Origin of the sequence: Candidatus Nitrosopumilus sediminis, assembly GCF_000299395.1 — an archaeon.
Taxonomy (GTDB): Archaea; Thermoproteota; Nitrososphaeria; order Nitrososphaerales; family Nitrosopumilaceae; genus Nitrosopumilus; species Nitrosopumilus sediminis.
On the sequence record NC_018656.1, the window covers coordinates 895,318 to 952,068 of the forward strand.

Genomic DNA, 56,751 nt, shown 5'->3' on the forward strand with positions numbered 1-56,751 from the left:
TACTCTTTAGCAATTTTTCTCTTTCAGAGGATGACAAAGCAAATGATGGAGGAGCATGTATTTCTTCTACAACGTGTAAGAGGATTATTTTAGATGAATCATCTGAGGCATAAATTGCATGTTTAAGTGCCTCATCACCGGCAGGAGTTCCAGCATGTGGAACAAGAATTGTCTCATACATAGTCATTCTAAAATCTGGGAGATAAATAAACTTGTAAGTTGTTTGTCAAACTAGTGTCTATGAGTAATGTCAAATTTCTTTTTCTTTGAAGTGAGTGATTTTGCCACGGGAATTATTTTATCAGCTAATCGTCTAATTTCTTGTTCATTCTTTTTTGGATATTTGATGTGTAAGCATTCATGATACAACGTGTTTACAGTTTCAACTTTTGGCTCTGTTGCTAAATGTGGATTTAGCCAAATTGTACCACATTCTTTAATACATTCAGCCCAAACAGCATTTGGTTTAACGCTATTTTTGTAAAGATATTTTGAAAAATGTTTTCTATCATAAACTAAAACAGGTTGTATTTCCATGTTCAAGATATTTTCAAATGTATTGAGTAATGTTTGATGCCATTCTTTATCATTGGCTGAAAATTTATACTTCATATTTTAAATAAGAAAATCATTCTATTAATTCCTCACCTACATCTACAGTATCAAAATTTGTGCCATCGCAATGAGGGCAGCTAGTTATCATGGTTACACCTGCTTTTTTGGTAAAAACATTACCACATGATTTACAGGCACGTAATTCACTTAAGGTAGTCATGAATCAATTAGCCTACAAATCTAAATAAAGTGTATGCTCAATTCCAAATTTGGAATTATTTCTATGTTCACAAACTAATTACATAAAAGATGTTCTTTTAAAATATAAAAAATAATCAAATTTTTCTTTCACGACTAGAGAATTAAACGGGTTTTATTAAGGGGGGAATAGCATCATCACCCACGATGAATGAATTAAAAGTAAAAAAAGATTTTACAGATATTTACATACAAGATTCCCCATGTAGTTATCTAAAAGAAATGGATAGATTGGAATACTTCATATCAGATTCAACAAAACCGTTATACAACTCCATCATACAGCAACTTGAAGAGACAGTATCTAGACCAATTAATGTTTTAGATTTGGGAAGTTCATATGGTATCAATTCATCATTAATGAAATATAATTTAACAATGTCAGAATTAAATGATTTCTTTTTAAACGGTACCGAACCTACAAAAAAAGAGGCTAAACAATTCTACGAAGAATGTACGATTAATGACAACATGAATTTCTATCAAATAGATATTTCAGAAGAAGCTTTAAAATTTTCTGAAGAGATGAATTTGTGTGAAAGAGGCATAAATATTGATCTTGAAACTGAAAAATTAAATCTACTAGAATCATTACCGAAGATAGATGTGGTGATCGCAACGGGTTGTGTTGGATATATCGGACATCAGGCATTTTCAAATCTTCTAAAAGTAATTAAAAACAGACAATCTAATTCAATTGAAAATGGAAAAGAGTATGTTGCCCCAATCTTCGCATTCTCTGTTCTTAGAATGTTCGACATGAAGGACATTAAAGAAGTTTTTGAGATGTTTGATTACTCTGTTGTAAAAAGCGACATAAAACCAATCCGTCAAAGAAGTTTTTCAGATTCTAAAGAAAAAGCACAGACTGTTTCAATATTACATGATATGGGAATTAACACTAAAAAATACGAAGATGACGGTAATTTCTACGCCGACTTTTATATTGCAAAACCCAAAAATTAGTTTGATAGTTTTAAAAAATAACTCAGTAAGGTCCTAAAAGACCTCTTTTGGACGATATTCCCCAAAGACCTCTCTGAAAGTATTACTAATTTCACCAGTGGTTGCAAATGCCTTAGCAGCTGTAACAATGTATGGCATGAGGTTTTTTTCAGTGTCAGCTGCACTCTGCATTGCAGACAATGCCTTTTCTAATTTTTTAGAATCTCGTTCTGCTCGTAATTTTTTGAGGGCTTTCTTTTGCTGCACTTCAATTCGACCATCAATTCTCAATAATTCTGGTTGCTCTTCTTCTTCGACATATTTGTTAACACCTACAATTACTCGGTCACCGTCATCTGTTTCTTTTTTAAGACGATATGCATTTGCTCTAATTTCAGATTGGAAAAATCCTTTCTCAATTGCTTTAACAGAACCACCCATCTTTTGAATTTTCTTCAGGTATTTCCATACACCATCTTCAATTTGATCACATAATTCTTCAAGATAGTAAGAGCCTGCAAGTGGATCAGCAGTCTTTGTAATTCCACTTTCATGAGCTACAATTTGCTGTGTTCTAAGAGCAATTTTTGCAGATTCCTGAGTAGGAAGAGCAAGGGCCTCATCTCTAGAATTAGTATGAAGTGATTGTGTGCCGCCTGCAACTGCTGCCATTGTTTGTATCGCAACCCTCACAATGTTGTTGTTTGGTTGTTGAGCAGTTAGAGATTCGCCACTAGTTTGAGTATGAAATTTTAATTGTAGTGAACGAGGGTTCTTTGCATGAAACATTTCTTTGAGTATTTTTGCATAAACTTTTCTTGCAACTCTAAACTTTGCAACTTCTTCAAAGAACTCTATGGTACAACAAAAGAAGAATGAGAGTCTTGGAGCAAAGTCATCAATTTTTAATCCTTTATCAATACAAGTTTGAATATAGGCAATTGCATTTGCCAGAGTAAACGCAACTTCTTGAGTAGCAGTACAACCAGCTTCTCTCATATGATATCCAGAAATCGAAACTGGATACCACGAAGGAACTTTTTCTGCACAGTACTCTATCATGTCACCAATTAATCGCATGGATGGTTGAGGAGGATAAATGTAGGTATTTCTTGCAATGTATTCTTTGAGAATATCATTTTGTGTGGTTCCACGAAGCTCAGTGCTTTTGAAACCCTGTGATTCTCCAACTGCAATATAATATGCAAGTAATGTGGATGCTGTAGAATTAATTGTCATCGAAGAGCTGACTTTACCTAATGGAATACCATCAAATGCAGTCATCATATCTTTAATTGATGTGATTGACACCCCCACCTTTCCAACTTCACCTTCAGCTTGTGGAGAATCAGAATCATATCCAATTTGGGTTGGCAAATCAAAAGCCATGCTAAGCCCAGTCTGACCCTTTTCAAGCATGAACTTGAATCTCTCATTAGTAAGTTTAGCATCACCAAATCCAGAATATTGTCTCATTGTCCAAAATCTTTCACGGAACATTTCAGGATGAATTCCTCTAGTGAAAGGATATTTTCCAGCATCCTCTACAGGCCTCTTTTTTGAGGATTTTTGATATATGCGCTTTACTGGAAAAGTAGAATCAGTAAAGATTTTCTTTTCAGTGGTTTTAGATTTTGATGATTTTTTTGCAGCCATAATATCACTTTAACAAAGATTTTGTTATTTTATCTCCTGCTTGAAATGGATCAATGTCTTTTGATTGTAATTTTTTAAGATATTTTGAAAAGGTTTTATCAGAAATCAGCATGTCATCAATCTTTTCTTTTATGTTATTTAAAACAATATCCTTTAGTTCTGCCTCAAGCCTCTCTTTATTTTTAGCATCTTTGAATTTCTTTTTCGATTTCATCATATCTTTCAAAGTTTTTGCAAATACAGTAATTCCAGAATTCTTTTTAACAGATGTTTTTAGAATGATTGGATTTCTATCAGAGTCGCCAATAAAATCACGAACCGCATCAAAAAGTTGATTCGTTCCACTAAGGTCACTTTTGTTAACTAGGTAGATATCCCCTATTTCAGTCAAGCCAGCTTTGATAGTTTGAATGCTATCGCCAGTATTAGGATTAAAAACAACAACAGTAATGTCAGCAATATTTGAAATCTCTACTTCAGTTTGGCCAGCTCCAACACTTTCGATAATTATTGGATTAAATCCAGCATATTCTAAAACACGAATACTGTTTCGCAATGAACGAGAAACAGCACCGGTTGCACCACGGGATGCAATACTTCGGATGTATGTACCAGAATCTGTGGATTCACTCATTCTAACCCTATCTCCCAATATCGCACCTCCAGTAACATGACTTGTAGGATCAACTGCCAAGACGGCAGGCTTTGTGCCTAATTTTCTCATCGCAATCACTGTTTTGTTAATTAAAGAGCTTTTACCGGCTCCTGCAGGTCCAGTAATACCAATTATTGCAGAGTTTCCACTATCTTTGAAAATTTTCCGCAATAGTTTTTTTGCTTCTGTTTGATCATTTTCAACTATTGTTATCGCTTTTGCAATTGCTCCTCGCTTTCCTTTTTTTAGATCATTAAGTAAATCCAAGACATAGTAAATGATTCAGAGGTGCAATAAAATCTTGTGTAATATTATTTATTTAACAGATAATAGGCATTATTTTATGTTATTAGAGTAATCAAATTAGTTTAAAATTTCAATCTCTTTGATAAAAATTACGGGCGTAATCTCTAATTTTGAAAAATCAGAACCTCTTAACATCATGTATCCTTGGTAATCTTTTTCAAAGTTCCCAATCACTCTAATTTCTTGACCCACAAAATCTTGATTTATATTTTCATATTCCAAAAACACTCTTTCAACTTTTAATTCATTTTGTGATTCTGTTTCAAGGTATAATTTATAATCAAATCCCATTGATCCATTTTTTTCAAATTCCACAACTCCAATTACATCCACGGTTGGAAGATTTGAGATATATTCTTGATTTGCCAGATAAACGGACAGATTATTAATTGGCAAAAATGATGCAGGAATCAAAATGCCGATGGCGATTATCACAATGGTTATTTTGTATCTTAATTTCATAGTATTTTCAAAGCGTACTTGTATGTTATAAAATCACGTGTGAAATTTATTTTTAAATAATCATCCAATGTTAAACCCTAGACTGTCTCTGTCTGTTGCATTTCTGCCATCATTTCTAATACCATCTATTGTCATCTTCAAAGTATTCCTGCCTTCATCCAAAGACAACAAAATGGTTTCATATGTTCCTGCAATTGGATTGAAAGATGATGAAATATCCACCCCGTTCAATACAGCTTCAAAAGTAACTTCACGTTTTTGCTCATCATCAGTACGAACATGTATTGAAAATGATTATGATTGTACCTTTTTAGCTCAAAGATATACTTGACACTATTCTAATATCCATCTGCATCTTTACTCTTCTCTACGAGACATGATTTAGAAATAGAATCTTGTGTAATTATACTAAACAGATAATAGGCATAACATCATCGGCTACCGAGCCATCAGATTACGGCATATCTTCAGATAAACTTTTGAATTTAGCTAATCTAACAAAGCTAAGAAATTTAATTTTTAACATCAATGAGTGCCTGTTTTATCAAAAGTACTACTTAGAAATGAGATGTACAAGCCCAATATTTTTTTCGATCATAATCCAAATCTAGGATTTTTAGTTGGGATATTTCATCTGAATTTTCTAAATGCATAAAGATGTCTTTTGCGACTAGTTTTCCTATAGTAGTTTTAATCTCAAATTCATTGTCATCATTTGTTTTTAGTTCTAAAATTTTTTCTCCATGTTCATTTTTCATTTTCATGTCACGATTTAGACCAAAGTCAGTTTTTCCATGTACTATACCGATAGGATTTTGGTTTTGATCTTTAACCGTATATCTGTATGAATGAATTTTATTTTTATAAGATTTGATAAGGACTTTATCATTTGTGTCAGTGATAGAGATGTATCTATTTATCCAACCTCCTGCTTTAATGTGTCCTAAAAGTGTGCCATCCATTTTCTGAATAATGCCAGGGCCACTATGAAACACACCTTTACGCCAAATTATCTTAAAACTATCAATTTTTTGATCTAGTAATTCTGAAGTCATGTAAATCCACCAATCAACCACATAAAGAAATTCCAAATTTGATTACCCACATCCATTGCAAATTGTACCATTTCCCCCATTATTTTGAAATTCCCTCCAATACCTACTCCCATTTGTTATTCCTCCAAAATTGAGATTGTAAATCCAAACTCCTTAATTTTTTCACCGTTATTTTCCTAAGATTGCTAGTCATTTCTTTTCCTCATCTAATATCTTGTTTAACCTATATTGAAATACCAGACCTCTAACACCCATGATTATCAAGACAGGTGAAAAAACAACAGCAAGCAATACTCGAAATGTGCCATAACTAACATCATTTGTATTCATATCATTCAAAAACAAAAAAAGAGATCCTATAAGGAGCCCAACTCCAATAACAATTAAAGCAATTCCAAGTTCTTTTGATTCAAAATTCATTGTTTGACCAACAGTATTTTTCTATGATTTTCATACATTATAGTCTGTATGTTATTTCAAATAACATAGACATAGAACCCATAAAGCATGAACAATTTTACTGACTAGTTTGAGATTAGTTGTTTATAATTAAATGGAAATTTAATGTTAAAAGATACGATTTAGAAATAGAATCTTGTATCCGATCTAAGGAGCAGAATAGATTACAGGAGGAATGGTCCCACCCACAGGATGAATTTCTGTTTTTAATTGAATGTGTCCAAATTCCTCATGATCAATTTCTAAAACTATAGGATGAATCGACCAGCCATATTTTGGTTCATTTGAAAATGGAATGATTTCTATAAATTCTGAATCAGAAAAAGTTTTGTGAAATGTTTCATCCATGCCAAGAACCTCCATTGTAACAGCAATTGTTTTATCAGAATTATCTAGATAAGAGACTTCCACAAATCCAGCATCATAATAAATTGCCTCAACATGAAATGTTTGACGAAGGGCATCTTTGTCATCAGATGCCCCACCGGTCAAAAATATAATTGCCAACACAGTAAAAACTCCCAAAAATATTGGAGGTCCAAGTTTTTTAGCCATCTTTGAATTCTTTTCTCATACGTCTAAGGAATTTGGAGTTTATTCTTATTCGTTCAAGCGTTTGTGACTGAGTTCTTTCAGTTCCAGGAGTAGGATTTTTTTTGAAGAAAGTTTTAATTTCTTTTTCCATAGAATCGTCGGCTACAGATGCAATACTAGCTACAATTCTATTAAACAGAGGGTTGCCATGTCCAACCTTTTTGTTTATGCGCTTCCAATTTTTCTTTAACCACACCCACAAAACTTTATCGCCATATGGATTTGCAGCAACTTTCATGATTGGTAATTGCATATTTTGTGAGCGAACTTGAGAAGTTTGAGAGAAATCAAGGGATTTGACAAGTAATTTTTTATCTTTGAAACTACACAGTGCACCCAGAAATCTCAGTTTTTCTTCCATAGTTTTTGCATTCTTGTATAATTTTGTCAATTCAGAATGAGTTTTTGCATTTCCATTCCATGCAGCAATTGAACAGATAGATTCTATCAAATCAGGGGAAATAGAACTAGGAGATTTTAAGAATTTTTTATATCTTCTTAGGGCTTCTTCAGTAACTACATCATCATTCATTTTACCTAATACAGAAATGGTGAATCCACGAAGCAGTGCATCAGTATGTTTATCAGATTTTTTTGGATCCCATCCCAAATTGAATAAAATTTTCCTAAAGTAATTGACAGCATACCCGCGAATTTCTTCTGCAAAAGGTTCATCAAAAGCACGGAAATATAATGATGCCAAATTGTGTGCAACGTTAACAGATGCAAGGTAACTATCCTCTTCAAAATATGCATCAGAAAAATCAAGGTAATTCCTCACTTGTTCATCACCGGAAACACATAATGAAAACAAATCATTTTGGATTGCCCATCTATCAATTGCAGGAATACGCTTTTCATCTACCAACATTTTCAAATCAAGTAAAATTCCTTCATCATACTTTACACGAAAGAATCCTTTTCTTCCATAATTAGCAACAAAACCCAAAGTATTTTTTGGTAATTTTATAGACATGGATTTTTTGGTAAACAATTTTTTAGAGATCTCAGATTCCAACCCCAAAGATAATGGAATTGACCATAAGCCTTTGTTGAATTTTTTATCAGGTTCTAAAAGATACCTCTTTTGTTCTAATTTCAGTGTATTCCCATCTTGATTAATTTCAACTAGTGGAAATCCAGGTTGTTTTAGCCATGTATTTACCATTGAGGAAACAGGCATTTTAGAGGCTTTGCCAATTGCATCCCACAAATCTTGACCCTTTGCGTTTTGATATTTGAAATCAGACAGATATTTTTTTAATCCTTTTTGGAAATTTGGTTCGCCCACATAATGTTCTAGCATTCTCAGTATACATCCACCTTTGTCATAAGAAATCGCATCAAAGATTTCTCTAATCTCAGCAGGGGAATTTACTTTAACATCAATCGGATGTGTTGTTTTAAGGGAATCAAGTCCCATTGCAACATTCATCGCATCCTCAACAAATTGATTCCACAAATCCCATTCAGGGTAAAATTTATCAACAAATTTTGTGGCCATGAAAGTTGCAAAGCTCTCATTTAACCACAAATCATTCCACCATTTCATCGTGACAAGGTTGCCAAACCATTGATGTGCAATTTCATGAGAGATTACTTCAGCGATGAATTGCTTGGTCTTTGTAGAAGATGTTTTAGGATCATATAGCAAAATAGTTTCTCTAAAAGTAATTGCGCCCCAATTCTCCATTGCTCCAGCTGCAAAGTCAGGAACTGCAATCAAATCCAATTTAGGTAAAGGGTATTTTATTCCAAAATATTTTTCATAGGATGTAAGAAGCTTCTTTCCCAAATCAAGGGAAAATTTCCCTTTGGATTTGTTTCCTTTTGTTGTGATTACCCTAATCTGAATTTTTCCAACACGGCCAGTAAGATATTCAAATTCTCCAACTCCAAGATAGATCAAGTATGTTGAGACTATAGGAGTTTTTGAAAAATGGTAAATAGTTTTTGCCCCAATTTTTTTCTTTGATTTGATCGGCATGTTTGAAATTGCGGTAAATTTGTTATCTGCAATTATAGAAATATCAAAAGTTGCCTTAGCCTCAGGCTCATCCCAACATGGAAATGCACGTCTAGCGTCAGCAGCTTCAAATTGTGTGGTTGCAAGATATTTCGTCTTTCCATTTTGAACATATTGACTCCTATAAAACCCAAGCAATCTATCATTTAGAATTCCTTGAAATTCCAAGTCAATTGTAATTTTTCCTTTAATTTTTTGAGATAGTTTGATTTGTAGTTCTTCTTTTTTCTCATTAGTTTTTGGAGATGATTTGACAATTTTCCCTTGAGACTTTACTATACAAGAGGTGATCTTGAGTTCGGCACAATCTAGAATTATTGTATTGTTGGATTTTTTACAATCTGCAGAAATAATTTCACTACCAGAAAAAGTGAATTTTTTGAGATCAGGTTCAAAAGTTAATTGGTAATTAATTGGAATTATCTCCACAGTTGAGATATTTCAAATGCACTTTAAGTAGATTTTCTATTTCATGTCCAAGGATCAGATTTTTCATCCCATGTGATTGCATTCGTTCCATATTCATCTAAAGACATACTGTTTTTGATGGTAATCAAAAGACACTCATCAGAACAATGAGTCATGTCGGGGTTTTTCATGAATTTCCCACAATTTTTACAATATTGTCCCATATCTCAAATGAATTAATGCTAAAAATTGCATATCTATTCCCTCAAAATAATAAAAGGAATGAGTTTATTTTAAAAGGGAATATGATTATCAAATTTGAGAGCAAATTTCTAGTCACTTTTGAATCAACTTTATATTCAATTCATTGGAGAGGTTTGTAAATTGGATTCTACCATTAAACGGCAGCAACATCCCCCTAAAAAAGAAAAAACGCGTAGTGTAACATATCGCCTACCTGTAAAACTTGTAGAAGAAATCGAAACAGAAGCCATGAACAAGAATATCTCTCACAATGTAATGGCAAGGCAAATTTTAGAAAAATATATTCGGTGGGACAGATTTGCAGATAAAATTGGCATCATTCCAGTTCCTAAAAAAATTCTAGATACTTTAGGAGTGGATATGACTGCAAAAGAGATTAATGAAATAATCAACATCATAAAACCAGTCATCAAAGACACAGTGTTATTTATCAAAGGAAAATATGATTTGAAAAGATGTATTGAGACATTAGAAGATTACATGAGAGCATCTGGAATGAAATCAGACCATAGAATTGAAGGAGAACTACATCATTTCATCATCCAACATGAATTAGGAAGTAATTGGTCCATTTTTACAGAGCAATTATTACAAGAAATATTCAAAGAATTTTTACCAGATTCAAAAATGAAATGCCAAACAACAGAATCTACAGTTATTGCATCAATTGCACTTGGTGGAGATTTTAGTGAGCATGAATATTAAAAAAGATTAGTTTTTGGCGAAAACCACTTCAACATCAAGTTTTCCACCACTAAAACGTGTATTTACTTCTTTGATTTTGCTTTTGTAAAGAAACAGTCTTTTACCCTCTTCTGTGATTACACCAGAAGTCCTAATCATTTTTGAATCATGTAACTGCTGTATTCTTCTATAGACAGTACTCAATGGGATAATTTTTTCACGAGATACCTCTATAGCAGATTTTGGAGTATCCATAATTGCTTCCAATATTGATCTACAGTATTTGTCAGAGAGAATTTCAAGAAAAGTTTCTTTTCTCTGAGGTTCTTCAATTTTTAATTGTGTAACTGTTTGCATAATTACTGTAGGTGATTTTAGAATATAATTACTGGGCAGACACATGTGTGCAATGCAAGACAGAAAAAGATTAAGTTTTTACAGATTGTTCAGCTTTTAATCCCTTGTAACGGTTTCTGATAGTAACTTCAGTTACTCCTGCAGCTTCTGCAAGATCTCGTTGGGTAATAGACACACCATTCTTTACACATGACAGATAAAGTGCAGTTGCTGCAAGTCCCATTGGATCCTTACCGGCAGATTCTTTACGCTCTTGTGCTTCTTTGAGAACTTTGACGGCATATCGTTTTGTTTTTTCAGATATCTCAAGCTTACTTGAAATTCGTGCAATACACTGAATAGAATCAACCACAGGCATTTTTAATTCCAATTCATGATGTAATAATCTATAACAGCGTGCAATGTCTTTTCGTTTGACATTTGCAGCATCAGCAACATCTTTTAAAGTTCTAGGAGTTTCAGTGTCTCTACATGCAGCATAAAGTGATGCAGCAATCATTGCAGAGATGGATCTTCCTCTAACTAATTTTTTTTCTAAAGCTTTTCTGTAAATGTAAGCTGCTTTCTCTAAAACATTGGCAGGGATGGAAACTTTATCTTTTAATTTATTTAAATCACTTAGAGCTTGTCTCAAATTTCTATCAACAGGAGCATGAACTTGACTTCTGCTATCCCAAGTTCTTAATCGTTCAATAGTACTTTTCATAGAAGTCGAAAGAGGTTTTCCTGATGCATCCTTGTTTAACGGATTGATCACAGTAGATAACCCCATATCATGGATCATTAATGATGATGGAGCACCAGTTCTTGCAGGATCAGCCCCCCCGTCTTTTTGAAATGATCTCCATTCGGGACCAGATTCTTGAGACTTTTCAGTAATTACATATCCACATTTTCCACAAAAATTTTCTCCCGTAACTTCATCAGTCAAAAGAGAATTTTTTCCACATCTAGCACATGTTGGATTATCCATTTTAATTTCTAACCTCATAGATTAGTATATTTGTAATAGACATAGAGTAAGTTACGATACCTTCAGACATAATTTAAGAACATTTCTCATCTATAAGAAGTGTGAGTATTTTCGTTAAACGAGAATAGGATGTTTTTTCGAGTTATGCAATAACAGTAATTTCAGGAGTAGAATTGCCACCATATCCAGGGTCGATAGTTTGTTTTGGATTTAATGTTGTGTCATGATGACATGCTTTGTTACATACAGGACAGAATTTTCTATCAAGTACAATACATTGACAAATATGATTTTTCACATATGCTTGAGCAGCTTGATTCCATTCACCAGTCCCATTGCAATACACACAGACATTTGTAGATGAAGAACCTACACCTTTGCAAAAATCACATACATCTTCAGTCATATCTTATCTATACCATTAGGGATTAAATCAATATATTTGAAGAGGTGAAGATGTATAAATCAAATAAACCTTTTAAAATATCCCAAAATACAACTATAATCATGAAACAAAAAGCCGCAACAAGAAGCATCAAAATTTTAGTTGCCAAATTAGGATTAGATGGTCATGATAGAGGAGCACTCGTTCTATGTAGGGCATTCAGAGATGCAGGAATGGAAGTTATCTATTCAGGGCTTTTTGCGACTCCAGAAAGAATTGCACAGATTGCAGAAGATGAAGATGTAGATGCAATAGCAATGAGTTTGTTAAATGGAGCACATGGGACACTTTTCCCAAGAGTTGTCAAGACACTAAAAAAGAAAGGGATCAATGATGTGTTAATAGTTGGGGGAGGAGTCATTCCAGAAGTTGATCATAACGAACTTGTAAAAGCAGGAGTTGATCATGTATTTGGTCCAGGGACACCATTGCCTACAATAATAGACCACATTACAACTGGAGTTTCGAAATTAAGAAAAATATAAGAAAAAAGATTATTCTGTGGAATCAGGCCACATCATTTTACGCATTTCTTTACCAACTTTTTCAATTTGGTGTTCGTCATATACTTTCATGTGTTTATCAAATGCATCCTTACCATGTTTCTGATATTCAGAAATCCACTCGTTGTTGAATGTACCATCTTGAATCATGGTGAGAACTTTTTTCATATTCTCTTTGTTTGCAGAATCCATAACCATTGGTCCACGAGTTAATCCACCATATCGGGCAGTTTCACTAACACGTCTCCACATACCATTAATTCCATATCTCTGAATCATATCTACAATGAGTTTGAGCTCATGTAAAACTTCAAAGTATGCAATTTCTGGTTGATATCCTGCTTCAACAAGAGTTTCAAATGCATTTGTAACCATAGAAGCTGCTCCACCACAAAGGTCTGCTTGTTCACCAAACCAATCAGTTTCTACTTCTTCTTTGAAAGTAGTTTTGATTAATCCAGCTCTTGCACTACCAATTGCTTTTGCAATTCCCAATGTTCTATCCCAAGCCTTTCCTGTAGAATCTTGTTCTACAGCAACAATTGCAGGAGTTCCAAAATTGTCAAGATATGTCTCTCTAACTTTAGAACCAGGGCCCTTTGGTGCAATCATGATTAAATCAACATTGCTTGGTGCTTCAATCCATTTCCAATAGATTGCAGCTGCATGAGAAAATGACAATGCTTTTCCATCTGAAAGATTGGGGCCGATTTCGTCTTTGTATATCTGACCTTGAATCATATCGGGAATCAACATGTGAACAATGTCTGCTTGTTTTGTTGCATCTGCAACAGACATTACTTTGTGACCATCAGCTTCTGCCTTTTTCCAGCTGTTACCGCCTTCTTTAAGACCAATTATCACATTAAGACCAGAGTCTTTCATGTTGTTTGCTTGTGCATCACCTTGGATTCCGTAACCAATTACAGCAATTGTTTGATCCTTAATTGGATCAAGACTGATATCAGCATCTTTCCATGTTTTTGCCATGATTCTGAGACAAATATTGCAAATATTAACTAAAGCGAACCATAGTATTATTATATCAAAATTCTAGATAACCATGCTTTGATCCGAGAGTTCGCCATAACACGGACTCTTGAGTCATTTTTAGACATATTTTTGAGATAATTCGACATGGATTATGAAAAGAGAATCGAATTAATTATGAAAGTCTAGTTTTCATTTTCTCAACATCCTTTTTAGAGTAACAGCATACAGCCCATAAACGAATTTTGTGCTCTTTATCATGTATCCAAAAACAAATCCCTTATTGAGTTTCATATTGTCTTTAGTTTTTTTGTATTCCAAGGACATTAGCAGATGCTCTGAATCAATCTCAGACTTGCTAAAAATTGAACAGATGTCAAGGATCTCCTGTTTTGTAGTGGACAGAGGTTTGTCTAATGCAAATAATACGTCATCACATGCCCAGAAATTTGCCTTTACTGCATGAGAGAATGCAGAGTTAAAACTGAATGGAAATATCACAAAGCTCATCATCAAGAGCAACATCGCATTAAATGATGCCTTTATCTTCTCAAGAGTAGGAACCGTTTTTGGTATTTCTTTTCGTATGTCACGTCCATACAAAATAATTCCAGTATTTTTTATTCTCTGCAAGAACAGACCAAGAGACACAATGGTTCTGGTTCCAATCTCCACTTTGAGGTTTTTTCTTATCTTAAATCCTTTCAGGTCAAGCTGATCCTCTGCTACCACATAAAACGGCTGTCCAAACATCATCTTGTTTTCAGTCTTAAAGATTAGATCAAGTGCAGGATTGTCAGTCTTTTTGTAGGATGTACATGTGTCTGATAGTTTTAGATTATATTTTGCATCAAGAGTGAGCAAAAGACTGCTTAGATAATTTTCAATCTCTTTACATAATTTTTTATTTTTTATAATTACAATACAGTCAATGTCGGATTTTCCACGAATCCATTCACCTGTTGTTGCAGAGCCAAACAGTACAAATGAAACAATCTCATCGGGAAATTTTGCAGTTAAATCTGCAACCATCTCTTTCATGAATTTTTCTAGTGATTTATTTTGAATAGACATGATAAATCAAAAACAGGTCAAGCGTACACACTCATAAATCATACAGATACAATTACTTAGCAACCAAACTCCTTTGCCCATGATTCATTAGAAAACTCACTTGTCGTACAATACTGTTTGAGGATATTTGCATGTCCTTCATAAAGAAGCTCAGAATTTAGCACACGGTCTATGCATGTTACTTTTCCCAATAGCCTGCCATACACATCATAAGGTTGCTTGTCGTCTTGGTCTACTGTCACAGTACTTGCTATTGGACACAGGTTTGCAGTAAATTGGCTGGCTTCATAGAATCCTTTCTCGTATCTTTCAGGCGTGTTTGTGAGTGATAATCGCACTTCGTATCCTCCCTGTAAATATAGTGTATCACCATCAATAATTTGAACTACTTTTTCTGTGAGACATAATTTCTCCCCACCACATGAAATACTGCTATGATCTGAGTTTGTTTTTTTAAGATTTTCTCTATCCACTGAAAATTCTATTTGAATTGGAGGAGACAATGCAGTTGGATTATCAATGCTTTCCCATACAAAAAATGTAGTTTTGTAATCTCCAATCACTTCTGGGATCCACGAAGTCGAAGGACTAAATGATGATTGAGGGTTTATTGTTCCATTAATCCATGACAGTGATTGGACTCGTTTTTGAGAGTCTAAAGTTTGAACAATCCAGATAAATTCTTGAGGATGATCTTCTTGGCTTACAATATCTGATGTTAGTAAAACCTGCTCACCGATATTTGGAGAATCAATTTGATTTCCACTCAAATCTACAATTCTAGGATTGCTTGCAGGAAGACGCTCAACAGGGTATCCAAGCAATCCTATCAAAGTAGTTTCCCTGAGACGTATCTCAGAAAATTCATGATTTAGAGGTAGGGTGTTATCAGTATACATAACAGTTGCAGTATCGCCCTCCATTGTATGCAAGATATTTGGAGCAGAGCGTTTATCACTAAATGAAAAAGTTCGCTCAAAGATTCCAGAATTTTTTTCTGTTTCATATAGCAGTAATGTTATGCCTTCAGGAGAACTATCTGAAAACACGAATACAGGAACAGTTTCAGCATAATGTGTAATCTTGTTTGAATCATAGTCTATTAGAATAATTTTTGCAGTTCCAGTTCCGTTGACAATACCAAAGATGTGTTCACTCCATTGCAGTTGTGCTTCAGTGTATTTAGGAGAATTTTCTGCATGGACAATGTAAACAGGAAGTATCAAAACAATTCCAATAATTATCAAAAATCTAGTTTTTATCACCAACATACTAGATACTCACAGCTATAAGGGGCTGTGCATTAGATTCAGCAAATATTAACTATGATTTAGATTTCAATTATTTTCTCACAAGAACGACATTTTACAGTAACCTTTTCACCAGAGAGTCGAATGAATCTCTTTGAACCACATTTAGGACAAATTGGGCAAGCACGAATAGGTTCCATGAATAATCAATTATTACATTTGATTTAATTAAATCAGTCTATTGTATTGTGCCACTACCTAGAATTCTAATTGTGGAAGATTCAGGTTTTAGAATCACAGCAATTTGTCCAGTCTTGCACACTATTGGTTTTTCAAAAATTAGTTTTAGTGGAGATATTGAGGAGAATTTTGCAGCTTTAATTTGTAACCCAATGCTAACTAGGCATCCCTGATTTTCAGCAATGTCATTTTTGTAAAAAGGGCTTTTTTGAAAATCAAGATCAATTTCTGTTTTTACATCAACTGCACCTTCTTTAGAAATGACATCACCACGTCCAACTTCATCAGGTTTGACACCCTTTACTGCCAATCCAACTCTTGCAGGACACACAGATTCATTCACAGGATCATCGTGCATCTGAATAGATTTGATTAAAACATCAATTCCTAAAGGATATAATTTCAAATTATCATATTGTTTTACAGTACCATTTGTCACTTTACCTAAAATGACAGTTCCAACACCTTTAACATCAAAACAATGATCAATTACCATTTCAGAAGGTTCATCATTTGTGATGGGCTCTAGTTTATCCATCTCTTCTTTGATTTTATCTTGATCAACTTTGACATATTTCTCAACTACAGTTCCTTTAATCATCATATCTAATTTAGATTCATCAACATCAAAAGTGTGAGACAAGATTCCTTTCTCTTTTTTTAATGAATCAAGTGCAATAATTTGTTCTCCAGTGAATTTATCTAATTTATCAACATGAAGAATAACATATTCAGCCAGATTAATTGCTTGGAAAAGAGGTTGGATTTTATCTGGAAACCCACTTGGAACAACCCAAGTTTTGATTATATCAGACTCTTTTCGGTCATAAAGAGTAAGATCAGTTTCAGTGCCTTTTTTTCCAAAATCAGATGCTATGTCCTGTTTTCCTAAAACAACAAAATTCACAGATCTAACCATAAATTTTTGTTCAAAAATGGATCTTATGAAGTTTTGAATTTTTCAAAACATATGTCAGTCTAGTTTTTCATACAACTATCACATAATTCTGATCCACATTGTTCAAATGAAATTAATTGTTCTAGACGATATCCAGTAAAACGATTAGCATAACAGTACCATTAGCAATATTTTTCTTATTCCAAAAGTAATTTGTGAAATTTAGCATGGATAATCCGAGAGATCTGCATTTAGATCAGATTCCTCATCTAAAATTTGTAGATGATATAAGATAGATTTGTTACCAGAATTGGAATCAATACTATTCATAAAGTATGAATGGTTTTTTTGTATAAAAAATTAACGTACTAATCATACTGAACCAGAGAGTTCAAGAAAATCAAGGAAACGAACTCAAAACTGCAGCATAGCTTGCAAATCTATGATTTTTTGGCCTGACTAGCTTTTGATGATATTTCTTAACAGGCCTGCCAGTAGCACCATTTAGACCTAGTGGGCCTTTAACATATTTTTCATGATTTGCCCAACTAAGAACTTCATCTTTTGGAGCATAGTAATTTACAATTTTTGAGCGTACAACGGATTCAAGTATTTTACCATATTTTTTTGATGATGGAATATCTTCATTAATTGAAGCACCAAAAAAATATGCACCCTCTACAATTCCAATATTTTGTTTCTTTTTTGCAAGATATTCAAGAGTGCTCAAAATTACTTGAGAGCCCAATGAATGACCCATTAATCTGATCTTTGTTTTGGGACTGAGTTCTTTAAAATCTTCAATGAATTTACCAAGATTTTTTCCATTTTTCTTTGCAATTTTTTGACCAACAGATAATGCATGTTTTGCTTGTTTTATCAAATGAGCTCCAGCAGTATTCGAATCATAGCTGAATCCAATTACAGGATGAAGGTATCCTAATTTACGTAATTGTTTTTTTGCTAGAACAACTTTTGCGATAGCTCCGGCGTTATCGTTTCTTAGACCATGAATCATAATGGCAATTTCTTGCGAGCCGATTAATTTTTTAAAATCATTTTTTGGATATGTGTAGTACCTATTATTTTTTAAGGTGTTGCCATTAGAAAGATCATAATAACCCCTAGTAGAGATTCTTGGGACAGGTTTCATTTTTACTCAGATGGGCCTAATTGACTTTTTAGTTTTTCAATATCGGATTCTTCAACTTTTGTAAACAAAGGAGTGGCATCACCTAATACATGGTTAGCCGAAATTCCCAAGACGGACATGTCATTCCATGATGACTCGTTTATATTTTCATTCAACCCAAGTTGATTCCAAATTTTCTGGGAAGATTCAGGTAAGAAAGGAAACAAAGCAATTGCCATACTTCTAGCAGCGTTTACTGAAAGATACACACAGTTAGCAGTTCCAGGACCTTTTTTCCAAGGCTCTTTGTGCTGAAAATATTGATTGAAAAACGAGGAAAACTCCATAATTTTCTTCAAAGCCCTATCAAGATGGTTTTGCTCCATAAGAGAGCCTACATCAGATGCAAGGTTTTTGATTTTTTGTTCAGCCTCCAAATCATGATCATCAAAAGAATCAGGTTCAGGAACTTTTCCATCAAATGCTTTTTTTGTAAATCCAAGTGCACGATTAACAAAATTTCCAAGATTCCCAATTAATTCAGAATTAATTCGGGTTGTAAAATCATCCCAGTCAAAATTCAAATCATCTTGAGAGTAAGGGTTTATTGAAACAAGGTAGAATCTCAAATAGTCTGCAGGATAATATTCTAAAAATTGTTTTAATCCAATATACCAATTCCTGCTTTTAGAAATCTTTTTTCCCTGTAATGTTAGATGTCCACGAGTTGGAATGTAATCAGGTAGCTTGTATTCACTATCAATTCCCAATCTCATGGCAGGCAAGAAGAGATAATGATGATAAACGATATCCTTTCCAATAAAATGGTAAATATCAGCAGAATTCCAAAAGTCTTTTCCATCCATCCCTTTATCATTTAGAAATTTGATTGCAGTTGAAATGTAAGCTAAATGATTGTCAAACCAACCATAGAACACTTTGCCCTTTGCATCATCCAATGGAACAGGTACGCCCCAAGGAATATCTCTTGTAACATCCCAATCAATTAATCCGGATTTTATCCAATTTTGAACATATTTTTTAACATCCTTTTGTAGATTTTGATTTTCATCCAGCCATTTTGATAAAGACTCACCAAAGTTTTTGAGTTTGAAAAAATAGTGTTTTGTTTTTTCTTTAGTAGGAGGTTGACCACATAGAGAACATTTAGGATCAGTGATTTCCTCAGGGACACGGCCACAACTTTCACAAAGATCAGAGTATTGATCTTCAGCCTTACAGTAAGGACAGATGCCTTTTACATATCTATCAGGGAGGAATTTTTTATCATTATTGCAATAGAATTGAATAATTTCTTTTTCATAAATATGTCCAGAGTCATTTAATTTTTTGAACACATCCTGAACAAAAGCAATATTTTCTGAAGAACTAGTTTTGTAAAAATAGTCAAATCCAATATTAAAGGCAGAAAAGTCATCATAATCTCGTTTATTCCAGTATGCAACATACTCAGCAGGAGTTTTACCTTCTTTTTCAGATTGAATTAGGATAGGAGTTCCAAAATCATCAGATGCACAAACATAGTATGCTTCAACACCATTTAGTTTCAAGAATCTAGTAGTCACGTCAGCAGGAAGGTATGTGGAGGCCACATGGCCAAGATGAATTTCACCATTTGCATAAGGTAATGCACTTGTAATGATTGCTTTTTTGTTCATTGGATATTAGCCAGTGACGGGATCAAGGTTAAGAAGTTTTACCAGTTGTTTGCATATTTTACTTGCTCTGGAGTAAGTTTGTCAATTTTAACATCCATTGCTTTTAGTGCATCAACTGCTATCTGTTGATCAATTTCTTCAGGAACATTGATGATTTTATTTTCCATCTTTTTATGATTTTTAAGAATATACAAAACAGATAAAATCTGATTTGAAAATGACTGGGCCATTACTTCAGGAGGATGACCTTCTGCTGCAACTAAATTAGCAAGACGGCCTTGTCCAATAAGATAAACTATTTTCCCATTTTTCAATGTACATTCATCAAGATTAGGTCTTACTTCTTTAACAGACTTTGATGATTTTAATAAAAATTTACTATCAATTTCAACATCAAAATGACCCACATTGCCCATGATTGCACCATTTTTCATTTTCATGATATGCTCTTTTCGAATCACACTAGTCATTCCAGTACATGTGATAAACATGTCACCAATTTTTGCAGCTTGTGCCATCGGCATTACTTCAAATCCATCCATATGAGCTTCTAATGCTTTTACAGGATCAACCTCAGTGACAATAACTTTAGAACCCATTCCTTGACATCTAGATGCAACACCACGTCCAACCCAACCATAGCCTACAACTACAACACGTTTTGACGCCATCAAAAGATTCATTGCGCGAAGATAGCCATCGATTGTACTTTGTCCAGTACCATATCTATTATCAAACATGTGTTTTGTGTATGCTTCATTAACCAAGATAACAGGATAGCGAAGTTTGCCTTGATTTTCTACTGCTCTAATTCTTGTTACACCAGCAGTGGTTTCTTCAGTGGCACCTAAAATTTTCATATTTTTAAATCGCTTATCAAAATGAGCTTTGATGTTCATATCAGCACCATCATCAGTTAGAATTGTCGGACTATGTTTTAACACCTGATCAATACACCAATCATATTCTTTGACAGATTGTCCATGCCAAGAATAAACATGAATGCCTTGAGAAGCCAAAAATGCAGCAATATTGTCTTGGGTAGTAAGAGGATTTCCACCACAACAAGCAACTGTTGCACCTAACTCTTTTGCACCCATTAGTAAAACAGATGTTTCTTTAGTAATGTGAAGACAAAATCCCAAAGTAATTCCCTTCAAAGGTTTTGTTTTTTTATAACGATTAATGGTATTATCAAGAATTTGCATATGAGATCTAGCCCATTCATAAGACAATTTTCCTTCTTTGATTAATTTTGGACTGGATTTTACTTTACTCAACAAATTTAACTCATTTTACGTCTATATGATTCTATCATGCGAATGTAAATAAATGACAAACATATCAGAAATTTATTGACTTGGAAGAAAATCGCTGATAAAGGGGCAGTAGAAGCAGGCAAAGGGAAAGCATTCAAAGTCGACGGCAAACAAATTGCAATTTTTAATCAAGATGGATATCATGCAATGGATGATCTCTGTGTTCATCAAGACGGATCTATTGCACCAGGAAAACTAGAAGGAGATATTGTAGAATGCCCATTACATTTTTGGCATTATAATATCAAGACAGGTGAACTGACAGATTATCTCAAAGATGTAAAACTTGAAACGTACCCGGTAGAGGCCAGAGACGATGGCATCTATATCGACATTTAATCCCAAAAAATCACTGTAAATTAAAAAAAAGACATCGTAATTGTGGTCACAACTTGTGTTATGTTAAAAAATTACAAAATTGGCCAAGTTCCATTCATGGAATGTTTGCATATTTCTTTTATGTCTAGAAATAGGCATTTAATTATGCAAAGTAAGATAATTCTCCCAGTATTGTTGGGAGTTCTAGTAATTGGTATCTCACAGTTTGCATTTGCTGTAGAATCACAAACTACAAGCTACATTGCAGTAGATGAAGAAAAGTTTGAGCAGCCAAAATCAAAATACAATTATCAAGAAATTGTTTTTCTAGGATTTGTTGAAGACTATTCTAGAGGGGATCAAATTACCATAACAATTATCTCACCAGACGAATCAGAAAATCAAATCAACTCATATGCCTCTAAAAACGGAGACATCTATACACTACTTCACATTACAAATGAATCACAAGTCGGAGTTCATCAAGTAAATCTAAGCTATCACGGGGTACAGATAGCATCAACAACGTTTGAAATTTTAGAAAATAATTAAGAAATATTAGATATTACATACTCAATCTAAGGGAGCAAAAGAGAAGGGACAAATCTCCCTCCCCCAGTGCTAGGTATGGGTTATGTTGGGCACAGGTATTATTCTGTAATCCTACTACTCTAACAAAGTATATGGAATATTGTGTGTTCAAAATGAGCAAACTCAGATGGGATATTAAGCATAAGTTTTATTCTCATATATTCTCAAGAACAATTGTTGAATCAAGAAATCATAAACGAGATCACAAATCAAGATTATTCAAAAATTACCAAAACAATTGAGAATTTTCTAGAAGAACAAATTGAAAAAAATCATGCAAAAGGAGTCATCTTAGGATTAAGCGGAGGTATAGATTCAGCAGTTTTAGCTTACATTTGCAAGAGGAATCTTCAAGATAAAACTCTTGCAATAATAATGCCAGACACATCAATTACTCCAAAATCAGAAACAGAGGATGCACTCAAGATGATTGCATTAACTGGGATAGAATACAAGTTAATCGACATCGGTCCGATAATAAAGGAATATTCTATGTATCTTGAACCAAATGAAAAAGCAAAAGGGAATCTCAGGGCCAGAGTCAGAACAAACATTCTATATTATTATGCAAATATCAGAAACTACTTGGTGTTAGGATCAAGTGACAAAAGCGAATACATGATTGGGTATTTTACAAAATTTGGAGACGGAGCATCAGACATTACACCAATTATTTCACTATACAAACTACAAGTAAGAGAAATTGCAAAGTATCTAGGAGTACCTGAAAAGGTCATTGCAAAAAAAAGCAGTCCCCACCTATGGAAAGATCATGAAGCAGAGGAAGAGATTGGGACATCATATGAGGAGATTGATTCAATTTTGTATTGCATGTTTGAAAAAAAGCTCTCAATAGATGAAACAGAAAAAAGTACTCAAATCGATAAAGAGGTTATAGAAAAAATAAACCAACTATACAAAAACAGTGAACATAAAAGATTACCGTCGCAAAAACCAGACAGAGATTAGAATGAAACTTCAAGATACATTATCAAAATCAGAGCAAGAGGTAGACATTTCAAAAAAAGTCAAAATTTACCTTTGTGGAGTTACAGTTTATGACGAATCTCATATAGGCCATGCAAGGACAATCATAGTTTTTGATGTATTAAGAAAATATCTTGAATCCAAGGGAATAGAAATTGAATTCATTCAAAACTTTACAGATGTAGATGATAAAATTATCAATCGTGCCAATGAAGAAAACAAAACGGCAGACCAAATCAGTACAAAGTATATTGAAAATTACTATAAGGACTTTGACGGACTAAATGTGAAACGGGCTACAAACTATCCTAAAGCAACAAAGCACATCCCAGAAATCATAAAATTTATTGAAAAATTAATTGCGAAAGGTGTTTCATATCCAACAAAAAATGGAGTGTATTTCTCTGTATCAAAATTTCCAGAATACGGAAAATTATCTAAAAAGAAAATCGATGAACTTCAATCAGGGGCAAGAATCGAAGTAGACGAAGAGAAAAAAGATCCACTTGATTTTGCAGTATGGAAAATATCAGACAAAGAACCAGTCTGGGATAGTCCTTGGGGCAAAGGACGTCCAGGATGGCACATAGAATGCTCTGCGATGAGCATAAAGTATCTTGGAGAAAATTTTGACATTCATGGAGGAGGACGTGACTTGATTTTTCCACATCATGAAAATGAAATTGCACAATCCGAATCATGTACAGGTAAACAATTTGCAAAAATTTGGATGCATGTTGGAATGGTCACTATCGATGGGGAAAAAATGTCAAAATCCATTGGGAATGTAAAATCGATTAAACATGTTATTGAAAACTGGGGACCTAACATCATCAGACTATTTTGTTTATCAGGACATTATTCAAAGCCAATTGATTATTCTGAAGAATTACTTAAAGAAAATCTCATCAAATGGAGACAGGTAGAAACATGTCATTATGAATTGATTCATGCAAATAATGAAAATAGTGAAAACATAAATGAATTCGTCAATAAAGTGGTCGCAGAGTTCGATAATGCGTTAGATGATGATTTTAATACACACTTGGCATTATCGGCATTTTTCCAATTAGTAAAAGAAACTAACAGATTAGCTGCCGATGAAAAACTCGGAAAAGAAAATTCCAGAATAATTAAAAAAGAATTGAAAAGGATGTTAGAAATTTTAGGATTAACTATTCCAGAAATAACAGACAGTCAGAAAGAAGAAATTGATAAATTAATTCGCCAGAGAGAACAATCAAGAAAAGAGAAGCAATTTGAAGTTGCAGACAGAATACGAGATAAATTAAATGAAATGAATATAGAACTAATTGATCACAAAGGCAAGACAATCTGGATGATAAAAGAGAAAATAAAAGCGGAAAAATAAAAAATAGAATTAAGGATTAACCATCTTTAATTTATCCTCAATTCTGTCATAATATCCGTTGATTTCCATTGCAGGAATGTTGAATGTTGCAGAAACAGTATCTCCAACAGCAGCACTGCAATTAGTAACAACAACGGAACGTCCAATAGCGGACTCTCCAACACAGCCATAGTTAGTTACTGCAATTACTGTCACATCTTCAGTAACAGAGATAGGAATCAGATTCCAAGGGGTGATTGTAAACACCAGTGTTACTGAAATCGCAACAGCTAAAATTGCTGCGAACTTTAACTGAGGGGTTTTTTGGTTTGTTGTTTGTTGCATTTTTCTCACTCTTATTTACAATTCATGAGATATAACCTAGGGGTAATTTTTTAGATAGTGCTAACTTTACTGAGCTAAAATATACATCATATTTTGCAATCACAGTTTTTGTTTTTTAGAATTTTGATTTGGTCTAACGGATCATCAATGAAAACGTCTTGAAGTGATTTTCCAGTAGCCTTCCTTTTATCAAGAGGGCTTTTATGATTATAACCTCTAGAACACATCTCATTTGCCAATAATTCGTGCCTAAGATACAGGGCATTAAGCTTGCCATACCATCGAAGTGTTTCAGGGTGTAGAGAATATCCTTTTTTCTTTTCAGTAATTATTACCCACATTGCATGCAGTTCTCTATGTTCTCCTAACAAATGATTTCTACATAACAGATTTGGAGAAATATCCCAAATTCTCATTTAATAACACCCATCTTTTTATACAAACCAGAATTTTTTGCAATTGTTACAATAATTTTTTGCCTCTTCAAAAAGTGCGTTTTCAAAATTTTTAGAACCACATGTTGGACAAGTATCATCTTTCATAATATTAAACATCCTTCATTCTTTTAGAATAATCATAATAGACGATTTTTTGAGGAGTTATTTCAATTGCAACTTCTGTGCTTAGATTTTTTTGCAAATATTGAGACAAGGTAGATGTTTTATCACCAAGATATTTTGCCATTAATAATGAAAGGATTTTTTTTCCATCACTTGGGATAATTTTTGCAAGACCAGTTCCACGAAATCCTTTGTATGGAGGTTTATCGGCGGCAATTTCAAATCCACAATGAGGATTTTTTTCCAAATATGAAACTATTTTTGCTTTTTTCTGTGTAGCGCAATAAATTTTTCCTTCAATTAGTTCATACCATAGTGATATTATATTTGGAGAGCCATCATGCTTTATGAATGCAATCCGTATCGGGATTCTTGAGTCATCAATCATGTTGTCGCAGAATTGCTTATCTAATTGTTGCATGATAATTACCTCCAATAAATTTTATAATAGATTTGCTATAGCAATAATCACAAGACCATCCTTCAAAGGTATAACCACATTGATTACATTTTTGAGAGATAGCGTATTTCATAATCAATTTTTGATTTTTCAATATATGAATAGTGCTCAAAATTATAACTAGTGCTAACACGGTTTAATCAAAGTCGAGTTAAAATACCATTTTAAAAAAAAATACACATGAAAGAAATTATAAGCATAATATCCATTATCATTCTTTTTGCTTCAAGTCCAGCTTACGCTCACAAATTGATTACACATGATGATTCCCATAGAGATATCGATAACGCATTAAAGATTCCAGATCATAAAATTTCATGGGCAATCTATGAAAATTTAGGAGTGAACGAAGCCAAATTTTACTCATTTGATAGTAAAAAGGGAGAATCACTTTATGCAAGTATCGTGATTCCAAAAATTGAAGGATTGGAAAAATATTCTCCAACTCTTATTTTAGTTAGTCCAGAAAATAATCAAAATGTGAATAATATACAATCACAAAACAACATTAAAAAATTTCCATATGAGGGAAATTTCCCATCAAATGAGTTCTATGAACCGTTTGGACAGGTAACCTATTGGGAAAGACAAGAAATCAATACAGAATTATCTGCAGATGGAGAATATTTCATCATAGTTCTAGATGAAAAAAACCAAAAGGGAAAATATAGTTTAGCGATAGGCACGATAGAAGATTTTTCAAGTGAAAATATTTTTTTAATTCTCCCACAATCATGGTGGGAGACAAAAATATTTGTAAATGATTACATTTCAATCATGATTTTATTTTTCATAATAATAATCTTAATTTTGATCACAGCATTTGCAATAAAAAGAAAAATTAAAAACAAAAGCTTAAGCTAAACATTCTAAAATTTATGCCTAAAAAAATTAGGAGTGTCTAATTAGGAGAATCTAATTTTCGAGGTGTTTAATATGGTAAAAAAATAAGTTACTACATGAATGTATGGAATAAATTTTGGAATTGGTATGAAAACAAAATACTCGGCAGTGTTATTTTAATTGCAATTATTCAATTCATTCAAGTACCACATATGGTATGGAATGCAGACATCATGTTAGAGGCAGGAATTGTATCCAGAGTTCATCCAATAATAGACTGGTTCTTGTATGGAGTTGATCTAATAGAAATTATTTCAATTATCAATGTGGGGATGATCATGTTTAGTTTGATTAAGAAACGACGTGTTCAAAAAGTGACAGCTTAGATTACTCACAAACTATTCTTTTGCATTCCAAATAACACGTTGAGGGAATGGTATTTCTATACCATTTTCATCTAATGCCTTTTTAGCAACTTTGAGTAAAATTGGACCAACTTGATCCCAATCATTTCGAGGATGCCAAACCAAAATTTCAATATTCACACTCGAATCAGCTAGCTCATTGATTCTAAATTCAGGTTTAGGAAGCATCAAAACAAATTTCATAGATTTACGAATTTCTTTAGCCATGACAGATATAGCCCCCTCAATGTCTTCTTTGTACGCAATTCCAATCATAGCCTCAGATCTCCTTACAGGAGTTGAGGATAATGAACGAATATTTGATGTAAAAAAGGATTCATTCGGAATTCGAATTATAGTTCCATCAAATTTTTTTACGCGAACAGAAAAAGTGCTAATATCAAGCAAAGTTCCAGTTACATCAGAACTAGGAATCTCAATTGTATCACCTTGTTTTACAGGTTTTTCAATCATCAAGAAGATGCCTGAAATTAAATTAGAAACAACCGATTGAGTTGCAAATCCAATCACAATACCAAATATCCCTCCTGCAACAAGCAATCCAGAGAAATCAAAACCTGTAGTGGACGTAAAAACCAAAAAGGAGATAACTATAATTCCAAAATAAATTAGCTTACCAAAGTTTTTTGCCGAATCCTGAGGCAATTTTGGACCATAGTATTTTGCAAATAATACTCTAATAGTTCGTGCAATAATTACACCAACTCCCATGATTATTCCCCCAATGAGTAGAGAGAGAAGAGTCAATCCACCAGTAATTTCAATTTCAGATAAATTTGATAAAAATTCCAAAACCATCATTCAACACCCATGTCCATATGTTTTACTGTTTCAATTTTTTCATAAGTTGGAGATAAAGTAAAAGAAGTTTGAATTTTTTCAGAAACAACATCAATTATTTCAAGTGTGAGTTTTTTCTTCAAAACAGCATTCAAGGAATCAAGTATTGCATGCGAGTCTTGATAATAAATGGAATTATCAGATATTGGAAAAACAATTCTACTAATACTAAGACCTTTAGATAAGTCGTTTTTCAGGTTTACTTTTAAAACACCATTAACAAATGGAATAGAATCATCATAAGATTCAACTATCTCAGATTTTGCATATTTGCATAGAGAACCAGATTCGGGGGAGCCATAGAGGCAAAATCTGGAATTGATAGGGTCACATGTAAAACAATCAAGTGAATCTTTATGATTATCATGTATAAAAAAGACACCTATCTCAATGGGACAGCGTAAGAAAACAGTGGCAGCAGAATTTTCAGATAAAAAGATAGGAGTCTCAACATCCAGATACATGTAAGCTGTACGTCTTGCAGGGTAATTTAACGGTCTTATTGGACACAATTCAATTTGAAGTTTAGAGGAATTTATAGGAATTATTTTCTCAATTAAATCATCATCAAAATTTTTTCTAGAATATGAAAATACGTTTTCGCTAATCTTTCTAATTCTAATCTCAGTACCAGGCAGGTTTAATTCAAGAGATTCACCAATATCATATAACCCATAATTTGAAAAAGTATTTTCAATAGTTTCTTCAGTCATCTTTTCAATGTCAACAATAGGATCTTGAATTTAATCTCTTGTATCATAAAAAATCAATCTATTTAAAAAAAATCGAAAATAGGGGATTATTCCAGATTTAATGGAATAGAGATGCTGCCAAAGGATTCACTGCCTCTAAAGTAATAGTCTTTATTTGAATCGTATTCAAATGTAGTTCCTCCACCACCAATATTAGGTCCAAAGAACATGTTGAATATTTTAGATTGTCCAGGGGGCAAAATTATTTGGCCGTTTGTAAAATCCATTCCTGAATATTTGTAATCAGTGTCACCATTGGTAACATCATAGTTACAAATTGCAGGTCCTGTACAGAAAAGGGCTTCTTGAATAGAACCGTTATTTTCAACTAAGATTCTAAGTCGGAGCATTGCTTGTCCCGAAGAGGTTATTTCAAAGCTATTTCCTTCAGTTCCAAATCCAGGCCAGTAGTAAGTAACAGGTCCGGCTTGATATGGTTGAGAAATCAGTTTGTAATTATATGCAGTGATTTCATGTTTTGCAGATCTTTCACAGTTTAGTCGGTCATAGGCTTTTGTGATCTTTGAGCATTCATCTAATTCACTTTGAAGTAAAGCCAATTCCAAATCCCCAGAGTCAGCAGAAACTTCACCTAGAGAGATTTCAGATGAAGGAACAGTTACTAATCCAATTTTCATCAAATGCTGAATCCCATTTACAAATTCACCATCAGAAATTGTTCCATCTGCCCACCATCCCGCGTTGTTTTTAACCCAACTAGGGACTTTGTCAGAAGTTTCTGAAGATATAGATGTTGAAGGCACTTTGATTATTCCATCTTTTATTAGAAATGAAATCCCAGTAAGAAATTCAGATTCAGATATTGTTCCATCTGCCCACCATCCCGCGTTGTTTTTAACCCAACTAGGGACTTCTGCATATGCAGTAGAAACAGTTGAAGCAATTATCAGAATTGATGCGATTGTAGTTATTGTGATTTTCATCATGAGTTATTATTTTTCATTATATATAAGCTAGTGCCAAGGTATTATCTAGTGGTAACATTCAACAGTGATTAAAACATAGTGCCAATTGATCAGAAAGAAGAATTTGCTTATATGCAAATTGAAAAGAACTTCAAAAGTGGATAAAAAACATGAAACAATAAACTCAGAAACACATTCAATTTCAGAAAAAGATGCGATTGAATTTGTAATGAAAAGATTTCAGGATGTAAAAAATTCAAATAAAATAGAAAATTTGGTTTCATTTCAAGCGATGAACAAGTATATGGTCATGGCACATAATCAGCATGAATTAAAGATTTTAGGAAATATTGTTGCAAGTAACAAAAAAAATCAATTCCAAAAAATAGTAAAAGAATTCGAGGTACATCTTAAAAAAGCATTAGAAAGCGAACCTACAATCAAGAAACACAGTAATGTGCTATTACATATTTTTGGGTATTTTTCAAATAATTTTAATCAACAAGAGAAAGAATGGTTTTTTAATTTATTGGGAGAATTCAAAGAAGAAAGCATCACCATCGGAGAAATCCTGTCTGAAATTAATTCAGTGATTTATCGATTCAATAACACATATCTTGCTGGTCAGACATATTTTTTACTATATTCAAATCTCAACTCAGGGAATTTGTTTAAACGGTTATCAAAAGAAAGATATTAAAAAAAATCAGATATTGTTTTTTGTCTCATTAATTCAATAATATTACCATGAGATAGCCATTCAGACTTGCTAATACTCATCTTCTTTGATGCCAAAAATAAAGCATGATCAAAATTATCGGCGACGACACAGTTTTGATTCATTGCCTCGCGAATTCCTTCTCGTACTTGCCATATACCAACTGGAATAGCATATTCAGGACGAATTTCTCGTAAAATCACAGCTCCTGCCTGAATTTTGTGCCTATTCAGATACTCCAAAACACCTAATTTTGCTGCAAAATATGCACCAGCAATTTTTGGGGGATGATCTATTCCACGTGCATCTTCATGATCAGAACCAAAACCGATAATATCATTAGAATACCATGCTTCAATCATTTCATAGACCCATCTATGCGGAAACAATACAACGGTGAAGATATTCCCCAAGTGCTCATATGAAAATACTCGATAAGAATCAATTAAACCGTAATTCAAAATATCCTCAGTGAGAGATTTACAAATTATATCATCAGTTGCAGTGATGCTCCATTTAGTGGGCACTAGTTTCCTTTTTTGGCCCAACATTCCAATGCTAAAACATTTTTGAATTTTTGAAATTTCAATTCCAGAATTATATAAATTTAATACAGCATCTTGGGCTTTCAAATCTTTATCATAATATGTTTTTTCTATAGATTTGACAGATGTAGTTCCAGAGAATTTTGCAGATTTGATTTCACCAACAGGACCAAAAGGAGCACTCTCCCCATCCATAGAAATGTTGGGAGATGTAGCTTTTTGAAAAATCAAATCAGAATCTATAGGTTTTGAAGACATTGCAACCTCTTGAAGATTTTCAATGTAACGTCCATCAGTTTGGTCAATAGGTATTTTTTGTATGCCCCGAACTAAATTCAATCTAAAATTAACAATGTCTTCCAAAGACTTTCCTTTCCACTGTTCAGGACTATCAAGTAAGCTTGTATCACCATGCAATGGAGGAACCATAGGACCAACAAAGACTTTAGGATAATCATACGAGCCAACAAAAACAGATGGAGGGCTTGTTCCACTAACAGAATCAGAAGAAAATAGATTCCCATGTTTTGAAATGGATTCATGCCATTTAGCCAAAATTGCATGACGAATGTTTTGAGAATCAAAAGACATGTTAATTTGTGCCTAAAATTGGCCTATTAATCTGCCTAATAAGAAAAATTGATGGTTTGTCAACGGATGGTGTTTAAAGGATAATTTTCACTAACAAAAATATGACAGTTGACAGAATTGTGTCTTTTTTGCCGAGTGCAACTGAATTACTTTACGAATTAGGTAAGCAAGATAATCTGTACGGAGTAACTCATGAATGTAAATTTCCCAAAGATGCATTATCAAAACCTAAGATTATCAGCACTGTAATAAATTCAGACGAATTAACTAGTAAAGAGATCAACGATACAACATGTAAGTTGTTAAATGAAGGTAAGGATATTTTTGTTTTAAATGAAAGTAATTTAAAAAAAGCAGAGCCAGATTTGATAATATCTCAAGAAACGTGTGAAGCGTGTGCTGCATATACTAATCAGGTAAACAAGGCAATCAAAATTCTAAAAACAAAACCAATTATTCATTCAATGGATCCACACAATATAAAAGAAATCATAGAATCGGTGACAAAATTAGGAAGAATACTAAACTGTAAAGAAAAGGCCAAAGAGATTACAGATTCATTAGAAAAAAGAATTCAAAACATCAAAGAATCAACCATTAAAAAAAATCTAAAAGTTCTTGCAATTGAATGGATTGAACCATTTTTCACAGCAGGTCATTGGGTTCCAGAAATGATTGAAATCGCAGGGGGGATTAACATGATTAGTAAGACAGGAGAACACTCAAGAAGATTAACAATGAAAGAAATAACAAAATCAAACCCAGACATCATAATTTTAATGCCCTGTGGTTTTGATACTCATAGAACAATTTCAGAATACAATAAAGTCCTAAAAAATAATAAGATGTGGAATTCTTTAACTGCGGTAAAAAAAGAAAGGGTTTTTGCAGTGGATGCAAATTCATTTTTTAGCAAACCAAGCATCAGAACTATAGAGGGAATTGAAATTCTTGCAAAAATAATCCAGCCTGAAAAATTTATCAATTTAAAAGTCTCAGATAACTCATTTGTACATATTGTGAATAATTAAAACAGGCTCAAAAAACGGCTGTCATATGAAATAACACACAATCTGTTATGTCTAATTTTCAAGGTAAACATGTATGACAAGAAATTTTGCAGGAGATAGCAACATCAACGATTTGTTAAAAATGACTAATGAAATTATGTTAAAAATCAAAAAAATAGCCTAAAAAGACCAATCTAGATAGGTCTTCCTTTGTACTGATAATCTATCACCTTATGAAACAAGTTATGAGATGCAATGACAGTGATTGATGCAACTGCAATACCAATAAAATTTCGAATAGTCATCAATTCATTTGGTTGCGATGCAATCAAGGAAGTTTCAAAAACGACATAAAAGTCATCAAATAACCAAAATGCCAGAGTCACCCAAGAAATCATTCCTGCAATAAAATATCCTAAGCGGGTTTTATTTCGAATTAATAATATTGACATGAAAATAGCAACATACCATACAGATGAACCCAGTAACCAAAGAGTTTGATAAACTTCAGGTCTATCATCTAACCAATAGTATGATGTTCCAATGACGGCCAATGCAAATAATGAAATTTGGATGACGTTTTGATTGATTTTAAAACCAGATTTTTCTTCTTTTAATTCAGATTTTGGAGGGGAAGATTCCATTTCTTTTGTAGCAATGTCAATTGATTCTCTTACAGATTTTAATTTTAGAGGAATAATTTGAGTAATTTTATCATCAGTGACAACAGTGTCATGTACAAGACTATCAATGAGAGGTCTTGCAAGAGAGGCTTTCACAGGAGTAATCAGATCAACCCAGTAAGATGAAAGCCGAGTAGTTAAAAATGGAATTTGTAAAACGAATAAATTTTTGTTCAAATATGCAGCATAGATTCTCATCAATTCCTCATAAGTGATTTTATCAGGACCTCCAATTTCAAATATTTGGCCCACGGTTTCAGGCTTTGAAAGAGATTCTGCCAAATAGAAAATTACATCATCTACAGCAATTGGTTGAGCTAGAGATTTTACCCAAGAAGGACAAACCATTATCCGTAATCGCTCCACAAGATAACGGAGCATTGCATAAGAGCCACCTTGTGCACCAATTATCAAGGATGCACGAAACTCAGTTACAGGAATGTTGCCAGATGCAAGAATCTCACCAACTTCTTTGCGACTCCTCATATGAGGTGATAAATCCAAACTGTCATTGACCAATCCGCCCAAGTAAATGATTCTTTTTACTCCGGCCTTTGTAGCAGCTTGGAGGAAATTTTGAGCCTGAATTCTTTCTCTAGATGCAAACTCTTGCCATTGATCTTTAGTTCCTTCCATAGAATGAAGTAAATAAAATGCGATTTCGATTCCTTTCATTGCTTGACATAGTTGATCATTGTCAAACACATCAGCTTGTACATATTTTACATTGTTTGTAATATCTAATTTTCTTCTACTCAATCCAGTAACAGTATATCCATTAGAAGCGAGTAATGATATCAATCTAGAGCCAATAAAACCAGTGGAACCAGTAACCATAATTGAAAAAGGAGATGATTGTGGAATAGTTTTAGATAAAATTATCTTATCCATTAACAGAACCTCTCTTCAATGTCAATACAGAAAAGATTTTTTCAATATTGACAAACATATTTCAATCAAATTTTCTTTAACAATTAAATTATTTAAACTAGTGATAATTTATTTTACTAGTTCTAAAACACCGCCAAAAAAATTCAATTATAAAAAAGTGTAAGTGATAATTTAGCACTATACATTTTAATTAGCACTAGTTAAATAGCAGTTGCCAAAAGAAAAGTATGGTCTACATCAGAGCCAAGAAAGTAAAATCAGATCAGTATCTTTATCTCGTTAAAAGCATATGGGATTCAAAAAAAAGCACATCTAGACAAGAGATTGTAAAGTATCTTGGAAAGGCATCAGATGTAGTAAAAGACGATATACCAATAGAATACAGAAACGACCCCAAAGTGTTGTCAATTCTTGCATCACATAATCCAAAAGACATCAAAAAAAGAGAAGAGGCAACAAGAAAATCAAAGAAACGACTATACAAAAAATTAACTGAGGGGAATATCGAAGAATCTGTTAAAATTTACGAAGAATATGTTAAAATTTTTAATGAAGCAGATTTTTTTGATAAAATCCTAAAACCAGTTATGTATGATATTGGCGAAGATTGGGCCAGTAACAAAATAAGTATAGCAACAGAGCATGTAGCCAGTAACATTGCCCAGACCCTAGTCAAAATTATCATGGATAAAGTTTCAGGAACAGCAAACAAGAAAAAAGTGCTAATATGCGTTCCATTAGGAGAAGAACATCATTTAGGATGCGACGTATTGGAAACATATCTTTCAATAAAACGATTCAAAGTTTACAATATTGGGACTTCTATCCCAACAGAATCAATCATAAGTTTTATTGAAAATAATAATCCCGACATAGTACTGATCTCAATAACATTACAAGATAATCTTTCTGCAGGTCAAAGACTAGTAAAAAAGATCAAAGAAAAACATAACATTCCAATTTTAATTGGAGGGTGTGCCATGCAATCTAAAAAAATCCCAAAAATTGATGCCAAAATAGTATTAGATGTAAAATTAGAAGAGATTCCAAAAATTATACGAAGTGCATAATTAAGATTTCAAGAGGTCAAATCCGATTCCAAATATTCTAACAAGTTTGTTTTTGAAATAGAAATATCAGGAAAGTGTTTTTTAATTTGATGGTAAATTTTTACTAAAGAAGATTTAACTGCATTTGTCTTAACAGGATCAGTCATCGGGAATAAGCGGATAGTAGTTTTTTTTAGAGTTGTAGATATCTCAATTAAAAACTCTTGATGTTTTTCATCAATTATAACTGCAGGTAATAATGCGTTAAATCCATTTTTTTCCACATATATCGTCGAAATTTTTATCAGGGGGGATTTTTCAAATACAGAAGAAAAAGATTTGGCAAAATCAAATAGATCAATTTTCCTATCTAAAGAAATGTGAGGCATTTACAATTTCATTTTTAATCCATTATATTTATCAAATACAAAAAAAATACTAGTGCCAACAATACCGTAACATCTCAAAAAAGTAGCCATAATTAGCACTAGATTTTAGAATGTTAGTTTCTTAAATAATTTAAAATCAACATCATAGTATGTTGGCGGAATTAATACATCAAAAAAATTGTAAAAAAAATAAAATAATTACTGATACATACACGGGGGAAATAGCATGTAGTAATTGCGGGGTAGTTTCACTAGAAAAAGCAGTGGATACAAGTACAGAAGCAATAGGTCTCACCGGAGAAGAATATCAAACTAATTCCAGAGTAGGAATGAAAACATCATTGAAGATGGCAGATAGAGGATTATCTACAATAATGGAATCTCAAGATAAAGATGCGACAGGAAAATCACTATCAAATGAAAATAAAAGAATGTTTTATCGTTTGAGGATGTGGGATAGGAATAGTCGTTCGGCAATATCAATTAAATCATTTCAGAAAGCATTTACATTGCTAGATGGAATTAGTTCAAAATTAGCATTACCTGAATCAGTAGTTGAGGAAACGGCTTATTTGTTTAGAAAAATTGCAGCAAAAAAAATACTAGCAGGAAGATCCACCGCATCTATGTTATGTGCAACAGTTTACATCACATGTAGATTAACAGACACGCCAAGAACGTTACAGGATATAGCAAATGCAGGAAACATAAAGAAGAAAAATTTGCAAAGAATTTACAGATTTCTTGTAAAAGAATTGGATTTGTATCCAGAAGCTTACAGTCCAATCGAATTTGTCAATAGGGTGTCCAAGGCAGTTCAAATTTCAGAAAAAACTGAAAGATTGGCATTTAAAATATTGCATATATCCATGAAAGAAAAAGTATCTACAAGTAAAAATCCAATGGCAATGGTAGCGGCCGCCATTAATTTAGCATCATTGATGAATAAAGAAAAAGTCACTCAGTTGAAAATTGCAAAAATTTCTGGAATAAGTGCAGTTACAATCAGAAACATAACAAATGAAATTAAAGAAAAAGTAGGAGGTGAAATTAATGGGAAGAACTTGTAGAGGTATTTGTCAAATGCACAAAGCAGAGTCAGTGCCAAATAAGATCAGGTATGAAATTGGGCAAAAAAGATGTACTTTTTGTGGTTTGTTTTTAAAAGTAGATGAAACACGCTGTATTTGCTGTAAAGCAGTACTAAGAACAAAACCGAGAAGTAAGAAACGAGAGTGATTATTTTTTATTTGCACTGACTAGAGAAACCACATCTCTATCTCTTAGTTGATAATCAACAGGCAATCTCAAGTTATATCGCAAATCTTTACCATAAAGTAAGCCTTTTGTTAAATCAGAATGAATTTCATTAGCAAGATCATTGATAGTTGCACCATCTTTTAACAAAATAAGGTCAGGCAATATTCTTCCTTTTTTATCAGCCATGTTCTTTTCATCAGCTACAGGATAGATAGAATTCATTTTTAACAGTTTGAACACTGCAACATTAAGAGCAAATTGAACGCCTGTTCTCATGTATTCCCCCATAATCTCTTTTTTGATAAAATTAAGTGCGTTGATTTGTTTTTCATTTAATTCATCAGGTTTTAAAATTTCAAATGTTTCAGATCCTGGAGAATATTTAATTAATCCTTTTTGTTCGGCACGTCTCAGTACAAATTCACTATCACCACTAACAGGAATTACTATAGAGTCATTGTATCGTTCTCTTAATCTTGCAAAGTTTTTGTCAGCACCAACAACATCAACTTTATTTGCAACAATCAAAGTAGGTTTTGAAATTTTGCGTAAATAAGATGCAAACTTTTTGCTATCAACCATGTCAAAATCATCAAAATCTTTTTCTTCAAGATTCGTTACATGAAAAGTGTCTTTTACGTGTGTTTTAGTAACTCCAATACCACGATAAAGATCAGTGATAGCATCCAGAACATCAGTGCCGGTTTTAATTAATTTTGAAACTTTGTCCCGGTTTCCTTCTAAAATTTTATGATACCACATGATTAATTCTTCCTCAATATCTGCAAAATCAGATATTGGATCTCCACTTCCAACTTCAGTTATTTTTCCAGCAGAGTCAATTCCACCAGAAGCATCAACAACATGTAGTAATGCATCGGATTGTGCAGCAATAGACAAGAATTGATTTCCAAGACCTTTCCCTTTCCAAGCATCTTTTATCAGACCAGGCAAGTCAATTAGTTCTATAGGGATGTATCTCCAACCATCAAGACATTTTGAATTATTTGGGTTGTCTTGAATTTTGAATTCAGGATGAACACACAAAGTAATTGCATGTGCAACACCTGATACTGGAGATTTTGTAGTAAATGGATATGAAGATATTTCTTCAGAAGATAAAGTGGCAGAATTAAAGAAGGTAGTCTTTCCAGTGTTAGTTTTGCCAATTAATCCAATCCTGATAGGCATGAGAAGATTACTAGTTCAGAATATTTATCTCTGCCTAGCAAGTGGAAGGTTTTTGTTTTTTAATTTTTTCCAATGTTTGATTCAATTCTTTGATGGCCCATTCAATATCAGAAATATCTTCTTCAGAAAGAGACGAGGTCCATTTTTCCAAAACACTATTTGTAATTTCGGAGCAATTGTAGATTAAGTTCCAAAAGGGATGATGTTCAGCGGTAGTATATGCAAGTTCGGTCACATCATTAAGACCATTTTGTGCTCTGGCCAAAGAAGAAATTTGTTCACCAAATATTTTGACAATATCATTTTCAAGATCCTTTTCTATTTTTAGAGGAATGTTTTGATCTTCATATTTTTTAACAAATTCCAATAAATCATGATAAAAATTTTCAAAGTCAGTCATTTGGACAATCTCTGATGTTCAGCCAACATGCATCGATTAAAAACCACTTTGATGCCAGCTTTTTTTGCCAAATCTTCAGCTTCAGAATTATGAATACCCTCTTGAAGCCAAATTACCTTAGGTTTTTTCTTTATTGCTTCTTGTACCACAGGCAATACCTGATCAGAGGGTCTAAAGATATCAACAACATCAATTTCTCCATCAATTTCAGAAAGTGAGCTATAGCATTTTTTCCCCAATATTTCATCGGCAGTTGGATTTACAGGAGTAACATCATATCCATTATCAGACAGATATTTGGGCACATAGTGTGCGGCTTTTGAAGAATTTTTAGACATTCCAACTACTGCTATTTTGTTTAATGAAAGAATTTCACGAATTTGTTCATCCGAAGAAGGATCTTGCTCCACAAAGATCATTTAATCATCAAGAATATAATTTTTGAATTTTAGTCACTCAATCAAAGAATTTTTTTATCAGTGATTACAGTTAGTTGCTATGGAATCAGAGCCAAAGGATCTCATAGTGTTAGGAGCAATAAAACATGGAATGAAAAAATTTGAAAAGATTCAAAAAATGACCAAGATTGAACCAGAGGAATTGAATTCAATTTTAGAGCAATTAGAAAAGAGGGGATTCATACAAGCCAAAGAAAAAAAAGGATGGTTTGGAACAAAAATAGAGATCACTACTACGGAAAAAGGCACCAAAGAATTAGATGAAAGAGTTCATGAATTGCAAACAAAATGGAATCAAATGTCATTATTATACAAATCAGGAGACAAAGAGAAGCTAAAACAAGAGATGGAAAATAACAAATCATTCATCCCATCAATGATGTTTTTTGGGATAATGGATATGATGATGTTTTCGATGATGTTTAGCATGATGGGTATGGCAATGTCAGATTATGTTGCACCTGAAAATTTACCAGACACAGCAGATGGAGGCATGGATGATGGCGGAATGGATGATGGCGGATTTGATTTTGATATAGGATTCTAGTTTGTGTTTTATACTTGAAACAAAAACAAACCATAGTTGATTTACAATTCATTTGATAATCCAGGATTAGTCAAAGTATTGACATTTTTACAAACTCACAATACAGAATATCTCTCAGGGCAGGATTTGAGTGACGTGTTACGAATAAGCAGAGTGGCAGTATGGAAACATATCAAAAAAATTCAAGAGTTAGGATACGTTGTCGAATCAAAACAAAAATTAGGATACAAGTTAATTTCAAATTCAGAATTATTATTACCATGGGAAATCACTTCAAATTTAAAAACGAAGGTTATTGGGCAACAAGCATATTATTTTGATTCAATAGATTCAACTCAAAATCAGGCATTAAAGATGGCAAGCGACCCTGCAAATGAAGGGGCAGTAATAGTTGCGTCAAAACAAACAGGGGGTCGTGGAAGATCTGGCAGGAAATGGATTTCGCCTAAAGGAGGAATATGGATTTCAATAATTTTTCAACCAAAATTTGATATTTCGATTACAACATTATTTCCAATAGCATCTGCACTTGCATTGTCAATTGCAATAGAAAAAACATTTTCAATCAAGCCTGAATTAAAATGGCCTAATGATTTAACCATTAAAGGCAAAAAGGTGGCAGGGATGTTAGTAGATGCATCATTGGAATCAAACAAGATTGAAAACTTGGTGTTAGGAGTTGGAATTAATTTTGGTGTCAATGTAAAACAAATTGAAAAAGTACTAAAAGAAACTCCCAATTTTTATGGAATAGCATCGTTGAACGGTCAAAAACAAAAAGTTAAGCCAGTGCAACTTGTTCAATCGTTTTTGTTAGAATTAGAAAAAATATACAAATTATTGAATTCAAAACAAACAAAGAAAATTATTTCTGAATGGACAGTAAGATCATCAACCATAGGAAAAAATGTGGAGTTAGATACAATTGGTGGAAAAATCAAAGGTAAGGCAATCAAAATTGATGAAGACGGAGCGTTAATTATAGCAGAGAATGGCAAATCGCACAAAGTCATAGCAGGAGATATCACGCATGTATCAAAATAAAATTATTTTTTCTTTGTTTTTGTTTTAGATTTTGTGGCTTTTTTTGGGGAATCGGCAATTAGTGAAGATTGTTCTTTTAGAATTTCTTTGAGATCTTTTTGAATATCAAAAACAGATGAAAGTAATTCTTCAAGGGCTGCAGAATATTGCCCATATGCAATTATCAATTCAGATTTCTTTTCATTGGCTTTTGAAAGGTATTCATTTGAACGCAGTAAATTGGCAGACTGAATCATTTCAGGCATATCAGCAGAAGGGTCGCCCAATTGATCTAGGCTCATTTGTATCTCCTGAATCTTTTTTCGTAATTCGTAAATGATTTCCCCAGTACCAATATTTGTCAATACAAAACCACGTAATCATTAATCAATTAAAGATTTTCTAATACGTGAACGATTCAAATATTTCATCTAAAAGTACGCATTGGGATAGTACAAATTAGAAATAAAGTATAAACAAAATCAACATATGGAAAAATATAGAATGAAAATTTGTTTTTTGTTTCTGATTTTGTTTAGTGTGATACTGCTTTCGCAAAATGCATTTGCTCAGAGTAATGAAAATCCAGAAACAATGTTTAATTCAGCAAAAGAACATTTTGTCAAAGGGGAATACAAAGAAGCAATTGCCATTTATGATGAAATATTAGAAATTATCCCAAACAACATCTCCACATTAAAAATGAAGGGGATTGCTCAAAGTAATCTTGATCAGCATACCAATTCACTAAAACAATTCTTCAAAATATTACAACACAAACCAAATGATGTTATTTCTTTAACAGGTATGGGGGTGGGTTTTGGAAATTTGGGAGAATATCATGAATCACTATCATATTTTGAAAAAGCATCTAAAGAAAAACCAAATAGTATTGTAATTAACAATTATAGAGATTTTATCAACAAAGTAATTTCAAAATATCCTTATACACCAACAGAAAAACCAAAACAGTTAGAAGAAATCACATCAATTCCAGAATGGGTAATGCCAATTGCCAAATGGTGGTCAGAAGGAAGTATAGAAGATTCAGAATTCAATTCAGCATTAATTTATTTAATCGAGAAGAAAATTATTCAAATTCCACCAGTAGAGGCGCAAAGTAAATCTGATGAAAAAATCCCGGAATGGGTAAAAAATAATGCAGGATGGTGGGCTGATGGCTCAATAGATGAAGGAGCATTTGTTTTAGGAATACAATACTTGATTCAAAATGGAATTATTTCAGTCAATATTGAAAACTATCCACAAAAATCTCAAGAAGAGTTAGATTATGAATTTTATTTATTTGAAAAATATCTAAGAGATATCTCAAATAACATTATCAAAGAGAAAAGATACATAGAATATCCCAATCCTAGTCAGGATGTCATAAAAAAATTTCTCAGAGATTATGTAAAATGGAATTTTGAAGAAGAGGTCAAAAGAGCATCAGATAGATTTCCAGATCCAACTTATCATATAGAAAATGATGTTTACATTATTCATTACAAAGTATTTGTTAATGAGCAACCATCAGGATTACCATTAGATCATATCAGCACATTAGAAGATTCTTTCAGATTTTGGGAACCTATAGGAGTACCACTAGAAAACAAAAAAACAATAGCTAAATTTGAAGTCACAAACCAAAAACAGGAAGCTAATGTTTGGGTAACATGGGTTGTTCGCGACATAGGAGATGGAGTGTTAGGCCATGCACATCTTGGAAAAGGCGTAGTAGAAGTTGCATTGGGAGATTATAATTGTGATGGAAGATTTCAACTATATGATGTTAATAGTGTTGCAACTATAATGACACATGAATTAGGACATTCACTTGGTTGGAAACATAGCAATGATGAAAATAATATAATGTATTCATCATTCACTCCATCATATGCATACTGTTTACTAAATTAAAATCAAAAAATCAATACATATTCTAAAACATTGGAATGAGGATTAGCTCAACCTACATACAATTAACCTGCAGATATTGTGTAAAATGGATAATAAGGCATTTTTGCAAATATTAGCATTATGCTTAAAAATCAAATGATTGCAGGGCCAAAATGTCCATCCTGTGGAGATAAAAAAATGGTTACAGACCAAACCACGGGAGAACTATTCTGTAGTAAATGTGGATTGGTTGTAACAGACAAGATTGCAGATACAGGTGCCGAGTGGCGTTCCTTTTCAAATGAAGAAGGGAATAAAGCAAGAACAGGAGCTGGAACATCCCTTACAATGCATGACATGGGGCTATCTACAGTTATTGGTGCAGCAAACAAAGATGCAACTGGAAAACCCCTATCTGCAAGTGTAAAGAGTTCAATTGAAAGATTAAGAACATGGGATAGTAGAAGTCAAGCACATTCTTCTGCAGATAGAAATTTGAGGCAAGCACTTAATGAAATGGACAAACTAAAAGACAAACTTGCTTTAACGGATGCAGTAATTGAGAAAGCAGCTTACATTTACAGAAAAGCTATGGAAAAAAAATTAGTCAGAGGTCGCTCAATTCAAGGATTGGTTGCAGCATGTCTTTATGCATCATGTAGAAATACAGAAACACCAAGAACATTGGACGATATTGCAAAGGGAATAAACATTAGAAGAAAAGATGTGGCAAGATGTTATAGATTAATTTTTAGAGAATTAGAATTAAAGATGCCAGTTGTTGATCCTGTAAAAGGAGTATCAAGAATTGCAAGCATTGCAGAGCTAAGTGAAAAAAGCAAACGTAAAGCAATAGCAATTCTTAATCAAGCAAAAGAGATAGGCATGGTTGCAGGAAAAGACCCAATGGGTATTGCAGCAGCTGCGCTTTATCTTGCATGTATTAGTACAGGTGAAGTCAAATCACAAAAAGACATCTCAATTGCATCAGGAGTTACCGAAGTGACAATTAGGAATAGATGTTCAGGATTAAGAAAAATGCTCAATGACTAGGAGCATGAATACTATTTTTTAGATCTGTGAAATTCTAATTTATCCCAAGGGAAAATAACATATGCATTGTTATTTGTTTTTTTAGCATAAACAAGCTGTTTAGGATATTTTTTTCCACGTCTTGCAAATAAAGTAGCAAAAACTAATTTTGAAGAGTCATCTATCCTAGGCATAACTTCATTAAATGTATCTCCAGTATCAAATATATCATCAACAAACAAGGAGTTTGAAGAAATTTTCTTTTTATCAACATAAATTTTCTTTATGCCAAGATGGTCTGCAAGTAAGCGTGAAGGAACCAACCCGCCTCTGCTAAGAGTAGTTATACTAGAGAAAGTTCGGGGCAATTTTAAAACTTTTTTAGAAAGGATTTCAACAAGGGATTCAATTTCATTCCAACTTACATTTTGTGTAGACATGGTTGATTAACAGAATTGACAGAATTAAGTTGTTATGATTAAAATGTCTTCGTAGGAGATTTTTTTAGAGGTTTGATTATTTTAAGAACTTTAAATGGTAATTTTCCAAAATCAATTTCTTTTTCACAAGATAACAACAAAACATCATCATTACTCAGAGGGAAGCTCATTACAATTACTTTGTCTCGATAAGACATTGAAAAATGAACTTCTCCAAATTCAGCATCAAATTCATGTCTCATTCTAACTCGCAAGGCAAGTTCCATGAACATCATTTCATCCTGTTTCTGGTCCTCTAATGAAAATACTCCATCTCTCATCCCACCTGCTGTAAGATGCCCTCTACTATTGATGAGCCTAGCTGAACGCATTTTTGGATCTAATTGAATAATTTTCTGGCATATTTTTTCAAGCTCATCAACATTATCCATTAGTCTAATTTAGTAATCGAACTATTTATTGCGATCTGTAATTATAGATATCTGTGCAACCAAATTCACCAAAAGAAATTACAGATTATTACAAGCATTTGTCACTATTTTGGACAGATCTTATACATCTGATGTCAAGCAAACCACAAGCATTAGCATCAACAGGTCCAATGAGAGCATTTGCTGCAAATTCTAAAAAAATAACCACAGAACTAATTGAGATAAATGAAGATTTGATGGGATTTAATCAATATCTTACAGAATATTATAAACAACTTGCAAGTGCATGGGAAGAGGCTCAAAAGAAAGTAAATCTAAAAGCCCCAGAAGTTCCACAGGATGTCGAACAGATAGAAGCATTCAAGAGAATATGGATAGATATTTTTGATAACGATTTTACAGAATTGTTTGATTCCAAAAAATTCGGAGAAAACTATGGAAAACTTGTTTCAAAAGAATTGGAATTGACGAAACATTGGAATAACATTACAAATGTAGTTTTGCAATCAGTCAATCTTCCAAGTAAAGAAGAAATTGACGAAGTTTACAAAGAACTTCATTCTCTTAAAAAAAGAGTAGGCAAACTAGAATTACAATTAAAGAAAAAAGAGGTGAAAAAAAATGCATAATGAATCAAGAATAGATCCAAAAATTATTGAAGAAGTTTTAAAATTCAGTAAAAATGTTATGGATGCACCTAAATTAGTTTCAGCACCAGATGAAATAACTTTAGAAGTGACACCACACGATATAGTTCATGAGTTAGACAAAACAAGATTAATACGTTACAGACCACTTACAGAAAAACAACACAAAACACCTCTTCTAATATCATATGCATTAATTAACAGATATCACATACTAGACATTCAACCAGAAAAAAGTTGGGTAAGAAATCTTCTTCAACAAGGTTTTGATGTATACATGTTAGACTGGGGAACTCCAACCAGCATGGACAAATATCTTGATTTTGATGATTATGTTAACGGGTATTTGGATTCTGCTGTAGAATATATTAAAAATGAATCATCTAACGAAAAAATTTCATTACAAGGTTATTGTACTGGAGCGACAATTGCAACTGCATATACAACATTACATCCAGAAAGTGTAAAAAATTACATTGCAACAGCTCCAGTAATTGACGGATGGAGAGATACCACAGTAATCAGTAATCTTGCAAAACACATGGATGTTGATAAAATGGTTGAAACTATAGGGAACATGCCTCCAGAATTCATGTATTATTGTTTTTCAGTTCTAAAACCATTCGAGCAAGGAATTGAAAAATATGTTAAATTTTTCAAAAATATTGATAACAAAAAATTTGTAGATAATTTCCTCAGAGTTGAGAAATGGTTAGGAGATACACCTCCAATACCAGGAGAATTATTCAAGCAGTGGATTAAAGACATCTATCAAGACAACTTGTTAATTCAAAATAAGATGTATGTTGGTGGAGAGCACATAGATTTGAAGAAAATAGACATGCCTACATTTACACAAATTGCCGTAGGAGATCATCTAGTATCTCCAGAATGCAGTATGCCACTACATTACGCAATAGGAAGTGAAGATAAAACATTGCGAATGTATCCAACAGGACATGTTGGAATGATTGCCAGTTCTCTTTCACAGAAGAAAGTTTTACCTGAGCTAGGAAAATGGTTAGCTGAAAGATCATAAAAAAATAAAAAATAAAAAATGGTTATTCACTAGTTTGTTTTTGTAGTGAATGAAGAAATCCAAGATTGTAGAATGTTTCTGTTAAGGTCAGCAAATGATTTTGCATTATCGTTGAACGTTTTAATATTTTGTTGTGTTGCATCAATAGTTGCAAGGGTCACTTGGTTTTGTATAGAAGCTGCCTTTACAAATTCTTCAGTTGTATCATTAATCATTTTTAATGTTGCTTCAGGAATATTTGCTGCAATACCTGCTTTCTTTACATATTCTTTTTGCAGCGAGATAGTTGAATCTACTACATTTTCATATGCTTGAAGGTATTCCTGTTGTACATTAGTGATTGACTGGTGATATTGTGGGACTGATTGTTTAATACCGTTGAAGAGTTTGTCAACGTTTTCTTGATATACAGAAAACACATCTTTTGGATTTGTTTGTGTTGTTTCGTTTTTACTCATTGTTTCACCTCCTTATTTTTGGTTTTTTGGCTATTGGTAAAATAATGACTTGAACTAAATCACCATCACCTAAACCGAGGGCATTACGTTCAGCTTCAGGAATTGAAATTCTGCCATTGCTACTGATAGTAGTTTTGTAAGCACCCCAATTCATGAAGGAAGGAAGCATTTGTCCGATGCTAAACATAGTATCCATGCTTTTACTTTGCATGGAAGACATGTTGTCCATCATATTAGATTGAGTTTGTCGTGCACTTTCAGAAACTCCTTTGAGGGTTTCCAAAGGATTGAATGTTTGGCCAGATTGGTTTGTCATTAAAGAACCAAAATTTTTGATAAATTCTGCTTGAGCGCGTCCGCTTTTTTGAATCCAAGATTTGAACATCTCAGAAGGGTCGTATAGGTTTTGATTACCACTCATAGGTAATAGTTGGAATTATTAGTATTTAAATGGATCTAAATGCCATTCAAAAATTCCAATGCTTTAGTAGCAAAAATTTCAGGCTCTTGAACATAGGGAGTATGACCACAACCATCCATTCTAAAAAATCGACAATCTTGAATAGATGAAATAAAACTATCAGCATAATCAATAGGAATAACTGGATCTTCAGATCCCCAAATAATCAAAGTTGGAGTTTTAATTGAATCAAGTTTGGTAGTAATAGGTTTAGAATTTTTTAAACCCAAAATAGTAGACATGAATGCCAGTTTTGCATTGGGCAATTGCATTCGCTCAACAAAACCAGTAATAATTTCTTGGGGAACTTCTTCTCCAGAACCTTCCATTAATTCAAAAGCATTTTTAGCAGTTATTTCATTAGGGTATAGCGCAGCCATAACATATGCATCAAGAGCCGGAGTAGATTGCTGCATAGCTCCTGCAGGAGAAACAAGAATGAGTTTTTCAATTTCATCAGTATGTGTTGAAGTGTAGTTTGCTGCAATTTGACCACCTAATGAAGAGCCAATCAGATTAAGATGGGCAATTCCTATTTTTGCAAAGAATTTTTCTAAAAATTCTGAAAAGAGTTCAGGAGTATAATCAATGTGAGGTTTGTCACTCAATCCAAACCCTATCAAATCAGGAACAATCACGTGATAGTTTTTTGAAAAATAAGGAAGTACATTCAGCCATCTTTCAGCTGATGCCCCCAATCCATGAAGTAGAACAACAGTCTTTTTTGAATGGCCCGATTCTAAATATCGAATTTTGTTGCCATCGATTTTAAGGAATTTCTCTTCCACTATTTTAGCAACAATTACCATCACTAGATAAGTTTTCATTAATTCGACGATCAGTCACACAAAATACAACCAAGATTGAGGAGTCGAAGTATGTTTTTTAGGATCAACCTAAGAAGATAATTGTGATCAAAAAGAAGATTTCAAAAATATTGGTGCCATTAGATGGATCTGAAAATTCCATCAGAGGGTTAGAAATGGCAATCACAATAGCTAGGAGTTGTGGGGCCACACTTACAGGAATTTACTCAATTTATGCACCGCCACACTCAGAATTCAGAGGAGTAGGCTCAGTAGAAAAAAGTCTAAATGCCAAAGTCAAGAAATTCATGGAGGAGGCTAAAATTTTAGCTGCCAAAAACGGGATTGTTTTTAATGAAAAAATTGCCAGTGGAGAGATCGGATACAATATCATTAAATTGGCACAAGGCAAGGGCAATTTTGATATGATCGTAATGGGGTCTCGTGGAAGAAGTTCAGCAAAAGAGATGTTCTTTGGAAGCGTTTCAAATTATGTTATACATACATCAAAGATTCCAGTTGTAATTGTAAAGTAATCTAAAAAAAGCCGTGTTTTTTGAAATATTTTTGGTGGTATTCTTCTGCCTTGTAAAATGTAGGAGCAGAAACTATTTCAGTGACAATAGGATCATCATATTTTCCTGATTTTTCAAGAGATTGTTTTGAATTCTCAGCAATCTCTTTTTGTTTTTCATCATGATAAAAAATTGCAGAGCGATACTGATTTCCAACATCAGGTCCTTGACGATTTAAAGTTGTAGGGTTATGATTGGACCAAAATACATCTAAAAGTTCTTCAAAAGAAATTTCATTAGGATCATATTCTACTTCTACAGCTTCGGCATGACCTGTTTTGTCAGTACATACTTCTTCGTAAGTAGGATTTGGAAGTTGGCCTCCAATATATCCCACAGCAGTAGATTTGACACCTTTTGTTTTGTTTAGTAAATCTTCAACATGCCAAAAACATCCAGCACCAAATGTAGCTTTCATAAAATAAGTTATGTGTAACTAAATTAAAAGCATTCTAAGTTATTTAATTAAAATAATATCTTCTTGGATTAGATATTTAATTGAATTGATAAATTCTTGTTGGGATATCAATCCAGCAGCCCACCAATGAGATGTATTTCTAAACCATGATGGAATATTTTCAGTAGAAAAAGAAGAGGAATCAATATCTGAGATTACAATAATTTTATTCTGTATCATAAAATCCAATCCAATCATGAATTCATTATCAGAAATTTCCCCAATAGCCCAATTTCTTGCATAATCTTTGATCCAATCAGGAACATATGTAGAAAATCCTAAAATAGAATGTATCGTTTTTCCAGGAAATTGTGAATCAAACCAAGATTTGTATGATGGTTCATTATTGTATCGGTCAATATAATATTGTGGAGATTTATCAAAAGCAGGAAAATTTTCCACATGTGTCGATTGATAGCCTACAACTTGTTTAAGATCATACGAAGGGAATTGATTATCAAACCAAGATTTGTATGATGGTTCATTATTGTATCGGTCAATATAATATTGTGGAGATTTATCAAAAGCAGGATACCCAAAAAGTATCATTTTAGGATTCTCAGTAAACGAGTCATTAATTTCTGTACTTGGTGTTGATGTACTTGGTGTTGATGTACTTGGTGTTGATGTACTTGGTGTTGATGTACTTGGTGTTGATGTACTTGGTGTTGATGTAGGAGGAACATATTCAGAAGATTTTTGATATTCTATAGATTTCTCCAAATTCCCACCATAGGAAAGTTTGATTGTATAGTATCCATTTTCAGACCATGTAGGACCACCAGCATTAATTATTTTTGTGAAAGTTCCATCATTGTTTGGAATAATACTATCAATATGAGCCAAACCAGATCCATCAGGAGTGATTATTTGGACAATTATAGAAAAAAGATCAGGATCATAATCAACACTACCAGAAATAACTATAGAGTCATCAGTGTTGTATAATGTTTTATCGGTAGTAAAATTATCAATACTTGCAAAAGAAGTAACAAAAAATGATGGCAATATACATAATAGGAAAATAAAGATAAAATGAACATTCATAATTAAAGACAATTTTTCAAGATATTATTAAACAATTCGCAAGATTGTTTAAAGATACTTAGTTAACATCCGTAAAAATTTCTACAACCTTTTTTGCCAAACTTTCTATATTAGCAGAAGGTTCCGCAGAAATTAACAACAGAATTTGGGTGATTGGGAAAGGAAAACTCACTAAAACGGCCTTATCTCTTCTAGCTGCAAGGTAGTTAATTGGGCCTAAACTTTCATCATATTCTTTTCTTATAGATGCCTTTGAAACAAATTCTAAAAAAGACTGTAAACGGGTTTCATCACCTTCATGAGGCACAAGACCTTCTTTGAATCCACCGGCTATTAGCTGACCATCTTTATCAACGATTCCTGCAAATCTAATCTCAGATTCATTGAGTAGTTGATTACATTTTTCACCATATAATTTCAAGGCAGCATCAGACATAATGACTACATTTGAAATATCAAAAATAAAAACCTAGTCAATTTCAGGAAGAAAATGAACAAAGATCAGAGGAATGCATGATTCCAGTACAGTTCCAAATTGGTCACAGAATTTAAGAAATTTTCACATGGAATTAATAAGTAAAACACCAACCATAGAATTATTGAAAATCCTATGTTTTGGAATTATCGTAGTGGCATTAATCTCAAGTTTTAGTCTTCAAAACAGTTATGGACATGATCCAAATTTTCGAGTAAGCACTACAGAAGACATTTTAAAATTCTGTGAATTTTTTTATGAAGAATATCAACTTCTAGGAGTAGATAGTTTATCTCAGCAACATCCAAGTTTTCCCAATCTCAGAGCATGTGTAATTTTATACAATCACATAGCATGGAATAGCACACACCCTGCCAGAGAGATTGTATTGATATCAGAAATTGAAAAATATTTAGGAGATTCAAGCTATATCAAAGAAAGGCACTTGGAATATTCCAATGTCATACCCAACTGGATTAAAAAAGAAGCTCAACTTTGGGTAGATAATGTAAATCAAGATACAGACTTTGCATACGGTGTTAGAACCATGATTAATGCAGGAGTTCTTCTTTCAGAACCAACAGAAAGAGAATGTGAACAAGGCAAATTATGTTTTAATGAAGGGGATTTTATCAAATATTCTCATATTGACAAGTATAATGACGTTCTTACAATAGAGCATGAAGTATATTCAATTAGCGATGATGAAATAATTTTAAAAGTCATAGAGACTTCAAAAGATGGAACTGTCATAACACAGATGAATCTTGGTTGGGACGGACTAATTAAGACAGAGAAATGTTGTAAATTTTATGAGTATGTCATACCAATGCCAATAAAATTAAACGACATCATTGCAAAAGACTTGAAAATCATAACTGAAACCACATACACGATAGACAACAGGACAAAGCAATCATGGCTAGCTAGTGATGTTACAGGTCAAAATGTCAAAATCATAGATAAAGATACAGGGCTTGTTTATTTGTATGAATTTCACGAAACAGAAGTTCTGTCAGTCGGAGATAAAACAAAAATTACAGATACCAATTTCTTTGATACAAAATATAATGGTAAATCATATCATACAGAAATTCCAAAATGGTGGAAAACAACTACAAAATGGCTATTAGAAGAAAAAATTTCAGATTCAGAATATTTGCGAGCTATGGAAAATTTGATTTCACGAAACATACTAAGAGTATAATCATAAATGACATTTTAACAGAGCATAATCAATTGTTTTAGATTCAGACGCTTTTTTCATTTTTTGTATTGACTTGAATAGAATTTTTTCAACATATGAAGGATAACTTTTCAAAATGGCATACCTAATTTTATTTCTATTTTTTAAATAATAATTTGCAAGAGGATCGTAAACGTTTGAACCAATTAATTTTTCTTCAGAGATGGAAAAACCATTAGATGAAATTAAATTTTTAAGATAATCCATACTGTAATGCTCAGAAGACCATGTAAATTTTAAAAGCCCCAAATCTCTGAACGAAGCATTTTTGGTGGTTATAGGGATAGCAATAACAAGCAATCCAGAAGGCTTCAGAATTCTTTTAGATTCTGTAATAAAGTCAGATAAAGGTTTGAAATGCTGTGCAGATTCTAATGCTAAAACTCGATCAGCAGAATGGTTTTGAAAAGGTAATTTGGTAGAAGTGGAATTTAAAAATTCAATGTTTTTTTGAGATCCAGAAAAGACCAATTGTTTGAAATTAATATTTACATCATACAATTTAAGATCAGAATAAGAATCCCTCCACAACTTAGATGGAGCAGACAGTCCACTGCCAACATCAACGATATCCATTCCTGGAGATAGTTCTGCTAGATCTGCAAAAACTTGGCAGAGATTTTTTTGTGCAGAAATTGGGTCAGGATGATCTTGTGACCAATATCCAAAATTAAGCATAGATCCTCCAGTAGCCAATTGCATGACGGGGGAAAGGGAGGTGTACAGATTCACAACATCTTTTTCATTTCTACGAAATGTCCACAAAAATAAGTCTAGAGGATTAATAGATATCAAAAATAATTCTAAATTATTTTAAAGATATGACTATTAATTTCTAAGGTAATCCTTCTGAATCCTCAACACAGTGTTTGTGAACCCAATTTTCATCTCTATTCTTTGCAATCTCTTTTCCAGGTTGAATTTTATCACCACAAGAGGTGCATGATGTTGCAAACTTTGCTTTCATACATAGTTCTCACCAATAGAGAATAAATCAACTGCGTTGTAAATTGTGTCAACCAATGATTAACATGTTTTATTAATTTGAAATATCTAATCACCATATGAGTGATGAAAGGCAAGGATCAGATTCTAAAATTATACTTGCAAAATGGAGTGATCGATTTTTAGCATGGTTAATTGATTTTATAATAATTTCAAGCATATCTACAACAATAATTTTTTTATCATTTGGGTCAACGTATTATGAATTTGATGAAGATGGCCTATGGGCTGAAAATATACAGTATATTCCAACTAGCATCTTATTTTTCATTTATTGGGTAATTTTAGAATACAAGACAGGTCAAACAATTGGGAAAAAAATTCTCAATTTGAAAGTTGTGGATATCACAGGTGAAAAACCAAAATTAAAAGGGATTCTGATAAGTTGTTTTGGAAAATCATTTCTACTGCCATTTGATGTTATTTTGGGATGGATTTTGACAAATGAAAAAAGGCAGAGAATTTTCAACAAATTAGGAGACACTGTAACTGTAAAAATCAAAGATTATCCTGACCCATCAGATGTGAAATATGTAAAAGACTAAGTTTTGTCATATTTTGTTGAATAATTACTTTGAAGAATTAAGCAATAGATCTATTAGCAACTTTAGATCATTTTGTCTGATGTCTGAAAACCAAAATGAGTGGTGGATAGGATTACCAAAAGAACTTCAGAATGATATTGAATTAGAAGAATAGAATTTGTAATCCAAAGTCATCTACAATGGTAAAGTGACAGTGAATGTAGTGGGTTTGTTACTCACAGAAAGAGTGCCACCGTGTTGTTCAACTATACTTTTACAAATTACCAAGCCCAAGCCAGTTCCAGTGGTTTTAGTCGTAAACATAGGCTCGAAGATCTTTTCTAAGTTTTTCTCAGGAATTCCGGGACCAGAATCAGAAATTTTTATAATAAAAAATTTAGAATCAACAGATGTAGTGACAGTAACTTCGCCTTGACCATCCAATGCTTGTACTGCATTATTAAGCAAATTTGATAATACCCCCTCTATTTTTCTAGCATCACATCTTATAGTAAAATTTGTTTCAGGTAAATTGATAGCAACACCATAAGAGAACTTTACGTGATTCATAGCCAACTTTAGAATATTTTGAAAAGGGGTAGGTTTCTTTTTGATTTCAGTAGTTCTAGCAAAATCCAAAACATCTTCAATAATTCTTTCCATATCAAAAATAGAATTTTGCATTCTAAGCCATTTTTCTTTATCTTTAGATTCGAGTTTTGCCAGAATTTCAGGAGTTAGCATTTCGGCATATGTGTGCATTATAGTTAGAGGATTTTTCAAATCATGTGCAATTCTACTTGCCATAGTTCCAATTGTAGCCAATCGTTCAGATTTGACCAAATCAGTGCTTTGACTTTCAACTTGAGAAAGTAAATTTTCATTTTGTTTAAGGAGTTTTTTCTCCAATGCTAAAAGTTTGGATTCTACTTTTTTTCTTTAGTAATGTCGGTTCTAATTGCAACATAATTTTTAATATTTTTATCAGAATCAAAGACAGGAATAATGGTTGTTTTTAGCCAATAGAATGAACCGTCTTTTGCGCGGTTTTTAATTTCACCATCCCAAATTTTACCAGATGAAATAGTATTCCACATATCAGCAAAGAACTCATCAGAATGTTCATCGGATTTTATGAGTCTGTGATTTTGTCCAATCAATTCTTCTTCTGAATATTTTGAAAGTTTACAGAATTTTTTGTTTGCATAAATAATCGTTCCTTCTAAATCAGTGATTGCAACAATAAAATGATCAAATAAGATTTCTTCAAAATCACTAAAATCAATATTTAGATTTTCAAAAGAAGTAGACATTATCATAGTTAAATTCTCATTCGATATAATAGAAGTGGTTGTATGTTATTCTCAATAACAGAGTAAATAGTCGTGCATAGTTTTCACTAGGTGGATTTCAAAAAATTATACTGCACAGCTTACGCTAGGAGTTAATTATCAAATCAAAAATGAATAGCTTTCGCTATATATGATTTGAAATGAAATCATCGTACAAGTCGTGTATTATGTAATCCACTTGATGATATGAAATATGATCATCGCGCATAGTCTCTATGTAAGTGGCTGAACCGATGTGTTGGTCTATTAGTAAAGGCTGGCTCACCACTCGCCGAAGCTTGTGATCTACACCACCTTCCTATCAACGCAGTATTTTGCTGCCGACCTTCATCTTACGAAAGAATAACTTGTCTCGGGATAGGATTCGTGCTTAGATGCTTTCAGCACTTAGCCTAAACGGCTTAGCTGCCCGGCCTGCCTTATCAGACAACCGGTAAACCAGTGGCCACGCTGCTCTGTTCCTCTCGTACTCGGAGCAACTTCCCCTCAGTTATTCGCGCTTCCATCAGGCAGAGACCGACCTGTCTCACGACGGTCTAAACCCAGCTCATGTTCCCTTTTAATAGGCGAGCAGCCTCACCCTTGGCCCCTGCTGCAGGACCAGGATAGGAAAAGCCGACATCGAGGTACCAAACCGCGGGGTCGATAGGAGCTCTCGCCCGCGACGAGCCTGTTATCCCTGGGGTAATTTTTCTGTCACCTCCGGGCCCCAATAGTGGGCACACGAAGGATCGCTAAGCCAGACTTTCGTCTATGAATTCCGTGCGTTTGGAAATCCATTCAGTCGAGTTTTTGGCTTTGCCCTCTTCAACGGATTTCTGCCCCGTTTGAACTCAACTTTGGGCCCCTTTGATATCTTTTCAAAGGGGTGCCGCCCCAGCCGAACTGCCCACCTGCACGTGTCTCCGGTCTTCACTGGATAAGTGGTACTGCAAAAAGAGTCTGGTGTTACATCGTTGCTTCACTAACATCCCGGGGAATGTTAGGCATAGCTCCCAGATACCCTGTGCAATTCTTACTATACCACAAGCACAAGCTGCAGTAAAACTCCACGGGGTCTTCTCTCCCCGATGGAAGTTGATGGACTGTTCGTCCACCTTATGTGGCTTCACCGGGTTGTAGGCGGGGACAGTGGGGCTCTCGTTGTTCCATTCATGCGCGTCGGAACTTACCCGACAAGGCATTTGGCTACCTTAAGAGAGTCAGAGTTACTCCCGGCGTTAACCGGCCCTTAGCTCGGTTGAACCCAAGTTTTAGGTACCGGCACCGGCCAGGATTCAGCGACTATACAAATCCTTTCGGACTAGCAGTCGCCTGTGTTTTTATTAAACAGTCGAAACCCCCTTGTCATTGCAACCTGCGGTCCCCATTCCTCATGAAGACTGCAGGCATCCCTTATACCTAAGCTACAGGACTAATTTGCCGAATTCCCTCGCCATACGGTATACCCGTAGCACCTTAGCTTTCTAAGCCAGCGCACCTGTGTCGGTTCTGGGTACGAACTTACATCTCACTCACTACACAATCTTTCATGGTCTCCTGGATTCGAGAAAACTTCGCTAACGCGAAGCCATTCCTACCTCGGATCAGTTCTCGTCATTACGACACTCCCCAATCCTCGAATAGTTAGATACAACGATGGTTGTACAACCCCTATCCGGAAGCGAACCATATAGCTCAAACGCTTGATGCAAGGTACTAGAATATTAACTAGTTTCCCATTCGGTGTACTCTGTTGAGGTACATCTTAGGATCGACTACCTCCAGGCTGATAACGCATTGCCTGGAAACCCTTGCGCTTACGGTGGTATAGATTCTCACTATACTATGCTGTTACTGCCGCCAAGATCTGCAATAGAAACCGGTCCACAGGACGTCATCGCCCTGCTTCGACCCAATCACTACGCCAACCTACCACGAATCATCCACTGATGATTATCCAAAGTATCGGTATTTTGCTTTAGCCCCGTCCGTTTTTGAGGCATCCCCCCTCGGCAGGTAAGTTGTTACACACTTTTTAAAGGATAGCTGCTTCTGAGCTTACCTCCCTGCTGTCTTGGCGAGAACACGCTCTTTAGCTTGACACTTAGCAAAAATTTGGGGACCTTAACTTCAGTCTGGGTTAAACCCCTTTCGGTCATGAGCCTTACGCCACATGAACCCGTGTCCTTGCTTCTACGATGTGTATCCGTTCGGAGTTTGAATGAGAGGTGAGGGATTTCTCCCCCGCGCCTCTCTATCAGTGCTCTACCGGAAACACTACCTCCACAAAGCACGCCTGCGAGACGCTTCGGTTGGAACTAGCGAGCGCCAGTCTAGATTGGTTTTTGACCCCTATTCCCAAGTCACAACAACGATTTGCACGTCAGAACGTCTTAAGACCTCCAGCGGGCTTTCGCCCGCCTTCATCTAGCTCAGGAATAGATCGACTGGCTTCTAGCCTAGCCGCCATGACTCTACGCACTTTCACACGCTTCTCCTGACTTCTTGCGAAGCTGCGAGAACTCGGTTTCCCTTC

At 33.7% G+C, this 56,751-nt stretch carries 69 protein-coding genes and 1 rRNA gene (2 of these 70 cut by a window edge); 22 read left to right on the plus strand and 48 right to left on the minus strand.

Annotation, left to right across the window (positions count from 1 at the left end; all coding sequences use genetic code 11):
• The 3 genes in view from NSED_RS05505 to NSED_RS10510 are tightly spaced (at most 50 nt apart) and all read right to left on the minus strand, a layout consistent with a single transcriptional unit that may run on beyond the window.
• On the minus strand, positions 1–181 hold the beginning of the coding sequence (locus NSED_RS05505; RefSeq protein WP_014965262.1) for a universal stress protein. 284 nt of this gene lie to the left of the window's left edge; 181 of the gene's 465 nt are visible here — the first part of the coding sequence; its start codon is at positions 179–181; its stop codon lies off the left edge, out of view.
• A 50-nt stretch (positions 182–231) separates the two neighbouring features.
• Positions 232–612: a hypothetical protein gene (locus NSED_RS05510; protein ID WP_014965263.1), complete on the minus strand. Its 381-nt coding sequence runs from the start codon at positions 610–612 to the stop codon at positions 232–234.
• 16 nt (positions 613–628) lie between these two features.
• On the minus strand, positions 629–775 hold the full coding sequence (locus tag NSED_RS10510) for a hypothetical protein (RefSeq protein WP_016940312.1): 147 nt from the start codon (positions 773–775) through the stop codon (positions 629–631).
• Between the two features lie 185 nt (positions 776–960).
• Here NSED_RS10510 and NSED_RS05515 point away from each other — a divergent pair, with 185 nt between their 5' ends.
• Positions 961–1,779 carry a hypothetical protein gene (locus NSED_RS05515; protein ID WP_014965264.1) on the plus strand — a complete coding sequence of 273 codons (819 nt, stop codon included), beginning with the start codon at positions 961–963 and terminating at the stop codon, positions 1,777–1,779.
• Between the two features lie 33 nt (positions 1,780–1,812).
• Here the strand turns inward: NSED_RS05515 and NSED_RS05520 are convergent, their stop codons facing one another.
• The 9 genes from NSED_RS05520 to NSED_RS10965 form a co-directional block, all read right to left on the minus strand.
• Positions 1,813–3,414, minus strand: a complete 1,602-nt coding sequence (locus NSED_RS05520; RefSeq protein ID WP_014965265.1) for an acyl-CoA mutase large subunit family protein — start codon at positions 3,412–3,414, stop codon at positions 1,813–1,815.
• Between the two features lie 4 nt (positions 3,415–3,418).
• A complete protein-coding gene (gene meaB, locus NSED_RS05525) occupies positions 3,419–4,336 on the minus strand; it encodes a methylmalonyl Co-A mutase-associated GTPase MeaB (protein WP_014965266.1) in 918 nt (305 codons plus the stop codon).
• A 96-nt stretch (positions 4,337–4,432) separates the two neighbouring features.
• Entirely contained in the window at positions 4,433–4,837 is a 405-nt protein-coding gene (locus tag NSED_RS05530; RefSeq protein WP_014965267.1) for a hypothetical protein, read from the minus strand.
• A gap of 60 nt (positions 4,838–4,897) precedes the next feature.
• The gene (locus NSED_RS10310; protein WP_016940311.1) at positions 4,898–5,059 is read right to left on the minus strand and encodes a hypothetical protein; all 162 of its coding nucleotides are present in this window, start codon (positions 5,057–5,059) and stop codon (positions 4,898–4,900) included.
• 335 nt (positions 5,060–5,394) lie between these two features.
• On the minus strand, positions 5,395–5,892 hold the full coding sequence (locus tag NSED_RS05535) for a hypothetical protein (protein ID WP_014965268.1): 498 nt from the start codon (positions 5,890–5,892) through the stop codon (positions 5,395–5,397).
• A gap of 189 nt (positions 5,893–6,081) precedes the next feature.
• The gene (locus tag NSED_RS05540) at positions 6,082–6,312 is read right to left on the minus strand and encodes a hypothetical protein (protein WP_014965269.1); all 231 of its coding nucleotides are present in this window, start codon (positions 6,310–6,312) and stop codon (positions 6,082–6,084) included.
• Positions 6,313–6,498: 186 nt separating this feature from the next.
• Entirely contained in the window at positions 6,499–6,906 is a 408-nt protein-coding gene (locus NSED_RS05545) for a hypothetical protein (RefSeq protein WP_014965270.1), read from the minus strand.
• Positions 6,899–9,400 (minus strand): M1 family metallopeptidase, encoded by a 2,502-nt coding sequence (locus tag NSED_RS05550; protein ID WP_014965271.1) that lies wholly within the window; start codon positions 9,398–9,400, stop codon positions 6,899–6,901. The genes NSED_RS05545 and NSED_RS05550 overlap by 8 nt, the downstream gene beginning before the upstream one ends.
• A 41-nt stretch (positions 9,401–9,441) precedes the next feature.
• Entirely contained in the window at positions 9,442–9,570 is a 129-nt protein-coding gene (locus tag NSED_RS10965; RefSeq protein ID WP_272942428.1) for a hypothetical protein, read from the minus strand.
• Positions 9,571–9,721: 151 nt separating this feature from the next.
• On the opposite strand from NSED_RS10965, the gene NSED_RS05560 reads away from it, so the two are divergent.
• Complete coding sequence (locus NSED_RS05560) at positions 9,722–10,348, plus strand: hypothetical protein (RefSeq protein ID WP_014965272.1); 627 nt, start codon at positions 9,722–9,724, stop codon at positions 10,346–10,348.
• A gap of 6 nt (positions 10,349–10,354) precedes the next feature.
• On the opposite strand, the gene NSED_RS05565 is transcribed toward NSED_RS05560, so the two are convergent.
• From NSED_RS05565 to NSED_RS05575, 3 genes are all read right to left on the minus strand, one after another.
• Positions 10,355–10,684, minus strand: coding sequence for a winged helix-turn-helix domain-containing protein (locus NSED_RS05565; RefSeq protein WP_014965273.1), 330 nt, complete (start codon positions 10,682–10,684; stop codon positions 10,355–10,357).
• Positions 10,685–10,754: 70 nt separating this feature from the next.
• Positions 10,755–11,657: a transcription initiation factor IIB gene (locus NSED_RS05570; protein WP_420804839.1), complete on the minus strand. Its 903-nt coding sequence runs from the start codon at positions 11,655–11,657 to the stop codon at positions 10,755–10,757.
• A 142-nt stretch (positions 11,658–11,799) separates the two neighbouring features.
• The gene (locus NSED_RS05575) at positions 11,800–12,063 is read right to left on the minus strand and encodes a hypothetical protein (protein ID WP_014965275.1); all 264 of its coding nucleotides are present in this window, start codon (positions 12,061–12,063) and stop codon (positions 11,800–11,802) included.
• A gap of 101 nt (positions 12,064–12,164) precedes the next feature.
• Here NSED_RS05575 and NSED_RS05580 point away from each other — a divergent pair, with 101 nt between their 5' ends.
• Positions 12,165–12,587 (plus strand): cobalamin B12-binding domain-containing protein, encoded by a 423-nt coding sequence (locus NSED_RS05580; RefSeq protein WP_016940308.1) that lies wholly within the window; start codon positions 12,165–12,167, stop codon positions 12,585–12,587.
• A 9-nt stretch (positions 12,588–12,596) separates the two neighbouring features.
• Here the strand turns inward: NSED_RS05580 and ilvC are convergent, their stop codons facing one another.
• The 7 genes from ilvC to NSED_RS05615 form a co-directional block, all read right to left on the minus strand.
• Positions 12,597–13,610, minus strand: a complete 1,014-nt coding sequence (gene ilvC / locus NSED_RS05585) for a ketol-acid reductoisomerase (RefSeq protein WP_272942440.1) — start codon at positions 13,608–13,610, stop codon at positions 12,597–12,599.
• 177 nt (positions 13,611–13,787) lie between these two features.
• Positions 13,788–14,669 (minus strand): nucleotidyltransferase domain-containing protein, encoded by an 882-nt coding sequence (locus NSED_RS05590; protein WP_014965278.1) that lies wholly within the window; start codon positions 14,667–14,669, stop codon positions 13,788–13,790.
• 56 nt (positions 14,670–14,725) lie between these two features.
• Positions 14,726–15,940 (minus strand): thermonuclease family protein, encoded by a 1,215-nt coding sequence (locus NSED_RS05595; RefSeq protein ID WP_014965279.1) that lies wholly within the window; start codon positions 15,938–15,940, stop codon positions 14,726–14,728.
• A 217-nt stretch (positions 15,941–16,157) separates the two neighbouring features.
• Positions 16,158–17,078, minus strand: a complete 921-nt coding sequence (locus NSED_RS05600) for an EF-Tu/IF-2/RF-3 family GTPase (protein WP_014965280.1) — start codon at positions 17,076–17,078, stop codon at positions 16,158–16,160.
• Between the two features lie 379 nt (positions 17,079–17,457).
• On the minus strand, positions 17,458–18,210 hold the full coding sequence (locus tag NSED_RS05605; protein WP_014965281.1) for a DUF726 domain-containing protein: 753 nt from the start codon (positions 18,208–18,210) through the stop codon (positions 17,458–17,460).
• Positions 18,211–18,212: 2 nt separating this feature from the next.
• Positions 18,213–19,868, minus strand: coding sequence for a methionine--tRNA ligase (gene metG / locus NSED_RS05610; RefSeq protein WP_014965282.1), 1,656 nt, complete (start codon positions 19,866–19,868; stop codon positions 18,213–18,215).
• Between the two features lie 38 nt (positions 19,869–19,906).
• Positions 19,907–21,148, minus strand: a complete 1,242-nt coding sequence (locus NSED_RS05615; protein WP_014965283.1) for an adenosylhomocysteinase — start codon at positions 21,146–21,148, stop codon at positions 19,907–19,909.
• 75 nt (positions 21,149–21,223) lie between these two features.
• Between NSED_RS05615 and NSED_RS05620 the strand changes: the two genes are divergently transcribed.
• From NSED_RS05620 to cysS, 4 genes are all read left to right on the plus strand, one after another.
• Positions 21,224–21,526 (plus strand): Rieske (2Fe-2S) protein, encoded by a 303-nt coding sequence (locus NSED_RS05620; protein WP_014965284.1) that lies wholly within the window; start codon positions 21,224–21,226, stop codon positions 21,524–21,526.
• A gap of 144 nt (positions 21,527–21,670) precedes the next feature.
• Positions 21,671–22,057 carry a hypothetical protein gene (locus NSED_RS05625; RefSeq protein ID WP_014965285.1) on the plus strand — a complete coding sequence of 129 codons (387 nt, stop codon included), beginning with the start codon at positions 21,671–21,673 and terminating at the stop codon, positions 22,055–22,057.
• Between the two features lie 216 nt (positions 22,058–22,273).
• Positions 22,274–23,065 carry an NAD+ synthase gene (locus NSED_RS05630; RefSeq protein ID WP_014965286.1) on the plus strand — a complete coding sequence of 264 codons (792 nt, stop codon included), beginning with the start codon at positions 22,274–22,276 and terminating at the stop codon, positions 23,063–23,065.
• Position 23,066: 1 nt separating this feature from the next.
• Positions 23,067–24,455: a cysteine--tRNA ligase gene (gene cysS, locus NSED_RS05635; RefSeq protein WP_014965287.1), complete on the plus strand. Its 1,389-nt coding sequence runs from the start codon at positions 23,067–23,069 to the stop codon at positions 24,453–24,455.
• Positions 24,456–24,464: 9 nt separating this feature from the next.
• Here cysS and NSED_RS05640 read toward each other — a convergent pair whose 3' ends face one another.
• The 3 genes from NSED_RS05640 to NSED_RS05650 all read right to left on the minus strand — a co-directional run bounded on the left by NSED_RS05640 (position 24,465) and on the right by NSED_RS05650 (position 25,760).
• A complete protein-coding gene (locus NSED_RS05640) occupies positions 24,465–24,779 on the minus strand; it encodes a hypothetical protein (RefSeq protein WP_014965288.1) in 315 nt (104 codons plus the stop codon).
• Between the two features lie 86 nt (positions 24,780–24,865).
• On the minus strand, positions 24,866–25,195 hold the full coding sequence (locus tag NSED_RS05645; RefSeq protein ID WP_014965289.1) for a pyrimidine dimer DNA glycosylase/endonuclease V: 330 nt from the start codon (positions 25,193–25,195) through the stop codon (positions 24,866–24,868).
• Between the two features lie 130 nt (positions 25,196–25,325).
• On the minus strand, positions 25,326–25,760 hold the full coding sequence (locus NSED_RS05650) for a pyridoxamine 5'-phosphate oxidase family protein (protein WP_016940303.1): 435 nt from the start codon (positions 25,758–25,760) through the stop codon (positions 25,326–25,328).
• Between the two features lie 219 nt (positions 25,761–25,979).
• Here NSED_RS05650 and NSED_RS05655 point away from each other — a divergent pair, with 219 nt between their 5' ends.
• Both NSED_RS05655 and NSED_RS05660 read left to right on the plus strand, forming a co-directional pair.
• Entirely contained in the window at positions 25,980–26,663 is a 684-nt protein-coding gene (locus tag NSED_RS05655) for a hypothetical protein (protein ID WP_014965291.1), read from the plus strand.
• A gap of 95 nt (positions 26,664–26,758) precedes the next feature.
• Positions 26,759–27,028 (plus strand): hypothetical protein, encoded by a 270-nt coding sequence (locus NSED_RS05660; RefSeq protein WP_014965292.1) that lies wholly within the window; start codon positions 26,759–26,761, stop codon positions 27,026–27,028.
• Between the two features lie 12 nt (positions 27,029–27,040).
• On the opposite strand, the gene NSED_RS05665 is transcribed toward NSED_RS05660, so the two are convergent.
• The 3 genes from NSED_RS05665 to NSED_RS05675 all read right to left on the minus strand — a co-directional run bounded on the left by NSED_RS05665 (position 27,041) and on the right by NSED_RS05675 (position 29,603).
• Positions 27,041–27,865: a mechanosensitive ion channel family protein gene (locus NSED_RS05665; RefSeq protein ID WP_014965293.1), complete on the minus strand. Its 825-nt coding sequence runs from the start codon at positions 27,863–27,865 to the stop codon at positions 27,041–27,043.
• A complete protein-coding gene (locus tag NSED_RS05670) occupies positions 27,865–28,620 on the minus strand; it encodes a DUF432 domain-containing protein (protein ID WP_014965294.1) in 756 nt (251 codons plus the stop codon). The genes NSED_RS05665 and NSED_RS05670 overlap by 1 nt, the downstream gene beginning before the upstream one ends.
• A gap of 86 nt (positions 28,621–28,706) precedes the next feature.
• Positions 28,707–29,603 carry a hypothetical protein gene (locus NSED_RS05675; protein WP_016940302.1) on the minus strand — a complete coding sequence of 299 codons (897 nt, stop codon included), beginning with the start codon at positions 29,601–29,603 and terminating at the stop codon, positions 28,707–28,709.
• Between the two features lie 139 nt (positions 29,604–29,742).
• Between NSED_RS05675 and NSED_RS05680 the strand changes: the two genes are divergently transcribed.
• On the plus strand, positions 29,743–30,285 hold the full coding sequence (locus tag NSED_RS05680) for a DUF1722 domain-containing protein (protein ID WP_026090111.1): 543 nt from the start codon (positions 29,743–29,745) through the stop codon (positions 30,283–30,285).
• On the opposite strand, the gene NSED_RS05685 is transcribed toward NSED_RS05680, so the two are convergent.
• The gene (locus NSED_RS05685; RefSeq protein ID WP_014965297.1) at positions 30,282–31,439 is read right to left on the minus strand and encodes an Nre family DNA repair protein; all 1,158 of its coding nucleotides are present in this window, start codon (positions 31,437–31,439) and stop codon (positions 30,282–30,284) included. The two genes, NSED_RS05680 and NSED_RS05685, sit on opposite strands and share 4 nt — an antisense overlap.
• A gap of 101 nt (positions 31,440–31,540) precedes the next feature.
• Between NSED_RS05685 and NSED_RS05690 the strand changes: the two genes are divergently transcribed.
• Positions 31,541–32,470: a cobalamin-binding protein gene (locus NSED_RS05690; RefSeq protein ID WP_014965298.1), complete on the plus strand. Its 930-nt coding sequence runs from the start codon at positions 31,541–31,543 to the stop codon at positions 32,468–32,470.
• 173 nt (positions 32,471–32,643) lie between these two features.
• Here the strand turns inward: NSED_RS05690 and NSED_RS05695 are convergent, their stop codons facing one another.
• Positions 32,644–34,023 (minus strand): NAD(P)H-binding protein, encoded by a 1,380-nt coding sequence (locus NSED_RS05695; RefSeq protein ID WP_048103514.1) that lies wholly within the window; start codon positions 34,021–34,023, stop codon positions 32,644–32,646.
• Positions 34,024–34,250: 227 nt separating this feature from the next.
• Between NSED_RS05695 and NSED_RS05705 the strand changes: the two genes are divergently transcribed.
• Positions 34,251–35,093, plus strand: coding sequence for a cobalamin B12-binding domain-containing protein (locus NSED_RS05705; RefSeq protein ID WP_014965301.1), 843 nt, complete (start codon positions 34,251–34,253; stop codon positions 35,091–35,093).
• Between the two features lie 8 nt (positions 35,094–35,101).
• On the opposite strand, the gene NSED_RS05710 is transcribed toward NSED_RS05705, so the two are convergent.
• Positions 35,102–35,461 (minus strand): hypothetical protein, encoded by a 360-nt coding sequence (locus NSED_RS05710; RefSeq protein ID WP_014965302.1) that lies wholly within the window; start codon positions 35,459–35,461, stop codon positions 35,102–35,104.
• Between the two features lie 149 nt (positions 35,462–35,610).
• Here NSED_RS05710 and NSED_RS05715 point away from each other — a divergent pair, with 149 nt between their 5' ends.
• Positions 35,611–36,531 (plus strand): transcription initiation factor IIB, encoded by a 921-nt coding sequence (locus NSED_RS05715; protein WP_014965303.1) that lies wholly within the window; start codon positions 35,611–35,613, stop codon positions 36,529–36,531.
• Positions 36,532–36,700: 169 nt separating this feature from the next.
• Here the strand turns inward: NSED_RS05715 and NSED_RS05725 are convergent, their stop codons facing one another.
• From NSED_RS05725 to NSED_RS05735, 3 genes are read right to left on the minus strand one after another with little or no spacing between them, the layout of a single operon-like run.
• Complete coding sequence (locus NSED_RS05725) at positions 36,701–37,912, minus strand: redox-regulated ATPase YchF (RefSeq protein ID WP_014965305.1); 1,212 nt, start codon at positions 37,910–37,912, stop codon at positions 36,701–36,703.
• 34 nt (positions 37,913–37,946) lie between these two features.
• Positions 37,947–38,312, minus strand: coding sequence for a hypothetical protein (locus NSED_RS05730; protein WP_014965306.1), 366 nt, complete (start codon positions 38,310–38,312; stop codon positions 37,947–37,949).
• Positions 38,309–38,731, minus strand: coding sequence for a CoA-binding protein (locus NSED_RS05735; RefSeq protein ID WP_014965307.1), 423 nt, complete (start codon positions 38,729–38,731; stop codon positions 38,309–38,311). Before NSED_RS05735 ends, NSED_RS05730 begins: the two co-directional genes overlap by 4 nt.
• A gap of 79 nt (positions 38,732–38,810) precedes the next feature.
• On the opposite strand from NSED_RS05735, the gene NSED_RS05740 reads away from it, so the two are divergent.
• Positions 38,811–39,317, plus strand: coding sequence for a winged helix-turn-helix transcriptional regulator (locus NSED_RS05740; RefSeq protein WP_014965308.1), 507 nt, complete (start codon positions 38,811–38,813; stop codon positions 39,315–39,317).
• Between the two features lie 36 nt (positions 39,318–39,353).
• Entirely contained in the window at positions 39,354–40,361 is a 1,008-nt protein-coding gene (locus NSED_RS05745) for a biotin--[acetyl-CoA-carboxylase] ligase (RefSeq protein WP_014965309.1), read from the plus strand.
• 2 nt (positions 40,362–40,363) lie between these two features.
• Here NSED_RS05745 and NSED_RS05750 read toward each other — a convergent pair whose 3' ends face one another.
• Positions 40,364–40,705, minus strand: a complete 342-nt coding sequence (locus NSED_RS05750) for a hypothetical protein (RefSeq protein WP_014965310.1) — start codon at positions 40,703–40,705, stop codon at positions 40,364–40,366.
• A 124-nt stretch (positions 40,706–40,829) separates the two neighbouring features.
• On the opposite strand from NSED_RS05750, the gene NSED_RS05755 reads away from it, so the two are divergent.
• Positions 40,830–42,260, plus strand: a complete 1,431-nt coding sequence (locus tag NSED_RS05755) for a matrixin family metalloprotease (RefSeq protein WP_014965311.1) — start codon at positions 40,830–40,832, stop codon at positions 42,258–42,260.
• 120 nt (positions 42,261–42,380) lie between these two features.
• Entirely contained in the window at positions 42,381–43,292 is a 912-nt protein-coding gene (locus tag NSED_RS05760) for a transcription initiation factor IIB (protein ID WP_014965312.1), read from the plus strand.
• Positions 43,293–43,303: 11 nt separating this feature from the next.
• On the opposite strand, the gene NSED_RS05765 is transcribed toward NSED_RS05760, so the two are convergent.
• Positions 43,304–43,711 carry a phosphoribosyltransferase gene (locus NSED_RS05765; RefSeq protein WP_014965313.1) on the minus strand — a complete coding sequence of 136 codons (408 nt, stop codon included), beginning with the start codon at positions 43,709–43,711 and terminating at the stop codon, positions 43,304–43,306.
• Between the two features lie 38 nt (positions 43,712–43,749).
• Positions 43,750–44,142: a DUF6659 family protein gene (locus tag NSED_RS05770; RefSeq protein ID WP_014965314.1), complete on the minus strand. Its 393-nt coding sequence runs from the start codon at positions 44,140–44,142 to the stop codon at positions 43,750–43,752.
• 53 nt (positions 44,143–44,195) lie between these two features.
• Between NSED_RS05770 and NSED_RS05775 the strand changes: the two genes are divergently transcribed.
• Complete coding sequence (locus NSED_RS05775; RefSeq protein WP_014965315.1) at positions 44,196–44,771, plus strand: poly(R)-hydroxyalkanoic acid synthase subunit PhaE; 576 nt, start codon at positions 44,196–44,198, stop codon at positions 44,769–44,771.
• Complete coding sequence (gene phaC / locus NSED_RS05780; protein WP_014965316.1) at positions 44,764–45,828, plus strand: class III poly(R)-hydroxyalkanoic acid synthase subunit PhaC; 1,065 nt, start codon at positions 44,764–44,766, stop codon at positions 45,826–45,828. The genes NSED_RS05775 and phaC overlap by 8 nt, the downstream gene beginning before the upstream one ends.
• A gap of 29 nt (positions 45,829–45,857) precedes the next feature.
• Here the strand turns inward: phaC and NSED_RS05785 are convergent, their stop codons facing one another.
• From NSED_RS05785 to NSED_RS05795, 3 genes are read right to left on the minus strand one after another with little or no spacing between them, the layout of a single operon-like run.
• Positions 45,858–46,286 carry a hypothetical protein gene (locus NSED_RS05785; RefSeq protein ID WP_014965317.1) on the minus strand — a complete coding sequence of 143 codons (429 nt, stop codon included), beginning with the start codon at positions 46,284–46,286 and terminating at the stop codon, positions 45,858–45,860.
• 4 nt (positions 46,287–46,290) lie between these two features.
• Complete coding sequence (locus tag NSED_RS05790; protein WP_026090109.1) at positions 46,291–46,707, minus strand: AbrB/MazE/SpoVT family DNA-binding domain-containing protein; 417 nt, start codon at positions 46,705–46,707, stop codon at positions 46,291–46,293.
• Between the two features lie 35 nt (positions 46,708–46,742).
• A complete protein-coding gene (locus tag NSED_RS05795; RefSeq protein WP_014965319.1) occupies positions 46,743–47,555 on the minus strand; it encodes an alpha/beta fold hydrolase in 813 nt (270 codons plus the stop codon).
• A gap of 101 nt (positions 47,556–47,656) precedes the next feature.
• On the opposite strand from NSED_RS05795, the gene NSED_RS05800 reads away from it, so the two are divergent.
• Positions 47,657–48,088: a universal stress protein gene (locus NSED_RS05800; RefSeq protein WP_014965320.1), complete on the plus strand. Its 432-nt coding sequence runs from the start codon at positions 47,657–47,659 to the stop codon at positions 48,086–48,088.
• A gap of 1 nt (position 48,089) precedes the next feature.
• Here the strand turns inward: NSED_RS05800 and msrA are convergent, their stop codons facing one another.
• The 3 genes from msrA to NSED_RS05815 all read right to left on the minus strand — a co-directional run bounded on the left by msrA (position 48,090) and on the right by NSED_RS05815 (position 50,067).
• On the minus strand, positions 48,090–48,545 hold the full coding sequence (gene msrA / locus NSED_RS05805) for a peptide-methionine (S)-S-oxide reductase MsrA (RefSeq protein WP_014965321.1): 456 nt from the start codon (positions 48,543–48,545) through the stop codon (positions 48,090–48,092).
• A 39-nt stretch (positions 48,546–48,584) separates the two neighbouring features.
• Positions 48,585–49,592, minus strand: a complete 1,008-nt coding sequence (locus NSED_RS05810; protein ID WP_016940298.1) for a hypothetical protein — start codon at positions 49,590–49,592, stop codon at positions 48,585–48,587.
• Positions 49,593–49,689: 97 nt separating this feature from the next.
• The gene (locus NSED_RS05815; RefSeq protein ID WP_014965323.1) at positions 49,690–50,067 is read right to left on the minus strand and encodes a DUF6659 family protein; all 378 of its coding nucleotides are present in this window, start codon (positions 50,065–50,067) and stop codon (positions 49,690–49,692) included.
• 127 nt (positions 50,068–50,194) lie between these two features.
• Here NSED_RS05815 and NSED_RS05820 point away from each other — a divergent pair, with 127 nt between their 5' ends.
• Positions 50,195–51,313, plus strand: a complete 1,119-nt coding sequence (locus tag NSED_RS05820) for a hypothetical protein (RefSeq protein WP_232212400.1) — start codon at positions 50,195–50,197, stop codon at positions 51,311–51,313.
• On the opposite strand, the gene NSED_RS05825 is transcribed toward NSED_RS05820, so the two are convergent.
• Positions 51,314–52,147 (minus strand): class I SAM-dependent methyltransferase, encoded by an 834-nt coding sequence (locus NSED_RS05825; protein ID WP_014965325.1) that lies wholly within the window; start codon positions 52,145–52,147, stop codon positions 51,314–51,316.
• A 40-nt stretch (positions 52,148–52,187) separates the two neighbouring features.
• Positions 52,188–52,319: a hypothetical protein gene (locus tag NSED_RS10970; RefSeq protein WP_016940296.1), complete on the minus strand. Its 132-nt coding sequence runs from the start codon at positions 52,317–52,319 to the stop codon at positions 52,188–52,190.
• A gap of 97 nt (positions 52,320–52,416) precedes the next feature.
• On the opposite strand from NSED_RS10970, the gene NSED_RS05830 reads away from it, so the two are divergent.
• Complete coding sequence (locus tag NSED_RS05830) at positions 52,417–52,902, plus strand: RDD family protein (RefSeq protein WP_014965326.1); 486 nt, start codon at positions 52,417–52,419, stop codon at positions 52,900–52,902.
• 174 nt (positions 52,903–53,076) lie between these two features.
• Here NSED_RS05830 and NSED_RS05835 read toward each other — a convergent pair whose 3' ends face one another.
• The 3 genes from NSED_RS05835 to NSED_RS05845 all read right to left on the minus strand — a co-directional run.
• A complete protein-coding gene (locus NSED_RS05835) occupies positions 53,077–53,790 on the minus strand; it encodes a sensor histidine kinase (protein WP_014965327.1) in 714 nt (237 codons plus the stop codon).
• A gap of 17 nt (positions 53,791–53,807) precedes the next feature.
• Positions 53,808–54,194, minus strand: coding sequence for a PAS domain-containing protein (locus tag NSED_RS05840; protein ID WP_014965328.1), 387 nt, complete (start codon positions 54,192–54,194; stop codon positions 53,808–53,810).
• A 265-nt stretch (positions 54,195–54,459) separates the two neighbouring features.
• Positions 54,460–56,751: ribosomal RNA gene (locus tag NSED_RS05845) — 23S ribosomal RNA — on the minus strand; it runs 705 nt beyond the window's last position.

Bases quoted from the DNA above. Each gene is read 5' to 3' on its own strand.
- NSED_RS05510 (WP_014965263.1), bottom strand. From the start codon at position 612: ATGAAGTATAAATTTTCAGCCAATGATAAAGAATGGCATCAAACATTA.
- NSED_RS10510 (WP_016940312.1), bottom strand. From the start codon at position 775: ATGACTACCTTAAGTGAATTACGTGCCTGTAAATCATGTGGTAATGTT.
- NSED_RS05515 (WP_014965264.1), top strand. From the start codon at position 961: ATGAATGAATTAAAAGTAAAAAAAGATTTTACAGATATTTACATACAA.
- NSED_RS05520 (WP_014965265.1), bottom strand. From the start codon at position 3,414: ATGGCTGCAAAAAAATCATCAAAATCTAAAACCACTGAAAAGAAAATC.
- NSED_RS05530 (WP_014965267.1), bottom strand. From the start codon at position 4,837: ATGAAATTAAGATACAAAATAACCATTGTGATAATCGCCATCGGCATT.
- NSED_RS05535 (WP_014965268.1), bottom strand. From the start codon at position 5,892: ATGACTTCAGAATTACTAGATCAAAAAATTGATAGTTTTAAGATAATT.
- NSED_RS05540 (WP_014965269.1), bottom strand. From the start codon at position 6,312: ATGAATTTTGAATCAAAAGAACTTGGAATTGCTTTAATTGTTATTGGA.
- NSED_RS05545 (WP_014965270.1), bottom strand. From the start codon at position 6,906: ATGGCTAAAAAACTTGGACCTCCAATATTTTTGGGAGTTTTTACTGTG.
- NSED_RS10965 (WP_272942428.1), bottom strand. From the start codon at position 9,570: ATGAAAAACCCCGACATGACTCATTGTTCTGATGAGTGTCTTTTGATT.
- NSED_RS05565 (WP_014965273.1), bottom strand. From the start codon at position 10,684: ATGCAAACAGTTACACAATTAAAAATTGAAGAACCTCAGAGAAAAGAA.
- NSED_RS05570 (WP_420804839.1), bottom strand. From the start codon at position 11,657: ATGGATAATCCAACATGTGCTAGATGTGGAAAAAATTCTCTTTTGACT.
- NSED_RS05575 (WP_014965275.1), bottom strand. From the start codon at position 12,063: ATGACTGAAGATGTATGTGATTTTTGCAAAGGTGTAGGTTCTTCATCT.
- NSED_RS05580 (WP_016940308.1), top strand. From the start codon at position 12,165: ATGAAACAAAAAGCCGCAACAAGAAGCATCAAAATTTTAGTTGCCAAA.
- NSED_RS05590 (WP_014965278.1), bottom strand. From the start codon at position 14,669: ATGTCTATTCAAAATAAATCACTAGAAAAATTCATGAAAGAGATGGTT.
- NSED_RS05595 (WP_014965279.1), bottom strand. From the start codon at position 15,940: ATGTTGGTGATAAAAACTAGATTTTTGATAATTATTGGAATTGTTTTG.
- NSED_RS05600 (WP_014965280.1), bottom strand. From the start codon at position 17,078: ATGGTTAGATCTGTGAATTTTGTTGTTTTAGGAAAACAGGACATAGCA.
- NSED_RS05605 (WP_014965281.1), bottom strand. From the start codon at position 18,210: ATGAAACCTGTCCCAAGAATCTCTACTAGGGGTTATTATGATCTTTCT.
- metG (WP_014965282.1), bottom strand. From the start codon at position 19,868: ATGAACAAAAAAGCAATCATTACAAGTGCATTACCTTATGCAAATGGT.
- NSED_RS05625 (WP_014965285.1), top strand. From the start codon at position 21,671: ATGCAAAGTAAGATAATTCTCCCAGTATTGTTGGGAGTTCTAGTAATT.
- cysS (WP_014965287.1), top strand. From the start codon at position 23,067: ATGAAACTTCAAGATACATTATCAAAATCAGAGCAAGAGGTAGACATT.
- NSED_RS05640 (WP_014965288.1), bottom strand. From the start codon at position 24,779: ATGCAACAAACAACAAACCAAAAAACCCCTCAGTTAAAGTTCGCAGCA.
- NSED_RS05645 (WP_014965289.1), bottom strand. From the start codon at position 25,195: ATGAGAATTTGGGATATTTCTCCAAATCTGTTATGTAGAAATCATTTG.
- NSED_RS05650 (WP_016940303.1), bottom strand. From the start codon at position 25,760: ATGCAACAATTAGATAAGCAATTCTGCGACAACATGATTGATGACTCA.
- NSED_RS05655 (WP_014965291.1), top strand. From the start codon at position 25,980: ATGAAAGAAATTATAAGCATAATATCCATTATCATTCTTTTTGCTTCA.
- NSED_RS05660 (WP_014965292.1), top strand. From the start codon at position 26,759: ATGAATGTATGGAATAAATTTTGGAATTGGTATGAAAACAAAATACTC.
- NSED_RS05665 (WP_014965293.1), bottom strand. From the start codon at position 27,865: ATGGTTTTGGAATTTTTATCAAATTTATCTGAAATTGAAATTACTGGT.
- NSED_RS05670 (WP_014965294.1), bottom strand. From the start codon at position 28,620: ATGACTGAAGAAACTATTGAAAATACTTTTTCAAATTATGGGTTATAT.
- NSED_RS05675 (WP_016940302.1), bottom strand. From the start codon at position 29,603: ATGAAAATCACAATAACTACAATCGCATCAATTCTGATAATTGCTTCA.
- NSED_RS05685 (WP_014965297.1), bottom strand. From the start codon at position 31,439: ATGTCTTTTGATTCTCAAAACATTCGTCATGCAATTTTGGCTAAATGG.
- NSED_RS05690 (WP_014965298.1), top strand. From the start codon at position 31,541: ATGACAGTTGACAGAATTGTGTCTTTTTTGCCGAGTGCAACTGAATTA.
- NSED_RS05695 (WP_048103514.1), bottom strand. From the start codon at position 34,023: ATGGATAAGATAATTTTATCTAAAACTATTCCACAATCATCTCCTTTT.
- NSED_RS05705 (WP_014965301.1), top strand. From the start codon at position 34,251: ATGGTCTACATCAGAGCCAAGAAAGTAAAATCAGATCAGTATCTTTAT.
- NSED_RS05710 (WP_014965302.1), bottom strand. From the start codon at position 35,461: ATGCCTCACATTTCTTTAGATAGGAAAATTGATCTATTTGATTTTGCC.
- NSED_RS05715 (WP_014965303.1), top strand. From the start codon at position 35,611: ATGTTGGCGGAATTAATACATCAAAAAAATTGTAAAAAAAATAAAATA.
- NSED_RS05725 (WP_014965305.1), bottom strand. From the start codon at position 37,912: ATGCCTATCAGGATTGGATTAATTGGCAAAACTAACACTGGAAAGACT.
- NSED_RS05730 (WP_014965306.1), bottom strand. From the start codon at position 38,312: ATGACTGACTTTGAAAATTTTTATCATGATTTATTGGAATTTGTTAAA.
- NSED_RS05735 (WP_014965307.1), bottom strand. From the start codon at position 38,731: ATGATCTTTGTGGAGCAAGATCCTTCTTCGGATGAACAAATTCGTGAA.
- NSED_RS05740 (WP_014965308.1), top strand. From the start codon at position 38,811: ATGGAATCAGAGCCAAAGGATCTCATAGTGTTAGGAGCAATAAAACAT.
- NSED_RS05755 (WP_014965311.1), top strand. From the start codon at position 40,830: ATGGAAAAATATAGAATGAAAATTTGTTTTTTGTTTCTGATTTTGTTT.
- NSED_RS05760 (WP_014965312.1), top strand. From the start codon at position 42,381: ATGCTTAAAAATCAAATGATTGCAGGGCCAAAATGTCCATCCTGTGGA.
- NSED_RS05765 (WP_014965313.1), bottom strand. From the start codon at position 43,711: ATGTCTACACAAAATGTAAGTTGGAATGAAATTGAATCCCTTGTTGAA.
- NSED_RS05770 (WP_014965314.1), bottom strand. From the start codon at position 44,142: ATGGATAATGTTGATGAGCTTGAAAAAATATGCCAGAAAATTATTCAA.
- phaC (WP_014965316.1), top strand. From the start codon at position 44,764: ATGCATAATGAATCAAGAATAGATCCAAAAATTATTGAAGAAGTTTTA.
- NSED_RS05785 (WP_014965317.1), bottom strand. From the start codon at position 46,286: ATGAGTAAAAACGAAACAACACAAACAAATCCAAAAGATGTGTTTTCT.
- NSED_RS05790 (WP_026090109.1), bottom strand. From the start codon at position 46,707: ATGAGTGGTAATCAAAACCTATACGACCCTTCTGAGATGTTCAAATCT.
- NSED_RS05795 (WP_014965319.1), bottom strand. From the start codon at position 47,555: ATGGTAATTGTTGCTAAAATAGTGGAAGAGAAATTCCTTAAAATCGAT.
- msrA (WP_014965321.1), bottom strand. From the start codon at position 48,545: ATGAAAGCTACATTTGGTGCTGGATGTTTTTGGCATGTTGAAGATTTA.
- NSED_RS05815 (WP_014965323.1), bottom strand. From the start codon at position 50,067: ATGTCTGATGCTGCCTTGAAATTATATGGTGAAAAATGTAATCAACTA.
- NSED_RS05820 (WP_232212400.1), top strand. From the start codon at position 50,195: ATGGAATTAATAAGTAAAACACCAACCATAGAATTATTGAAAATCCTA.
- NSED_RS10970 (WP_016940296.1), bottom strand. From the start codon at position 52,319: ATGAAAGCAAAGTTTGCAACATCATGCACCTCTTGTGGTGATAAAATT.
- NSED_RS05830 (WP_014965326.1), top strand. From the start codon at position 52,417: ATGAGTGATGAAAGGCAAGGATCAGATTCTAAAATTATACTTGCAAAA.
- NSED_RS05840 (WP_014965328.1), bottom strand. From the start codon at position 54,194: ATGTCTACTTCTTTTGAAAATCTAAATATTGATTTTAGTGATTTTGAA.